The sequence below is a fragment of the Micromonospora sp. NPDC000207 genome (assembly GCF_040300925.1).
Taxonomy (GTDB): domain Bacteria; phylum Actinomycetota; class Actinomycetes; order Mycobacteriales; family Micromonosporaceae; genus Micromonospora.
Genome location: NZ_JBEPEQ010000004.1, coordinates 56,144 through 110,208, shown reverse-complemented (window position 1 = coordinate 110,208; position 54,065 = coordinate 56,144). Strand labels below are relative to the sequence as shown.

Sequence of the window (54,065 nt, the reverse complement as noted above, 5' to 3'; positions counted from 1 at the left end):
ACCGGCCGGTGACGTCACTGCCGTCGAGGAGGACCCGCAGGATCATCCCGGCGGAGCCGCTGTCGCCGGTCCGGGACAACCGGTGCGAGACGTAGTGGTGCGCGACGAGCCTGACCTCCACCCGGTGGACCTCCGCGCCCAACAGGTCGGCGGCGGCGCTCCGGATCCCCGGCACGTTGTTCGCGACGTTGCCGATGCCCACGTCCGGCGACAGGCCGACGCCCGCCAGCGCGGGGTGGACCGCGTCGGGGAACGCGGCGTTGACCACCACGGCGTCGCTGCCGGCGGCCCGGACCGCGCGCATCGCCCACAGCACCGGGACCAGGTGCATCGGCAGCCAGGGACCGAAGTTGGCCCGGTAGAGCCGCTCGAAGGCGGGCTGCGGCAGGGTGGAGATCACCCACCACGACTGCAGACTGGCGGTCAGGAAGATGACGTCCGGCCGGAACGCGCTGATCGTCGCGGCGGTCCGGTCGACGTCGGACAGGTCACCGACGGCGTGGGAGACCACGTTACGGTGGCCGGTCTGCAGGCAGCTCAGGGCAGCCAGGTTCGCCGCGCGCAGCGTCGCCTCACCGTCCCGCCCGACCAGCCGGAGTTCGCGTCCCGAACCGCTCGACGCCAGGCCCTGCAGGACCCGGCTGCCGAGGTCGCCGGCGCCGATCACCATTGCCCTACGGGTGTCAACCATCGTGTGAGATCTCCTGACGCGTACCGGCACGAGGACTGGGGACATGCGAGATCAGGCCCGGGAGGTCGGCCATCTTCGCGAAGGAGGTCAGACCGTCGACCGCCATGCCGGGCGGCAGGTACGGACTGATCGAGGCCGGGTCGGCTGGGGAGCCGTCCGGGCCGTACCGCAGCACCGGCATGCCCGCCGCGATCGCGGCGGCCACCCCGACCGGACTGTCCTCGACCACCACACACGAGGCGGGCGGTACGCCGCACTCCCGGGCGGCCGACAGGAACAGGTCGGGGGCGGGCTTCCAGCTGCCGATGTCGTACGCGGAGAAGATCCGGTCACCGAAGGCCCCGGCGATCCCGGCCGCCTCCACCCGCCGACGGATCAACTCCCGGGGGCTGTTGGAGGCCACACACATCAGCCGGTCCACGGCGGCGACGACGTCGCGTACCCCGTCGATCGGTTCCAGGTGATCGCCGATCAGCTCCTCACAGCGAGCCCGCACCAGCTCCACCGCACCCGGCGGCGGCGGCGCACCGGCCCGCTCGGAGATCGCGTCGATGCAGTCGGCCATCCTCTTGCCGGCGAACAGTGCGGCGGCCTCGTCGCCGCCGAGCCGCACCCCCATCAGCCCGGCCAGGTGTTCGAGCGCCCCGGTCTCGGCGGCCTGGGTGTCCACCAGGACACCGTCCAGGTCGAAGATGACAAGCTCCGGCGCGGTCACCGCTGCGCTCCCAGCGGCGGGGCGTCGGTGACGCCCACGGCGTCCCGGGCGGTGAACCTGTCGGTGAGCGCCCGCCGGTCGATCTTGCCGTTGTCGTTGAGCGGCATCGCGGGCAGGTGTTCCAGTCGGGTGGGCACCATGTGGATCGGCAGTTCGTGGCGCAGCCACCTGTCGAGTTCGGCGGCCGTCACCCCGGGGCCGGTGTGCACCCCGACCAGGCGGGTGTCGTCGTCGACCCGGATCGCCACCACTGCGGCGTCGGTGACCGCCGGGTGGCGGTGGATCGCGGCCTCCACCTCGCCGATCTCGATCCGGTGTCCCATCACCTTGACCTGGTGGTCCAGGCGGCCCCGGTGGACCAGGTCGACGCCCTCACGGGTGACCCGGTCGCCGGTGCGGTACCAGTCGTCGGGGGACGGGACCCGGCCGGGCGGGCACGGCAGGGCCGGGCCGGTTCCCTCGTAGGTCACGAACCGGCCGTCGTTCTCCCGGGGGTCGAGATACCCGTCGAACCGCTGCCACCCCCGCAGGCACAGCTCCCCGTCGTCGACCGGATTGCCGTCCGGGTCGATGACCAGGGCCTCCATTCCCGGGTACATCACCCCGATCGGGAGTGTGTCGTTGTCGGCCGCCGTCCAGCCCGCCGGATCGCCGGTCAGCCGGAACTCGGTGCAGTTCACCACCGCCTCGGTGGGGCCGTACAGGTTGTAGATGTCGGTGTTCGGGGCGACCGCACGCCACAGCCGGGCGTGTTTGAGGGTGACCGGTTCGGCCCCGAAGAGGCTGTGCCGCAACGACGTCGCGGCACCCGTCGGCAGGTTGCCCAGGTGCTGCGCCACCCGGACCGCCGACGGCACCGAGAACCAGTGCGTCAGCTGGTGGTGGACGATGAAGTCGACAGGCTGGAACAGCTCCTCCCGGCTCGGCACGACGAGGGTGGCACCCGCCCCCCAGGTCATGAAGGTCGCCCCCACCGAGGCGTCGAAGGTCAGCCCGAACGTCTGCGACACCCGGCAGTCCGGGCCGATCTCGAACCGGTCCAGGTTGTGCGCGAGGTACGGGGAGATGTGCCGGTGCCTGAACGGCACCCCCTTCGGCACTCCTGCGGTGCCGGAGGTGAACAGCAGGTACGCCTCGGCGTCGGCGTCGGCGACCACCGGCGGCAACCCGTCCACGTCGGGGTCCTCCCCCGGGTCGGTGTCGTCGAGGACAAGGGTCGACGGCCGGAACCGGCGTGGCAGGTCCTGGAACGGGTCACGGACCTCCCGGTCCACGAGGGCCACCTCGACCCCGGCCCGCTGGGCGATGTCGATGTTGCGGTGACTCGGGTGGTCCGGGTTCAGCGGCACGACTGTGGCACCGAGCCGTTGGGCGGCCAGGATTCCCGCGTACGCGCAGGCGGCGGTGCGGGGCGCCACCAGCGCGATCCGTGTCGGCGGGCGGTCACGCCCGGCCATGACGTCGGCTGCGACGGCCAGCGCCCGCCGCCGCAGTCGGGCGTAGCTGAGCGTGGTCCCGCCCACCGTCAGCGCCGTGGCCTCCGGGAACCGGCGGGCCGACTCCTCGAACCACTGGTACAGCGTCCGTTTCAGCATGCCCTCTCCAAGATCCGAATTGGTGCGGTGGTCCGTCCCGGCCACCTGTCACCGGCCACGGCGGGCGTGTGCGTACCGGCGGGCCTCGCCCCGGTTCACCGCAGGCGGGGGCGCGGCCACCGGCCGTCCCAGCGCCTCGGCCATCGCCCGGATCGTCGGGTGGCTGAACAGGTCGGTCAGCGACACCTCCGTCTCCAACGCGGTCCGCAGCTCGTCGCGCAACCTGATCAGCAGCAGGGAGTTGCCACCGGCGTCGAAGAAGTTGAGGTTCACCGGCACGGCCCGCCCGAGGACCCTCTCCCAGGCCGCCGCGATCACCTCCCGGTCCGCCGCCCGTGGTTCGGCCGCGTCCACTGCGGCCTCCGCCTCCGCCACGGCCCGCTCGATCCCGTCGTTGTCGGTGGGCACCGTCTCCCCCACCACGATCCGGTCCGGCCGCAGGTAGCCGGGGAGCCGTGCGGCCAGGTGGACGGCGAGGGCGCCAGGTTCGACACCGGCGGCGGTACGGGCGACGAGCGCGAGCAGTGTCGGCTCGCCCCGCTCAGGCCGCCACTGCAGCACCCTGGCCGCACCGACCCCGGGATGTTCCAACAGCGCGCCCTCGACCTGCCCCGGATCCACAGGCATCCCCTGACGCAGCACCGGGTCGCGGGCGTCGCCGAGGAGCTCGAAACGGCCGTCCACCGCGAGGCGGGCGAGCCGTCCGGTGGCGAACCGCCGCGCCCCCGGGCGACCGGCCAGCGGGTCCGGCCGGAACGTGGCCTCGGTGGACTCCTCGTCGAGGTGACCGTCGGCGATCAGATCCCCACCGAGGTACAGCTCACCCGCCGCGCCCGGCGGCACCGGCGTACCGTCCGGCCCGAGCACGTAGGCCCGGCACCCCGGCCGGGGGCGGCCGTCGAAGAGCGCCAGCCCGCCCGTGGCGAGCGGGCCGAACACCTGGCGCACCGCCCACAACCGGTCCTCGTCCGCCGACGGGGCCGGTACGAGCGTGCCGCCCGCAGTCGTGGCCAGCAACGCCTCGACCACGACGCCGATCGAAGCCGTCGAGCTGACCAGCGGCACCCGGACCGGCGACGACCCGACCTCGCGCCGCAGGGTACGCACCACCACCGAGACGACGTCGCCGGACAGGACGACGGCCTGCTGCTCCGCATCCTCGTCGTACGCGATGAACGCGGCCCCGTCGGGCCCGACGCCGAGGCTGTCCGGGCCGGTGTCGGTGCCGGTGCCGGTGTCGGTGCCGTCCGGGCCGACGCCGAGGCCGTCCGGGCCGGTGTCGGTGCCGGTGTCACCAGGGGCCGGGCCGACGGCGTCCAGGTCGAGCACGTCGACCCGGGACCTGTCGAACAGCCGGGCCACCTGCGCGTCGGCGAGCACCACCCGGAAACCCGCCTCGGACTGGGCGTTGCGCAGCTCGAAGGAGTGCCAACCGGGATCGAGCAGCACCCCGCGCACCCCCATCCGGATCACCGCGAGCAGAGCCGCCACCAGGGCACCCGACGGCTCGCCGCAGAGGGCGACCGGATCACCGGGCCGGACCTCGGCCGCCGCCAGCCGCCGCGTGGTGGCGGCGACTGCGGCGACCAGGCCCCGACAGGTGAGTTCCGGCTCCGTTGCGGTCGCCGCGACGACGATCGCGTCGGGTGTCGCCGCCGCCCGGTCGAGGACCGAGGCGACGAGGTCGGGCAGCGTGACCGGACCGGAGTCCGGCAGCGCGGCCGGACGGTTCGGCTCGTCCACCGCCGCCCGCAGTTCGACCCCGCTGAGTCGACCCAGCCGTGACACTGTCGCGTCCGGGTCGACGGCGATCCCCGCGAGCACCGCGGTCATCCGGTCCGCGACCCGGGCGAGGTCGGCCTCGGCGAAGAGGTCACGCCGGTAGTCGAGGTCCAACCGCAGCCCCCCGGCGGTGTCGGTGCAGACCACCGACAGGTCGACCTTCATGGTGGCCGGGGCGAACTCGGTGACGGTGAACCGCAGGTCACCGACGTTGTGCGCGGCCCGCTCACCCGAGTAGGCGAACATGACCTGGTAGAGCTGGTTGTAGGCGGGATCCCGGGGCACCCCGAGGGCCCGTACGACAGCGTCGAACGGCAACTCGGGGTGCTCGTGGGCGTCGAGGAGGTCCCCGCGTACCGCACCCAGCAGGGTACGGAACGACGGGTCGGCGCTCAGGTCGCTGCGCAGCACGACCGGCCGGGCCAGATAGCCGACCACGCCGTGGCTCTCGGTGTGGTCACGGCCCGCCATCGCCACCCCGGTCAGCACGTCGGCGTTGCCGTAGTGGCTGAGCACGACGTCGCAGACGGCTTTGAGCAGGATGAACATCGTCACCCGGCGGGACCGGGCGAGCTGCCGCAGCTGTTCCACAAGGTCCGGCGGCACCGTCCTGGTGTAGCGGGCGGCGGCGTGGTCGGTGGTCACCGGGCGTACCCGCCCGCTGGGCAGCACCACCGCCGCCGGGGCCCCCGCCAGCCGGGCGGACCAGAACCCGACGTCCGCGTCGGATGACCGGTCAGCGTCGCGGCGGGCGAGATGTCCGGCGTAGTCCGGGGGCGGCCCGGTGAACGCCCGCTCCGGATCGCCGCCGGCCCGGTACAGCGCGGCCAGCTCGGCGACGAACAGGTCCATCGACCAGCCGTCGAAGACGAGGTGGTGCACGGTGACGGCGAGCCGGTGCCGCCGTCGGTCCAGCCGGATCAGCTGGACCCGCAGCGGCGGCCCGGCAGCCAGGTCGAAGGGGACGCGTCCGACGGCGTCGACCTCCCGGTCGGCGGTCGCCTCGTCCGGGGCGTCGAGCACGGCACCCCGGAACCAGTCCAGGGCGACCTCCTCGGCGGGCGGGACGACCAGGCAGACCCGGCCGTCCCGCCAGGCCACCCGGGCGCGCAGCACGGCGTGCCGGGCCACCAGCCGTTCGAGGCAGGCGTGCAGGAGGGACTCGTCGAGCGGGCCGTCGAGACCGACGACGAAGGGGATGTGGAAGAACGGGTCACCCCGGCGGATCTCCGTCGAGGTCCAGAGCCGCTCCTGCGCCGGTGACAGCGGTACGACGGTGTGGCCCACTCAGATCTGCCCACCCTCGTCCACGATCTCGGGCAACGGTCGCCCGGCCCGGACCTGCGCCAGGATGCGGGCCTCGGCGTTCTCCACCGCCACCGCCTTCGTCAGCACCTCAAGGAGGATCTCGTCGGCGATCACGACGGTGCCGTTCCCGTCGGTGAACACCCAGTCGCCGGTGACGATCCGTACGTCGCCGATCCGGCACTCGGTGCCGGTGGCGGCGACCCGGTAGGCGCCCTGGGTGTCGGTCGGGGTGAAGTTGCTGGCGACCACCGGGCGCTCCGCCGCCTCCACCACTGCCCGGTCCCGCACCGCGCCACCCAGGACGATCGCCTCGAAGCCGACCTGTTCCAGCAGGTAGGTCACCGACATCCCACCGGCGAGCGCGGCGTGGGTGACAAGGTCACCGGCCCCGCCGACGTAGATCCGCCCGGTGCCGTCGGTGACCTCCGGGACCAGGAAGTCACGGACCTGCTGCCACGTCCCCGGGGTCGGCTGGTGGATGGAGGCCTGCTTGCGGACCTGCACCCAGGCCACCGTGTACGCGGTCCCGTAGGCCAGGGCGGGCCGGCCGACCCGCTGCCGCAACGCGACGGGCAGGACGGCGTCGGTGACGCCCATCCCGTCCAGGACGTCAACCAGCGCGCAGGTGCTCACCTGCACGTCACCGATCGTCTTCGCGACGATGTCGCGGGGCTCGGTCATGAGCGGCCTCCCGAGGTCAGGACGGCGGCCGGGCCGAACATCCCGGATGGGGTGGGATCGGCGGGCGCGGTCGGCGGGGTGGAGTGGGTGAGAACGTGCTCGTCGTAGCGGCCGAGCAGATCGGTGGTGAGCGCGCCGGGGCGGCCGTCGCCGAACACGTGGTCCTCGACGGCCCGCACCGGCCGTACCCCGGCGGCGGTGCTGGTGAGGAAGACCTCGTCGGCGTCGAGCAGGTCGGACACGGTGAGGTCGGCCTCCCGTACCCTGACCCCCGCCTGGCGGGCCAGGTCGATGACGGTCCCCCTGGTGATGCCGGGCAGGCAGGCCCGGGTGGTCGGGGTGAGCAGCCCGCCGTCGCGGACCAGGAACACGTTCATGCTGGTGGCCTCCGCGAGGTGACCACCGTCGTCGAGCATGATCGCGTCGGTGAAGCCCCGGGCCGTCGCCTCGTTGTGGGCCAGCTTGGCGATCAGGTAGCCACCGGCGGCCTTGGTGTGCGGCGGGAAGCTGTCCGGTGCCGGACGTCGCCGTCGGGCCACCGCCAACCGGACACCGCCTCCGCTCGGTGCCGGGTTCGCCCACGGCCACGCCAGGATCGCCAGGTGCGCCCGGTGTCGCTGGGTGCCGAGCCCGCTGAGGCCGTCGCCGAGGAAGGCCACCGGCCGCAGGTACGCCTCGGTCAACCCGTTCGCGGCGAGCACCTCGTGGTGTGCGGCGACGAGGGTGTCGTTGTCGTACCGGACGGGGATGTCCAGGGTGGCAGCGGAGCGCAGCAGCCGGTCGATGTGGGGTTGCAGGGCGAAGATCGACGCGGTCCCGCCGACGTCGAAGGAGCGCAGCCCCTCGAAGACGGCGTACCCGTAGTGCAGGCCGAAGGTGTTCAGGGTGGGCTCGGGGGTGACACCGGTGTGGACCCGACCGTCGAACCAGACCGACAGCTCAGCCATGCTGCTGCCGATAGGTGCCGTTGGCGTGGATGCTGAACCCCATCGGCACCGGACCGAAGTCCCGCACCACCGGCAGACCCACCTCGGCGGCGGCGACCGAGGTGGTCACGCAGGCGTCAGCCGCCCCGGCGGCGACAGTCAACGCGGCCCGCGCGTTGCTGTCGACGAAACTGATCTCCGGGGTCCACGCGTCGAGGAGGTTGACCGGGGCGGGGTGCGACGCGACGGTCGGCACCGGCTTGGACATGTCACCAGCCACCACCATGTTGTGGGTCGGCATCACGAAGCACTCGACGAGGGTCAACGCCCCGAGGTTGCGGAAGACGATGTGGTGCAGGTCCGGGTAGACCACGCAGCCGAGCAGGACGTGGGCGCCGGGCGAGGTGGTGACCACCTCGACGGCCTCCTCAAGCGTGCCGTACAGGGTCACCCGGTGGTCGTCGATCCGCTGCCGGTCGAGCCAGTGGTGGGCGGCGGCCTCACAGTTCGTGCCGGACGGGCCGAGGGTGTGGACGTGCACGTGGGATCGCATCGGCGTCACCGTTCCTCTATCCGGTAGTCGTCACGTACGGGGTGGAAGACGTCCAGGCAGCGCACGTCGGTGTGGGCCACCGCGGAGTGCTCGACCCCACCGGGGACCACGACGCTGTCCCCGGGGCCCATCACGAAGACCTCGCCGCCGACCCGCATCTCGAAAGTGCCTTCCAGGCAGTTCACGATCTGCTCGTGCGGGTGACTGTGGCTGGGCACCTCGCTGCCGGCGGTGACGTCCCAGACCGCCACCGTCAGCCGGTCACCGTGGACGAACCGACCGTGGTAGCCGGGGATGAGTTCGGCCGTGGTGCCGGTGGCGGGAGTGAAGTGCAGTTTCCTCGTGGTCATCCGGTTCCCCCTTCCGAAGGGCGTGGCGGGTCACGGCGCGGTCACCAGGCCGTCGACGAGCCGGCCGACCACGTCGAGTTGGTCGCGGTAGTAGAAGTGGCCCCCCGGCAGCACGGTGACCTGCGTCGGGCCGTCGATCAGGTCGGTCCAGGCGGCCAGGTCGCCGGTGGGGCACCTGTCGTCCTGCGCGCCGCCGACGACCACGGCGCGGGTCCGCACCACAGTGGTGGCGGGACGGGTGTCGGAGCCGTACCGCCGGGCGAGCACGAGGTCGTGCCGGATCATCGGCAGGTACAGGGCACGGGCCTCGACGTCGGCGAGGATCTCCCGGGGCAGGTCGCCACTGTCGCCGAGGGCCGCGGCGAGCGCGTCGTCGTCGAGTCGGGTGAGGTCCGGCAGTCCGGCCCGGCGGTGCGGGGGCGGTGCGGCGGAGAGGAACAGGTCCGGGGCGGGTCGGCCACGGTCCTGGAGGGCACCGGCGACCTCGTGGGCGAGCAGGGCGCCGAGGCTGTGCCCGCCGAGGACGAGCCGACGGCCGTCGAGCGCGTCCTGCACCCCGGTGAGGACGTCGGCGAGTTCGGTCACGACGCCGTCCAGGTCGGCGCTGGGCGCCTCCCTCATCCGGGTGCCGTGGCCCGGGTACTCGACAGCCAGGGCGGTGACCCCCTCCGGCAGGGCCGGAACCCAGGACCGGTAGGTGTACGCAGCGCCACCCGCGTGGGGCAGCAGGACCAGCAGGGCGCGCAGCGGGCCGGGTGCCGGGACCACTGCGCACTGCCGCAGCCACCGCGACGGGGGCAGGTCGACGACGGCGGAGTCGTCGCTCAGTCGTAGGTGATCCACTGCACCTCCTCCAGGGCGGCGACGGTGTCGGCCAGGTCGGTGTGGGAGCCGGTGGTGCCGGTCACCGCAGCCGCGTTCGCCGCCGCGCCGAGTCGCCAGTCCGCTGGTTCCCCCGGAGCTGTCAGTACCGTGACCCGCTCGACGTGCGGCATCCGGCGCAGCGCCGACACCCCCTGGATGCCGCGCACCCGTCCGGCCTCCACCGGCGGTACGAGCAGGTAGTGGAACGCGATCGGGCTCTCCGGTGCGGGCCGCCGACGGGCCTCGAACGGGCGGCCCAGCGCGGCCCGGACCGCGACGTCCGCCGGGTCGGCGAAGCCGGACCGGACCGCGAGGTCGTCGACCCAGGCCCCCAGGCGGCCGTTCACCTCGATCACCCGGGGTCCGGCTGCGGTCAGCTTGATCTCGACGTCGGCGATGCCGGTGGTGACGCCGACCGCCTCCACAGCGCGGCAGGCGAGCGCCTCCACCTCGGCGACGAGGGAGTCCTCCACGAACGACCGACCGCCGTAGCCGCCCCGTTCCCGAAACGGCTCGGCCAGGGCGAACTTGCTGGTCACGAACATCGCCTCGGCCCGCCCGGCGGACACCGCGCAGTCCACCGCGATGTAGTCACCCCAGGGTGCGGGGGCCGCCCGGCCGACGAGCAGCTCCTCCAGCATCAGCGCCGACTCGCGGGGGCCCGGCCCGTCACCGGCGAGGGCCCCGGCGACGAACGCGTACGCCTCCGCCGGGGTGTGCACGGCGACGGTGTTCCGGCTCGACGCACCCCGTACCGGCTTCACGACGGCGGGCAGACCGACGTGCCCGACGGCCGCGTCGACCTGCCCGACGTCGGTGATCGTGGCGACCCGGACGGCGTCGACACCCCGTTCGGCGAAGCGCCGACGCTGCACGTCCTTGCGGGTGATCCCGGGCAGGTCGGCGAGGCGGTGGTGGGGCAGGCCGATCCGGTCGGCGAGCCGGGCCGTCGACTCCAACTGGAACTCGCTGAACGTCACGATTCCGGCCGGCCGGTGCGCGCCGACCAGGGAGAGCAGCTCGTCCTCGCCCGCACCGGTGGCGTCGATCGTCTCGCCGAGCATCCGCAGCGTCGGCATCATCAGCTCGGTGTGCGCCTCGGCCTGCCGGTCCCGGGCTCCCCCGGCCAGGGTCTGGGCACCCACCAGGAACACCAACTCGACGTCGTTGGCCTCGGCCGCCCGGGCGATCCTGGTCGGTGCCAGGCTGCCCCGGTCGTAGACGACAAGGAGGGTGTCGCTGTCACTCATCGCAGCACCTCCCCCGCTCCGGCGGGGGCCGGGACGTCGAATCCGCCGGCGGCCCGCGCCCGGACCAGGGCGGCGGCCAGGTCGCTCACGGTCGGGTGCTGGTAGACGACGCGGATCGGCACGTCGAGCACGAACTCCTGTTGCAGGCGGAGGGTGACCTGGGTGGCCACCAGCGAGTCACCGCCCAGCTCGAAGAAGTCGTCGTGGACGCCGAGGTCGTCGGCCCACAGCGCCTCCCGCCAGATCCGGGCCACCGCCCGCTCCGCAGCGGTACGCGGTTGCGCCCCGCCGTCGTCCCCGTCGGGGGTGGCGGTGAGCCCGGCCCGGGTCTGCGCGGCGTCGGGAAGGGCACCCTCGTCGAGCTTGCCGCTGCCGGTGCGGGGCAGCTCGGGAAGGGTCAGGCAGACGGTCGGGACGAGGTACTCCGGTAGCGTCAGGGCACACCAGGCCCGCAGGTCGGCCAGGGGCAGCGGGTGGCCGTCCCCGGTGACCACGAACGCGACGAGCCGGGTGTCGTCCGGCCCGAACGCACGGGCCCGGACCGCGCAGGCGGTGACGTTCGGATGGGCGTCGAGTCGGGCTTGCACCTCACCGGGTTCGATCCGGTGGCCCCGGACCTTCACCTGGGTGTCGATCCTCCCGACGGCCCGTAGTCGGCCGTCCGGCGCCCACCACACCAGGTCGCCGGTGCGGTAGACCGTCTCGCCGGGGGTGGTCGGCGCCCAGGTGTCCGGGACGAACCGCAGGTTGGTCAGCTCGGGTCGGTTGAGGTAGCCACGGGCCGTGCCGCGCCCGCCGATCACCAGCTCACCCGGGACACCGGGGGGAACCAGCCGGTCCCGTGCGTCGACGACGTAGACGGTGGTGTCGTCGACCGGCTCCCCGATCGTCACGTCGGCCGGGTCGGTGATCAGCGCGATGGTGGAGTAGACGGTGGTCTCCGTCGGGCCGTACCCGTTGATCACCTGGCCGGTCACCGCGAGCATCCGGGCGGCGAGGTCCGGGGTCAGCGGCTCCCCGGCGGTCAACGCCCGGAGGCGTTCCCGCCGCCCACCGGGGGTCAGGGCGTCGGTGAGCGGACGCCACGCTGTCGGGGTGGCCTGGACGAACCGCACGTCGTACGCGTCGATCAGCCGGACCGTCTCGGCCGGGTCGCGGCTCTGCTCCCGGGTCGCGACGACGACCCGCGCCCCGTTCACCAACGGCAGGAAGATCTCGACGGTGGAGATGTCGAAGACCGGCGCTGAACTGGCCAGGGCGGTGTCACCGGGCCGCAGCGTCACGTGCCGGCCGACCGAGCGCAGCAGGTTGCCGACCGCCGCCTCGGGTACGGCGACGCCCTTGGGTTCCCCGGTGGAGCCGGAGGTGTAGAGGACGTAGCCGAGCCGCCCGGGGTCGGACGGGTCGGCAGGTGGCGTGTCGGGTCGGGCCGCCAGCTGCTCGCGTGCCTGCTCCGTGCCGAGCCGGACGACGGGCCGACCGGCGACGGCGGCGTCGGGCGTCGCGTCGTCACCCAGGACCACCGCGACGTCGGCGTCGTCCAGCAGGAACGCGATCCGGGCGCTCGGGTACCCCGGGTCGACCGGGAGGTAGCAGCCGCCCGCCTTGAGCACGGCGAGCATGCTCACCACCAGGTCGATGCCGGGGGGCAGGCAGAGGGCGACCCGGACGTCGGTGCCGACGCCCCGGTCGACGAGCAGGTGGGCGAGCCGGTTCGCCCGGGTGTCCAGGTCGCCGTAGGTGACCTCCTCGCCGCCGCAGACCACTGCGGGGCGGGTGGGGTCCCGACGCGCCTGCTCGCTGACGGCCCGGTGGCGTTCGGGTGCCGGTCCGTCGACGGCCCGGTGGGCGGCCTGCCGCCAACGGTGCGGCTGGCGGCGGTCGTCGTCGGTGAGCAGGTCCAGGTCGTACGGGTGGCGTTCCGGCGTACTGTGGATCTCCCGTACGGCCCGGCCGGTCAGCTCGGCCAGCAGGGCCGCCTGCACCGGGTCCACGGCCCCGGCCCGGTACCGCAGTTCCGCCGTCCCGGTGACGGCCAGGGTGATCGGGTCGACGCCCCGGCCGGCACCGGCAGGCCGCGCCGCCGCCAGCGCCGACGCGCAGTGCGCCACCAGGTCGGCGGCGGTCGGGGTGGCGTCCAGGTCGACGTCCACGTCGACGGAGTGCCCGAACCTGTCGACGGGGACGGTGAGGGCCTGCTGCCGGAGGGTGGCGGCCCTGACGACCGCCCAGGCGGCGACCAGGTCCGGGTCCGGGAGGCCGGGCTGCACGGGAAGCGGCGTACGACTGTGGTCCGGCGTCATCGCAGGGCTCCCACCTCGGTGTCGGCGGTCTGAGCGGGCCTGCGCTCGTGGCGGGACCTGACAGTCAGGACCACCGCCGGGGGCAGCAGGAGGAGACCGGTGATGATGATCGACGCGGCAGCGCCGACAGCGTTCGCCACCACCCCGCCGAGCAGCACCCCGACGATCGAGAAGTTGATCATCACCGCGTTGAGCAGGGCGATCCCTCGACCGCGCAGGTCCTCGGGAAGGTCCCGGAGCAGGATGTTCGCCACCGGCACCTGCACCAGGCTCATGGCCAGTCCGGCCAGGGCGCACCAGGAGCAGACGAGTGCCAGGCCGCTGCCCGGCCAACGGTCGTCGATCGGCCACAACACCAGCAGGGAGACCGCGAACAGGGCGACGGCACCGGCCAGCAGCCCGGTCAGCGAGACCCGCCGGACCAGGGTCGGCCCGAGGAACGCCCCGATGACCGCACCGCCGCCGAGCATCGCCTGGGCGAGACCGAACTCGAAGGCGGGCAGGTCGAACCCGGCCAGCAACTGGGTGTTGACGTTCGTGGTGAACAGCCCGATCGCCAGCATCACCGGAACCATCGCCCACGCCACCAGGCGCAGCGACCGGATGCCCAGCACACCGGTGACCCCGGTCCGCAGCGAACTCCAGTACTGTCCCGGCCCGGTCGCGGTGACGGTGGCCGTCTTGAGCACCGCGATGCTGCCCAGCAGGAGCGCGGAGACCACGAAGGACGCCGCGTTGACCACGAACGACAACTTCACCCCGGCCACCAGGATCAGGAAACCGCCGAGCAGCGGGCCGGCCAGGTTCAGGGCCTGGACGGTGCTCTGGAACAGGGCGATGGCGGCGGGGATGCTGTGTCGGCCGACGACCTTGGGGATGGCGGCCATCCGGGCGGTCTCGAAGACCGCCTTGCCCAGCCCCTCGAGGAAGATCAGCAGCAGGAGCAGCCAGGCCGAGTTCACCGCGAAGATCATCGCCAGGACGACCACCATCCGGGCGATGTCCGCGCCGACGAGCAGCAGACGCGGGGACATCCGGTCCACCAGCGGGCCGATGAACGCGCCGAGGACCCCGGACGGCAGCAGCTGCGCGATGACGACGGCGGCGATGAACAGCGCCGGTGAGTCGGTCACGTCGGCAGCCACATAGATCACGGTGACCTTCACGATGCCGTCCCCGAGGAAGGAGATGACCACCGCCAGCCAGTAACGCAGATAGACCCTGTCCCGCAGCAGTTCTCTCACGACTCGTCCCCCAACGCCCGATCGCGGGCCTCGCTCACCGTCCGTGCCACCACTGTGACGTGCGGCCACCGCACCACCGTGTAGTGGTTGCCGGGCGCGTCGACCTCCCGGAACCGTCCCGTCACGAGCGACCGCCACGCGCGGAACGGCTCGGGCTCCTCGGCCTCCGCCCGGACCACCGTCACCGGCCCGCGCAGCGGAGGTGGCTCGTACCGCCAGAGCAGGCGGAGGTTCGCCATCCACATCTCGACGACCGACGCCATCTGCGCCCGCCCGCTGTCGGCAGGCAGGTAGTTCGCCGCCCGGGCGATGCGCAGCAGGTGGTCGACGCGCTCGTCGTCGCTCATCGCCCGCAGGTCCTCGACGGCCGTGTCGCCCTGGTGGTCCCAGCGCAGATTCGCGGCGATCGCCGCGACGATCTCGGCCCGGTCGGGTTCCACCTCCACCGGGGCCGGCGGGTGGGCGTCGACGAGCACCACCGAGGCGGTCTCGCCGACCCGTTCCAGCTCGGCGGCGACGGCGTACGCGTTGGAACCGCCGTAACACCACCCCACCAGCTCGTACGGCCCGGACGGCTGAAGCTCGCGGATCAGCCCGGCGAACGCGGCGGCCCGCTGTTCGAACGTCTCGTACGGGAACCTTCCGTCGACCGGGTCGGGTGAGGCCAGCGCGTACAACGGGCGTTCGGCCGGTTCGACGAGTTCGGTGAACGGCATGTAGCAGACCACCTCGCTACCCGCCGGGTGCACGAAGAAGATCGGGGTCTCGGAGTCCTCACCGGCACGCAGCCGGATCGCGTGGACGTCGCCCTCCGGGCGGAACCCGTCCCGCACCATCCGGGCGAACTGCTCGACGGTCGCCCCCTGGAAGATCGCCGCCATCGGCAGTGTCACCCCGAAGGCGGCCTCCAGTTCGGCCATCAGCCGAAGCACCAGCAGCGAATGCCCGCCCAGGTCGAAGAACCGGTCGTGGACGCCGACCGGCCGGACGTCGAGGACGTCCTCCCAGATCCGGGCGATCCGCAGCTCCAACGGGTTACGTGGGGCGGCGTACCCGCCCGAGGTGCGGTCGGTCGACGGGGCGGGCAGCGACGCGCGGTCCAGTTTGCCGTTCGCCGTCGTCGGCAGGGTGTCCAGCACGACGACAGCGGCGGGCACCATGTAGTCCGGCAGGGTGTCGCGCAGGGACCCGGTCAGCTCCGGCGCGGTGGGCAGCACCTCACCGGCCGGTTCGACGTAGCCGACCAGCCGCGCGTCACCGGCCCGGTCCTCCCGGACGACCACCACTGCCCGCCGTACGCCGGGGTGCCGCTCCAACGCCGACTCGATCTCCCCCAACTCGATCCGGTGCCCGCGCAGCTTCACCTGGTTGTCGTCGCGGCCCAGGAAGACCAGGGTGCCGTCGCGCCGCCACCGGGCCCGGTCACCGGTCCGGTAGAGCATCCCGTCGGTGCCGAACGGGTCGGGCAGGAACCGCTGCGCTGTCAGCTCCGGCGCGCCCCGGTAGCCACGGGCCACGCCCGCCCCGCCGATGTAGAGGTCACCGGGTACGCCGACCGGCACCGGCCGACGCTGCCCGTCCAGCACGTAGACCCGGGTGTTCGCCAACGGCCCACCTATCGACACCGGGCCGCCGTCGGCCGGGACGGGCCAGACGGTGGACCAGATCGTGGTCTCGGTGGGGCCGTACACGTTCCACGCCCGTCCGGGCAGTGCCCCCATCTCGGCGGCCAGGGTGGGCGGCAACGCCTCACCGCCGACGAGCATCCGCAGTTCGGCCGGGTTGCGCCACCCCGCGTCGAGCAGCAGCCGCCAGGTCGTCGGCGTCGCCTGCATCACGGTGGCCCCGCACTCGGCGAGCGCCCGCCCCAGCCGACCGCCCTCCCGGCTGTCCGCGCGCGGAACCACAGTGACAGTCGCCCCGGCCAGCAGCGGCCCGAACAGTTCGAAACCGGCGATGTCGAAGGTGACCGGGGTGACGGCGGCCAGCACCTCACCGGGTGCCAGACCGACCAGGTCGTCGAGGTCCAGCAGGACGTTGGTCAGGTTGCCGTGGGTGATCTCCACCCCCTTCGGGGTCCCTGTCGACCCGGAGGTGTACATCACGTACGCCAGCCGCCGGCCGTCCCCCGAGGCGGACGGCCCCGGCTCCGGCTCCCGCTCCGGCAGGTCGTCAAGGAGGAGCAGCTCGGGTGCGGGGATGGCGTCGCCGTACTCCGCAGTGGTGATCACGACGCGGGCGTCGGAACGCTCGACGATCCCGGCCGACCGGTCCCGTGGGTGCGACGGGTCGAGCGGCAGGTACGCGCCGCCCGCCCAGAGGACACCGAGGAGCGCCGCCACCAGGTCGCAGGAGCGTTCCACCCCGACGCCGACCACCACCTCCGGCCCCACCCCGAGCCCCCGCAGCCGCCGGGCGATCACCGCCGCGCGGTCGACGAGCTGCCGGTACGTCCACCGGTCCACACCGCACCGGACCGCCACCGCGTCGGGGGTCCGCACCGCCTGCTCACGGACCAGCCTGTCGACGGTGGCCGTGGGATCCCTGTCGACGGCCGTCGCGTTCCACTCCACCACCATCCGGTGGACCTGGTCGGGGCGGGTCAGCAGGTAGTCGTCGACGGCCCGACCCGGGTCCACGACGAGCTGTTCCAGCAGCTGGACGACCTGCTCACCGATCCGCTCCACGGTGTCGGCGTCGAACAGGTCGGTGTTGTACTCCAGCAGCACGTAGAAGTGGTCGTCGCCGAGGGACCTGTCGTCGAAGACCCCGAGGGTGATGTCGTCCTTCGCCGTGAGGTTGTCCAACATGACCGTCTCGACGTGCAGTCCGTCCAGCGGCACCCGCTCCTCGTGGACGAAGTCGACGTAGATGAAGGTCGACTGGTAGATCGGGTTCCGACTGGGGTCCCGGTGCACGTCGAGCGCGTCCAGGAGCACCCCGAACGGCACGTCGTGATGGTCGAAGGCCCCCAGGACCGCCGTCCGGGCCTCGCCGAGCAGATCCCGGAAGCTCATCTCCGGTCGTACCCGCACCCGCAGCGGCAGCATGGTGAGGAAGTAGCCGATCATCGACTCGGTCTCCGGTCGTCCCCGGGTCGACGAGGTCGTGGCGACCACGATGTCGTCCTGCCCGGAGAGCCGGTGCAGCAGCAGCTGCCAGGCGGCCAGGAGGGCGACGTTCACAGTCACGTTCTCCGCGCGGGCCAGCTCCCGGATGGCGGTGGTGAGCTCGGCGGTGAGTCGGAACTGGTGGCGGGCGCCGTGGAACGTCTGGACCGGTGGGCGCGGCCGGTCGGTGGGCAGTTCCAGGGCGGGTGCGGCACCGGCGAGGCGGTCCCGCCAGTACGGCAGGTGCCGGGTAGCCACCTCCCGGCTCAGCCAGTCGGGCTGCCACTCGGCGTAGTCGCCGTAGTGCAGCCGCACCGGTGGCAGGGTGTGGGGACGCCCGGTGGCGTGCGCGTTGTACAGCTCGGGGAACTCGGCGTTGAACACGGTGAGCGAGGCCCGGTCCCAGACCATGTGGTCGACGGTGCCGACGAGGAGGTGTTCGTCGTCGGCCGTGCGGAGCAGGCGGACCCGCAGCAGCGGGCAGACCGTCAGGTCGAACGGCGTACGGATCTCGTCGAGCGCGTGGCGCTGCGCCACCTCCTCCCGCTGCCGCACCGGAACCTGCCGCAGGTCGGTCACGACCACGTCGGCGCGGGCGTGCTCGTGGACGACAGCCCGGGGCCGCCCCTCCACCGCCACGAAGGTGGTCCGCAGTGGTTCGTGCCGGGCGACGAAGTCGTCCACCGCCCGGCGTACCGCGTCGACGTCGAGCTTCCCGGTCAGCCGCGCGGCGAAGAAGATGTTGTACGCCGGGTCGTCCGGGTCGAACTGGTGGATCAGCCAGATCCGCTCCTGGTCGACTGTGGGTACGTGCCCGCCGAGGTCCGGTCGCCGGCTGATCGGCGGCACCTGGGGAGCCTGGGCACCCCTGTCCCGGAGCCGGCGGTCGAGCACCGCCCGCTGCGCCGGGGTCAGCTGGGCCAGCCGTTGCGTCAGGTCGGTCATGCGGTACCCCGTGGATGCTGGTAGCGGTTCTTCAGCTCGGTCAGGTGGGTGAGGCCCTCGATCACCAGGTCGGGTGCCACCCCGAAGTCCACGAGGCAGGCCACCTCGTCGACGTCCAGGTCGACCAGGTCCTCGACGAAGCTCTCACCGGTCTCCGCTGTACCGAGCAGGGCCAGGTGGTCGAAGTACCTGTCGAAGGTGGCGGAGAGCATCACCTCCCGCTCGGCTTCGGAGAGCACCGCGTACCCGCTGTCGGTGCTGTCCTGCTGACGCAGGAAGGTGCCGAGGTAGTCGATCAGCGGTCGGCGGACGACCTCGCGCACCTCGTCCAGGTCGGAGCCGAGGAAGGTGTGCACCATCGCGGTGACCACCCCGGTCTCCGGGTCGTACCCGGCGTCGGCGCGTGCCTTCCGGTAGGCGGCGATCTTCGTCCTGACCTGTTCCGGCTGCTGCGCGACCAGACCGGTGAGCAGGTTCGCACCGGCCCGTCCGGCCTGCACGAACGTGTCGGTGCTGCCCTGCGAGGAGACCCAGACCGGAAGCCGCGGCTGGATCGGACGTGGCAGGGTCCGGACCGCGGTCGGGGTGCCTGTCACCCCGGGCACCTCGACGGTCTCGCCGGCCCACAACCGCTGCACCGTCGCGAGCCGATCGAACATGACGGCCTTGCGGTCCCGGTAGGTCTGGGCACCGTCGCCGGGGGCGAGGACGAAGTCGTCGGGGTGCCATCCGGAGGCGGCCGAGATGGCCACCCGCCCCCGGGAGAGGTTGTCCACCACCGACCACTCCTCGGCGATCCGGGCCGGGTGGTGCAGTGGCAGCGCCACGCTGCCGGCCCGGATCTGGATCCGCTCGGTGACGACGGCCAGCGCGGCGGCGAGCACCGACGGGTTGGGGTAGAGACCACCGAAGTCGACGAAGTGCCGTTCCGGCACCCAGATCCCGGCGAACCCCGCCCGGTCGGCGATCCGGGCGCACTCCAGCAACAGGTCGTAACGGTTCTCCTCGACGCTCGACCCGTCCCCGGAGAAGAAGAAGACGCTGAATTCCATGGTGCTGTCGGGACGGCGGCGACGGCGTCCGACGGTCGGTCCGGTCGGCTGCGGGGTGCCCGGCTCCGGTTCCACGGCTGCCGCCCGCTCCCGGCGGCGGCGCTCGAAGACGGCACGCTGCTGCGGGGTCAGGGTGGCCAGCCGCTGTCGGAGCGCGGTGTCGACGGCGATCTCCTCAGCCATTGTCGGCCGCCAGCAGCGCCTCAAGTTCCTCTGGTGACATGGCCTCGACCTCGTCAAGCATGCTCGCGATCTCCTCGTCGGCCAGCGATCGGGTCTGCTGCGTCCGGATGGCGGCGGCCAGACCCGCCACGGACGGTGCATCGAAGATCACGCTCATCGGCAACGGGCCGAAGATCTGTCGGAGCCGGGCGACCACCTGGATGGCGAAGAGCGAGTTGCCGCCGACGGTGTAGAAGTCGGTGTCCGGGTCGTCGAGGGTGACCCCGAGGACCTCCCGCCACACCGTCGCGATCTGCTGGGCCACCTCGTCGTCAGGCCACAGCCGGGCCGGGTCCCAGTCCGGGTCGGCCGCCTCGTCCGGTGCCACGACCGCCGAGGCGAACCCGGCGGCGGTCAGCTGCCGTTGCTCGGTGAGCACGTCCCGCAGGTCCCGGGTCGAGACCAGCACCGACGGGAGTCCACCGGCCACCGCCGCGCCGGTGCGTTCCCACCCTTCGGCGACCGGGATGCCGTACCGCTCACGCTGCCGCCGGTAGTCGGCCCGGATCTCGGGCAGCTCCGCCATCTGCTCCTCGAACCAGTCGTCCCACGCCCACTGTCCCCAGTGCACCGCGGTGACGGGGCGTCCGGGCGCGGTGCGCGCCTGGGCGTACGTCTCCAGGAAGGTCGCCACCGCGCAGTTCTCCAGCTGCCCGAAGCCGCCGACCACGCCGGTGATGGAGGATCCGAGCACCAGGAACCCGTGGGGGCGGTCACCTGCCACCCGGTCCAGGGCGGCACCCAGCAACGCCACACTGCGCACCCTGGCGTCCACGGTGGCGGTGACGTCGGTCGCCGACTTCATGGCGACCATGCCGGAGGCCCGGTCGTCGAGCAGGTGGAACACCCCGTCGAGTCGACCCAGCCGGACCAGCGCCTCCTGGACCACTGCGGTCACCTGCACGCCGTCGAGGAGGTCGGCGGTGAGCACCGTCAGCCGATCCCCGGCCCGCTCCCGCAGGGCGGTGAGCCCGTCCGGCCGGTCCGCCGCCGATGCGACCCGACCCGTCACACCGACCACCCGGGCACCCCGGGCGGTCAACTCCTCGGCCACCATCAGCCCGGTCCGGGTACCCACGCCGAACAGCAGGTAGGCACCGTCCGGACGCCACACCCCCGCGCCGCCCGGCAACTCGACCGGGGCGAACGCCCGCCGCCACCGGAAACCGTCGCGGTAGGCGACGAACGACTCGTCGGCGCAGACAGTGGCCCGCACCTCGCCGTGCAGCGTCGCGGCCAGGTCGTCCCAGCCGTCCTGCGCGTCGGCAGGTGGCAGTTCCACGTCGACGGCGCGGCAGCTCAGGCCGGTGAACTCCTGCGGCAGCACAGTCACCGCACCGTGGACGGTGGCCCGTTCGGGGCGGACCGGGACGGACCCGGCGACCTCCTGCAACCGGTCGGTCAGCACGACGACACCGAGCCCGTCCACGTGGCCGAGTTCGTTGAGCGCCTGCGTCACAGCGACCAGGTCTCGCAGCCCGTCGCTGTGGACGCGGCCGAGGGAGGCGACCGAACCGCTCGCGCCATTCGCGCCGCCCGCACTGCCAGCACCGCCCGCACCGCCCGCACCGTCCGCGCCCGTCATGGTCTCCGCGCCGAGGATCGTCCCGGCGTACAGCACCCGGCTCGGTAGGCGGCCCGCGTCGGCCAGTGCCTGGACCAGGCGTCGGGGCTCGTCCGGATCCGTGGTCAGGGCAGCCGCCGTCACCGACTCGACGTCGTCTCCGGCGGCCCGCAGCAGCCCACCGATCCGCCGGGCGAGCCCGGCGGCGTCCTCCACCACGAGCCAGGTCTGCGGCGTCCCCACCGGGTCGGCGGACCGGCGGCCACCGCGATGCCACACCGGCGCGTACGTCCAGCGTGACGGCGCGGCGGGCTCGTCGGTCGGTGCCTCACCGACACGGGGGCGGGGCAGGACGTGTTCCCGGCCGTCGAACTCCACGCCGGGCAGCGGCACCACCCGGCCCGTCGCGCCCCGGACCGACCAGTCGATCTCCACACCGGTCCGCCACAGCGCGGCGACCGGCGACGTCGGCCGGTCGCGGCGTCCGAGCAGCGGCACGAGGGCGGAGGTCGTACCGGTCAGTCTGGCCATCGCGGTCAGCGCCGACCCGGGTCCCGCCTCCACCAGCACCCGTCGACAGTCGGTGTCGAGGAGCCCGGACAGCCCGTCGGCGAAACGGACCGGCCGACGCAGGTGCGTCACCCAGTAGTCCGGGGAGGTGGCCTGCTCGGCGGTGAGCAGCCGACCTGTCACGTTCGACACCAGCGGGCGGGTCGGCGCGTTGCGGGTGACGTCGGCGACGACGGCCGCGAAGTCGGCCAGGACCGGATCCATCGACGGGGTGTGGAAGGCGTGGGAGGTCGCCAACGGGCGGACCGGCACGTTCCGGGCGGCGAGCAGCCGTTCGGCGGCGGCGATCTCCTCCCCGGTGCCGGCCAGGACGCACAGGTGCGCGCCGTTGACGGCGGCGATCGTGCCGTGGCCCCGGACCACTGTGTCGAGTTCCTCGGGGCCGAGCGCCACCGAGATCATCCGGCCCGGGGCGGCCCGTTGGACCAGAGCCCCCCGGGCGGCGACGACCCGGGCCGCACCCGGCAGTGTGAACACCCCGGCCAGGCAGGCCGCCACGTACTCACCGAGGCTGTGTCCGATCATCGCGGCCGGTTCGATCCCGGCGTGCAGCAGCAGTCGGCCCGTCGCGTACCCGACGGCGAACACTGTGGGTTGGGTGTACTCGGTCTGCCGGAGCAGCTCCTCGTCGTCGCCGAAGGCCACCTCACGGACGTCGAACCGCAGATGCGGCCGGAAGGCGTCGGCGCAGTCCTCCATCGCCTGCCGGAACACCGGCTCGTCGCGGTAGAGGTCGGCGCCCATCCCGGCGTACTGGCTGCCCTGCCCCGGGAACATCAGGACGACCTCGGGTGGCCGGTCGTCATCGGTGCCGACGGTGGACACGTCCTGCGCGGTGAGCCCGGACAGGGCGTCGACGGCCTCGTCGAGGTCACGGGCCACCACGCAGGCGCGGGCCGTCAGCGGGCGACGCCGCCGCTGGAGGGTGTACGCCAGGTCGGTGAGGGAGACCCGGTCCGCTCCGGCGAGCACGGCCGCCGTCCTACCGGCGGTGGAGAGCAACCCCTCGACGGTACGCCCCGACAGCGGCAGCACCCGCACCCCGACACCGTCGTCGGTGGTCTCCGCGTGGGTGGGTGCCGCCTGGAGCACCAGGTGGGCGTTGGTGCCGCCGACGCCGAAGGCGCTGACTCCGGCCCGACGGGGTGCCCCGGGCGGCGGGGCGGGCCACGCCGTCGGCTCGCCGCTGACCCGGAACAGCTCCGGCTTCAGGTTCAGGTGTGGGCTGGGCGTACGGAAGTGGGCGGTGCCCGGGACCACCCCGTGGCGCAGCGCCAGGACCGTCTTGATCAGGGCGGCGACCCCGGCTGCGGCGTCCAGGTGGCCGATGTTCGACTTGACGCTGCCCAGCAGGCACGGCTCGGTCCTCGGGGCACGGGCGAACACCTCGGTCAGCGCCCGCACCTCGATCGGGTCGCCGAGCAGGGTCCCGGTGCCGTGTGCCTCGACGTACTGGACGTCGGCCGGGGAGACGGCGGCGACGGCCAGGGCCTCGTCGATCACCGCAGACTGTCCGGTGCTGGACGGCGCGGTGAAGCCGACCTTCCTCCCGCCGTCGTTGTTCACCGCCGAACCGATGATCAGGGCGTCGACGTGGTCGCGGTCGGCGAGGGCGTCCGCCAACCGCTTGAGCACCACGACGCCGACCCCGTCCCCGGAGACGGTGCCTGCGGCGTCGCCGTCGAACGGGCGGCACATCCCGTCCGGGGACAGGATCGAGCCCTCCTCGTACCGGTAACCACGCCGGTCCAACAACCGGACCGCCGCACCACCGGCGAGGGCGGTGTCGCACTCGCGGGTGAGCAGGCTCTGCACCGCGAGGTGCACGGCGACCAGTGAGGAGGAGCAGGCGGTCTGCACGGTGAGGCTGGGACCGGTCAGGTTCAACCGGTACGACACCCGCAGCGCCAGCATCCCCGGATCGGTGCCGATCGCCCGCTGCAACTCGTCGGACCCCCGCCCCCCGGTGCCCTGGGGGAGGATCCGCTGCTCCAGGTAGGCGCTGGACGGGGCGCTCAGGAACACCCCGATCGGGGCGGCGGCGTCGCCGGGCGGGTACCCGGCCCGTTCCAACGCCTGCCAACAGGCCTGGAGGGCGAGCCGGTGCTGCGGGTCCATCATCGCCGCCTCGGCGGGCGAGTAGCCGAAGAAGGCGGCGTCGAACCGGTCCCACCCGTCGACCCGATAGCCGACCGGGACGTACCCGTCGGCGTCGATCTCGTGTTCGGACACCCCGGCGGCGAGGAGTTCGTCGCGGCTGAACCGGGTCGCGGCGACGCCACCGTCGACCACCAACCGCCAGAACGCGTCGACGTCAGGTGCTCCGGGGAACCGGCCGCTCATGCCGATGACGGCGACGGCGTCGTCCGGGTTCATGACCGCACCTGCGCCACCGTCACGGCGTCCGCCTCGCGGGCCAGCGAACGGACGGTCGACGCGTCGAAGATCGACCGTAGCGACACCGGCATCCCCCACCGCTCCTGCGCCAGGGCGGCCACCTGCACGGCCAGCATCGAATGCCCTCCCAGCTCGAAGAAGTCGTCGTCCAGGCCCACCCGGTCCAGGCCCAGGACTTCGGCGAAGATCTCGGCGAGCCGCTGCTGCGCCGGTGACGACGGGGCGACCAGCGGCGTGGACAGCCCCGGGCGTTCCCCGGTCACGGCGGGCAGGGCGCTGACGTCGACCTTCCCGTTCGCCGTCAACGGCATCGCGTCCAGCACCACGTACGCCGCCGGCAGCATGTAGTCCGGAAGGGTGCGGCCCAGATGAGCCCGCAGGTCCGGCGGGGCCGGTGCCGCCGGACCGCCGGGGACCAGGTAGGCGACCAGGCGGGGTTCGGCGGCACCGTCCGGGTCGAGGACCACCACGGCCTCGTGCACCCCGGGATGGGTACGCAGCCGGGCCTCGATCTCACCCAGCTCGATCCGGTGGCCGCGCAGCTTCACCTGGTGGTCCAGCCTGCCCAGGTACTCCAGTTCCCCGTCCGGCCGCACCAGGGCTCGGTCCCCCGAACGGTAGAGCCGGGTGCCGTCGGGGCCGTCGACGAACCGGGCGGCGGTCAGCTCCGGCCGACCCACGTAGCCCCGGGCCACCCCGGCACCCCCGACGTGGAGTTCACCGGGTTCACCGGGCGCGACGCCGTGACCGTCCGGGTCGAGGACGACCGCCGTCCACCTGTGCAGTGGCCGTCCGATCAGGCTGGCCTCGGGCTCGGCCAGGTCGGCCGTGGTGATCCGCCGCCACGTGCTGTGCACAGTGGTCTCGGTGATGCCGTACATGTTGACGAGGGCGGGCTGCTCGTCACCGTGCCGTCGCAACCAGGGGGCGACCATGCCCGGGGTGAGCGACTCACCGGCGAAGATCAGCCACCGGAGGGTACGGACCGGTGCCGGTGCCGTGTCCTGCTCGTAGCGGGACAGTTGGCGGAACGCGGCGGGTGTCAGGTTGACCACCGTCACGCCCTCCCGGGCGAGCAGGGCGTGGAAGTCCGCAGGCGACCGGCGTACCTCGTTCGGGACGACGACCAGTCGGGCACCGTGCAGCAGCGCCCCCCACATCTCCCACACCGAGACGTCGAAGGCCAGCGACGCGAACAGGGTCCACACGTCGTCGGGGCCGAACCCGAACCGGGCGCTCGTGCTGCCCACCAGCGCCGCCACGTTGCCGTGTTCGACCATGACGCCCTTCGGCGTGCCGGTCGACCCGCTGGTGTAGACGATGTACGCGAGGTGCTCCGGCCGTACCTCCACCGGCGGGGGCGACACCACGTCGGCGGCGGCCCCGCCGTGTCCGTCGTGGACGTCGTGGACGTCGTCGTGGTCGTGGTCGTGGTCGAGGACGTGGTCGTGGTCGTGGTCGTGGTCGTGGTCGTGGTCGTCGAGCAGGATCGACCGCTCGACACCGAACGTCCGGTCCCGCTGGTCGGTGACGAGCAGGGTCGCGCCCGAGTCGCCGCAGACGAAGGCCAACCTGTCGTCCGGGTGCTCCGGGTCGAGCGGCACGTACGCCCCACCCGCCTTCAGCACGCCGAGCAGCGCGACGACCGCCCCGACCGACCGTTCGACACAGACGGCGACGGGCACCTCCGGCCCCACCCCGAGCCGGCGCAGCCGGTCGGCCAGGGCGTCGGCCCGCCGGTCCAGTTGCCGGTAGGTGGTGTCCCGGCCGTCGTGGGTGACCGCGACGGCGTCCGGCCGGGCGCGCACCTGCCGGGAGAACAGCTCATGGATGCAGGCCCGTAGTCCCGGCTCCAACCGCGTCATCATCGCTCCACGTGTTCGGGTTCGTCGGATCCGGCCGGACCGCCGAGGTCCACGACCGCCGTCGGGTCCGCCACGAGCGCCGCCAGTCGAGCGCGGTAGTCGTGCAGGAGCGCGGTGGCGGTCTCACGGGTGTACAGCTCGGCGTCGTACTCCAGTTCCAGCCGCAGCGCCGATGCGGTGGCGACTGCGTAGAGGCTCAGGTCGTACTTGGCAGTCCCCGGCGGTCGGGTCACGGTGAGGGCGGTGTCGGCGAGCCCCGCGAAGCGGACCGGAGCAGCGCTGACCTGGTACGACAACATGACAGTGAGCGGCCGTACGGTCCGGCGGGTCAGGAGGCGGGCCAGGTCCTCGAAGGGGACGTCCTGCCGTTCCAGGGCACGCCACGCCGCCTCGGCCGCAACCGCGATCAGGCGGCTGCCGGTGCTGCCGTCGGGCACCGTGACGGCCACCGGCACCATGTTGACGAAGCAGCCCACCATGTCCTGCCACTGTGGGCGCAGACGCCCGGCGGCGGGCGTCCCCACCACCACGTCGGGACGGCCCACGGCCCGGCGAAGGACCACCGCGAGGGCGGCGAGCAGCACCGCGAACGCTGTCACCCGGTGCTGCCGTGCCAGGCTGCGGACCTCCACCGTCAACCGTTCGTCGAGCGTCACGGCCACCGCGTCGCCCCGGAACTGCGGGAACCGGGGGCGGGGAAAGTCAGTCGGCAGGTCCAGCGGGAACGGCATCCCGGACAGCTCCGCGGCCCGCTCGGCGGTCGCCTTCCGTCTGGCCTGCGAGGTGGCCGCCGTCGCGTCGGCCCGCGCGAAGTCCGCGTACTGCCGGGCGGGCGGCCGGGGCGACGCCGGACCGGATCCGACGTGCCGGCCGTACCGCGCACCGAGTTCCCGGGCGAGCAGGTCGAGGGTCAGACCGTCCACGGCGATGTGCTGGAACGTGCTGATCAGGGTGTGTCGGTCGGGCGCGCGGCGTACCAGGAGGAACCTGACGGGCAGCTCCTGCTCCAGCCGGAACGGGATCCGCGCCTGTGCCTCGGCCAGCCGGTCCACCTCGGCGTCCGAGTCGACGTGGACCTGCGGCAGGTCGGCCGGCACCGCCGGGCGGACCGCCACCGACGGCACCCCGGAGCGGGCCGGATAGCAGGACCGCAGGACGTCGTACCGGGCGAGGAGATCGGTCAGCGCCGCGTGCAGGGCCTCGACGACGAGGGGGCCGGTCAGGTCGAGCCGGGTCGGCACGTTGTAGAGGGTCGAGGAGGGGGCCACCTGCTGCATGAACCAGATGCGCCGCTGGGCCCCGGAGAGCGGCACCGGCCCCGCGTCGGTGCCGGGCTCGTCGCGGTCAGCCGTCGCGGCGGCGGTACGCCCGACCAGCGCCGTCTGCACCAGGACGCCGAGGGCGGCCACTGACTTCGCGGCCGCGACCTCCCGCTGGGACACATCAATCCCGAAAACGGCGTTGATCTCACTCGCGGTATCCGCAGAAATCGTCACCGGGACACTTCCGCCGACGATTCGATGGATTTCCTCCAGCACATAGCTGGAGACTTCCAAGCATGGCTCAACCACGCGCGGCCTCCCCCCGTCACCCGCCGGAAGGGAGCCTCGCACACCTGTCTCATCTCAAGCAAGCACTTACACCCGCCAATTGATCGAGACTGGGGTGACGGTGCCGCGCCGCCGACGACCACCGGCGCAACGACGGAGCGTACACCCATGATCACCGCAGGGTCAGCTCGGCGAGGGGTGAGCAGCGTGGCCGCCAGGACATCGCCGGGCACTCCACAATCGAGCGGAGAGTGTTCGAGGCATCACTGTCCGTTTCACTCGCTCGCATGACCACCCTCGGGTGGCGCACCGCGCGGCCAGGTCTGGACCGCCAAGCGCACAGGGGGCCCAACCTCGCAGGGGCAGGCGGAATTGCCGGTCGGGTAATCACCAAGGCAGGTGGCATGAAGTCGCGACGCGTGAACCTCACTTCCGGCGGACTGACGTCGGACCTGCGCCCCCTGCGCGACCCTCTCGGCAATCCCGCTCTGCGCAGACCACTGCCCACCCGGGAGCACGACGTCAGGAACCGCCTGAACCGGGACCTGACGAGCCTCGTCGCCGCAATGCAGGCCGGCAGGGAGTCGACCGCGTGGGCGCCAGACCCCGCCCACACCGCGCCACACAATCGTCCGACATCAATATCAAATAATTGATGACGAGCAGGTGACCTGAGAGGATGTCAGGGACCACGACGACGATCGCAGAATGATCGGAAGGGGTGCCGTGTTTCGTCGGATCATCACCGTTGTCGCCCTGGGGACAGCCACGTTACTCACCTCCCAGACGGCAATTCCTGCCCATGCGAATCCGATCGCGCAGGAAGCCGCCGTGAATGGGAATTCCGCACCGGGGGCGCTCAGCCTCGACGGGACCTGGGCCTGCTCCGTGCCGAGCGGCTACGTCTGGGACCAGGTGGAGCCCACCGGAGCCTGCGGCTCGCTCTCGTACCGCTACCGGCTACGGACCCCGGTCAACGGCCTGTGGGCCTGCACGATCCCGTTCGGCTGGACGTACGACTCGATTCGGTCCACGAGCGTCTGCGGCTCGACGGGCCCGTACCAGTATCGCCTGGTGGGCTGAACGCCCAACGGATCCCGACCCACGACCCTCACGGCCGTGACCAGTGTCTTCGCTGGTCACGGCCTTGAGCGCGACGGTGCCGCCAGGGCCTCGTCCGCCCGTCGTCGACACGCGGCACCTCGGTCGGCGACGAGGTCGATTCAGGACTCGGCCCCCGTGCGCGACTCGCCGGTGGAGACCCCACCCTCCCAGCGCTGGGCGTAGCGTGCGATGGGTTGCAACGAGCGGAGAAGTTCGATGCCGCGTTCGGTGAGGCGGTAACGGATGCTCACGGGCATCGTCGGTTCGACGAGGCGGTCGACGAGACCAGCGCCCTCAAGTTCGCGGAGCCTGACGGTGAGCATGCGCCCGGAGAGCCCCTGGACACGCCTCTCGATCTCGGTGAAGCGCTCCGCGCCCAGACCGAGGGCGAGGAGGATGCCGCTGGCCCAGCGTCTGCCGACGATCTCCATGACTCCGGCGAGACGCCGGCACTCGTCGTCGTCGATGTGGAGCGCAGGACGGGTCGGACCGGATCCGGAGATACTCACTTACCGAAGGTAAGTAGGTTACCCGGTGTTTGTCAACGACGAGATGTGCCCCGGATCCTTGGTGCATACCCGATCACCTGCGCCCGCACCACTGCGGCCCGCACCACCACAGTCGAAACAATCCTGGAGGCATCATGTCCCTGCTCCGTGTCGACGCGTCCATCCGCACCGAGGGCTCCACCAGTCGTGCCCTCGCCGACATCGTCGAAGGTCGGTGGCGCGACACGGCGACCGATCCGACCGTCGTCCGCCGGGAGATCGGCACCACCCCGATACCCGGCGACGCGTGGGCGGCGGCGTTGGCCGCGTCGGCCACACCCGCCCCGGACCGCACCCCGGGTCAGCAGCGCGCCCGGGATCTCGCCGACGCGCTGGTCGACGAGCTGGCCGCAGCCGACGCCTACCTGTTCGCGGCGCCGCTGTACAACTTCGGTGTCTCCCAACACTTCAAGACGTATGTGGATCTGGTCATCGCCGACTCCCGCATGTCGCCTGAGCGCACCCCGGTCACCTCGGGCAAGCCCGGAGTGCTGGTGACCGTCCAGGGCGGGAACTACTCCCCCGGCACCCCGAAGGAGGGGTGGGACCACGCGACCTCCTGGATGCGACGGATCCTCGAAGACGTGTGGGGCATCGACCTGGAGGTCGTCACCCGCGAGTTCACCCTCGTCGGGGTCAACCCCGCGCTGGACGCGTTCACCGACCTGGCCGAGGAGATCAGGACGAACGCGGAGCACCACGCCCACCGCCACGGTCACACCCTCGCCTCCCGCCTGCGGCCCGTCCACGCGGACGCCGCGACCCGCTAGCGCCCCGGTCGTCCCGGTCGACGTCGACCGGGACAGCCCCGCCACCACCACACCCCGCCGAGGATCCGGGGTGTGCTGGTGGCCTCGGGTCACTCCGACGGATCCCTGCGGGCCGGCCCGGCGAGCGAGTAGGCGATCAGCCCACCGACGGCCAACACCGCCGCAGTCCACGTGGCGGCCCGGGTGTCTGTCGACTGGCCCTGCCACGTGGCGATCGCCCCCCAGGTGCCCTGCTGCGGATACAGGGCCGCGACGGTGGTCCAGCCCAGCGGCAGGAACCACGACCGGGCCGCACCGAACACCGTCGCGCACAGCGCCGTCAGGCCGAGCAGCCCGGCGGCGTCGCGGGTCACCAGCGCAGCCGGCCCGAACCGGGCCTCGGTGGGCAGGGTGGCGAGCAGGACCACGAGGACCACCGCCAGTCCGGCCAGCAGGTGCGCCGCACGTCGCCAGGGCCAACGCAGTGAACCGGTCCGTTCCAGGTTCTCGTCCGGACCGGCGAGGGTGGGTGCGAGCGCAGCGACCATCAACACCACGGTCAGGACGACGACCGTCGGGGCGACGTCGGGGTCCTCGGCGAAGGCCAGGCACAGCCCCCAGACCACCGCGCCGCCGCCGACCGCTGCGGCCAGAGCCAGGGGTACGCGTCGGGCCCGCAGGTACAGCAGCGTCCAGGTCACCCGGCGCTCCCGGAGAGGATCCCGACCGGGTCCTCGCAGACCAGGAGGGCGTCGCGGACCGCAGTGACCCGGGCCAGCGCCTCACCCTCGGGCAGTCGACGCAGCCGCTGCCACAGGGTGACCGCCTCGGCGTTGAGCTCCGGATCCTCCGCGAGCATGCCGGGCACCACGCCGACGTCGGACCGGGGCTCACGGCCCAGGAGCCAGGAGGCCGCCGCCCGCTCGGTGGCCGCATGACGGTTCCGGCACTTCCCGTCGTACGGGACACCCAGCCCCGCGACGATCTCGGGGACCACGGCGGCCGGGTGGGCGAGCCGCCCCCGCCTGTCGATCCGGACGTCGATGGTGACGACGCCCTCCTGAGGGGTCGCCCGGTCCTCGCCGAACCCGACCACGCCCGTGTCCTCGTGCACTGCCCTCGGCGCGTTCGGCAACTTCGCCAGCACTGCCAGTCCGTCCCGGGCCGGTGGGGTCACCGCGTCGAGCACACCGGCGTGGACCCGACTGACACACACCGTCGGGGTGTCGTCGGTGCAGACCAGCTCCCGGGCGACCGGGTCGACCGGCCAGTTGAGCACGTCCTGGTCGTGGGGGACGACAGCGGTCGCCGCCACCAGCCCGAGCAGCACCGGCACCACCGCCGCCAGCCGGGCACGCCGGCCGGCCGCGACGAACAACAGCAGACCGGTGACGGCGAGCGCGACCATCCAGATCGCCACCGCACCGCTGACCCGGCTGTCGATCGTCTGGTAGTCGTGGAACAGGCTGGTGCCGTGGACCGGCGAGATCGCCGCCGCCACCCGGTCCGGGGGCACGAGGGAACCCACCCCGACCAGCAGCACCCCGGCCACCCCCAGCGCGGGAACCGTCACCAGGGCGGGAAGGAGCCGCCCGACCCCCAGTCCGAGCCATGCCGCGGCGACCACCGACAGGACACCGACCCCGGTGACGACGACGAAGTTCACCAGGGGGAGGTACCGGGCGGTGGTGACGATCCAGGCGAGGCCCGCCACTGTCACCACCAGGTAGGCCGCCGCGAGGGTGCAGGCCATCGCCACGAGCACCGGCAGCATCCGCCGCACGGGTGGTCGGGGGGTGCTGGCGAACAGTTCACCGACCTTCGCCCGGTGCTCCCGGCGGCCCTGCCAGGCCCCCGCCATGAGGGCCAACGGCCACAAGAGGAGCAGGTACTCCCTGATGGTCATGGCCAGGGCCATCCAGCCACCCGACCACCTGCCGGTCGCCGCGTAGAGCGCCCCGACGCCGATCACCACCGTGATCAGCGCGGCACCGAGCGCGGCGGAGCGGCGCAGTTCGACTCCCAGGATGCTCATGCCGACCCTCCACGTCGGGTCGTGCCGCCGTACGGCACCACCGCTGCGATCTCGACGACCCGCTCACCACGCCCGCTCACCGGTTCGCCTCCGCCCGGTGCTGACGCAGGAGCGCCGCATAGCCCCGCTCGGCCGGGCTGTCACCGGCGTGTCCCCCGTCGCCCTGCGCGGCGAGCACCTCGGGCGTACCCCGCCACACCAGGCGTCCGGCGTTGACCAGGACGACGTCGGTGCAGGCCGCCACCACGTCCTCGACCAGGTGGGTGGAGACCAGCACGCAGCTGTCGGTGCCGAGGTCACGCAGCATCTCGCGGAAGTCGAGCCGCTGTTCGGGGTCCAGGCCGACAGTCGGTTCGTCGAGGAGCAGGAGCCTCGGATCGTTGACGATGGCCTGCGCGATACCCGCCCGACGCAGCATGCCCCCGGAGAGGGTCTTCAGTCGGGCGTCGGCCCTGTCGGCGAGTCCGACCCGGTCGACGGCCCGTTGCACGGCCCCCGGGATGTCGGCCTTCGGCATCTCCTTGAGCCAGGCCATGTAGCCGACGAACTCGCGGACGGTGAACCGTGGGTAGTAGCCGAAGTGCTGTGGCAGGTAGCCCAGGGCGCGGCGGACCGGTCGCAGCTCGCAACGGCCGTCGACCACCTGCCCGAGCAGGGTCAACCGACCGCCGGCCGGGGCCAGGACGGTCGCCAGGGCACGGATCAGGGTGGTCTTTCCCGCGCCGTTGGGGCCCAGCAGCCCGTGCACGCCGGTGGACAGGGCCAGGTCGAGGCCGTCGACGGCCAGGTGTCGGCCGGCCCGCACCTGCAACCCCTCCGCGTGGATCGGCCAGGGATGGGTGGTGGTCGCCGTCTCGGCCGTGCTCACAGCACGCATCGTCGTCGTCTCCTTCAGTGATCGCCACAGGGTGCGGTGGCAGCGTGGCCGGGTGGCCGTACCACGGGTTCGAGGGCTAGTCGGGGTGGGAGAGCCGCCGGGATCCGGTGACCCGCAGGAATGCCACGGCGGTCAGGACGACAGTGGCCACCGCCCAACTCCGCTCGGCCTCCGCCGACAGGAGCACCGGCATCCGGGTGGCGGCGATGCTGGGAGCGATCACCACGAGCGTCCAGGAGGCGATCACGCCGATCGCGGCGCGGCGTACCCCGACGAGGGTTCCCAGCAGGAGCGTGGCGGCGGTGAACGCGAGGCAGGGCAGCAGCATCAGGGCCAACGACAACCCGGTGCCGGCACCGACCAGCGCGAGGGCGGGGACGACGACCGCCAACACCGCAGCCGTACGCCGCAGCAGCATGGTCAGGCCGGCGGCGGGTGTGGTGGCGATCAGCTCCCAGGCCGGGTCGGCACGGCGCTGCCAGGCGACCGCCACGCCGGGCAGCGGGGCCAACGGTGCGACGAGCAGCACCAGCGAGGGCATCCCGACCCACAACGCGCCGAGCAGAGCGGCACACCCGAGCACCGTGACGGTCATGACCAGCCACGGCAGCAACGTGCCGACGAACCAGCGGTGGTGCAGCACGGACCAGGACCAGGACCAGCGGCGGCCGACGGGAGCCGGGGCCGCCGCGATCTCGCGGTCCAACTCCAGCGCGACCCGTGCGACGACGGCCCGGCTCTGCACAGTGGTGCTGCCGGCCAGTCGGGCGCGACAGTCGGCGCAGCCCTCCAGGTGCACCTCGATCGCCCAGACGGCGGGTTCGTCGAGCCCTGGATCCCCGGTGGCGTACCCGACGATCTGGGTGAGGCTGGGATGGGTCATGACAGGGCCTCCCGGAGGGCGACCCGGGCCCGGCGGACGCGGGACTTGACGGTGTTCTCCGGGACGCCGAGCAGCACCGAGGCCTCACGCGTCGAGAGTCCGTCGAGGACCGTGGCCCGCAGGGCGGCCCGGACCTCGGGCGGCAGGACGAGCAGGGCCTGCTCCAACTCCTGGCCGATCCGGGCCGCCATCACCTCGTCCTCGGCGGCGGGGACCGTGCTCGGCGTCAGCTGCACCTGCGGCACCTGGTCGGTACGCGCCCGGCGGCGGAACGCGTCGACCAACCGGTGGGCGGCGATGGTCCACAGCCAGCCCACGGCACTTCCCCGTGCCTCGCCGCCGCTGCCGGTCCGGGCACCGGCGAAGCCGCCCGCCGCCCGCCACACCGCCAGGTACGTCTCCTGGAGGACCTCGGCGACCACGTCGGGGTCGGCGCAGCGGCGCCGCAGGCGCACCTCCAACCACGGCGCGGTACGCCGGTAGAACTCGTCGAACGCCCGCCGGTCTCCACGGGCGACACGTCGTACGAGTTCACCCTCGTCAGCCGCGTCCTTGCCTGTTCTCACACCCGGTAAGACGACGGGCCGACCCCGATCGGGTGCAGATTCCACGTGACCGTCGTCACATCCGACCTCCACCCTGCGGCGTCACCTCACGGGACGAAGACCTCGTTGAGGTCGCCGTACAGGCGCTGCTCGGTGAACCTGCCCTCCCCGTCGACGGTCGCCACGACGGCCCCGGGGTTGTCCAACACCTTGCCGTTCTTCAGGAAGTACTTGATCCGGATCTCGATGAAGGCGGTGCGGGTGCCGTCGGCGTCGGTCGTCTCGAAGAAGGTCACCACGTCGTGCTTGATGCTGTCGCAGCAGTCCAGGACGTACTGGATGGACGATGCGGCGGCCGCCCTGCCGTACACCGGCTCGGCGTTTGCGAACGTCAGCTTGACGTCCTCGGTCATCAGCTCGCACGCCTCGGGCAGCTTACCGCCGTCGATGAGCGCGTAGTACTCCTCGACGAGGCGTCGGGCGGGCGTCGGGACGGTCATGGTCTCTCCTCGGGTGAACGGCGTACAGGGGACGGACTGAGCTTCGCGGACGGCTTCACGATCGACAGTGACCATGGTCACGAGTTGCGACGCAGGGTTCGGGGCGGGCCGCCGACGCTGTCGGAACCCGCCGGACCGGTGCCGAGCAGGCAAAACCGTCCGTTTGGTCGATCATGAACCACTCCGGGACGGTTAGGGTTTGGCCCGAATGCGCCGACGGTCCCGCTTCGCCGTGACGACGACCCGTGCGGCCCCACCCGACGGAGGAGGACACATGCTCGACGCGGACCATCCGGTGCACCGCCTCTCGCCCGGCGCGCGGTCGGCATGGGGGTCCACGCTGTTCGCCGCCCTGCCCCCGCAGTTGACGGCGAGCCTGCTGGAACGGGCCGTGGAGGTCACGCTCGCGCCACGTGAGGTGTTCTACCCCGGGGCGCACCACGCCGAGACGCCACTGTGCGCCGTCGTCGTCGACGGCCTGCTCCGCTTCTACCTCACCTCTCCGGACGGCCGAGCCATGACAGTGCGGTACGCAGGCCACGGCCAGCTCGTCGGCGTACGGCGGATAGCGATGGGCCTGGTTCCCGCCTCGAGCCCGCCACCGGAGGAGACGGCTGTCAACGGCGAGGCGTTGCAGACCAGCCGGATCCTGACCCTTCCCGCGACAGTGGTGGCTGCCGCCGCCCGCAACAACGCGACACTGTCCGGTGCCCTGGCCCGAGAGATCGCCGTCCAGGCCGTGCACGACCGGGAACTCATCGCGGCGAACGTGTTCCGCCCCATCCGGGAACGAGTGGCCCGCCACCTGATCAACCTGGCGACCCGGGAGGGCCCGGACCTGGTCGTCCACGCGAGCCACCAGGAGATCGCGAACGCCATCGGATCCGTACGCGAAGTGGTGTCGCGTTCGATGTGTCGGTTCCGAGCCGAAGGGCTCGTCGAACGCCGGCGGCGCCGCCTGGTCCTGACGAACCCGGCCCGGCTGCACGCCGCCGCGATCGACGGACACCCCTGTCAGACGGCGGTGTAACCGCCGTCGACGACCAGGTTCGCCCCGGTGACGAAGCCGGCCTCGTCGGAGGCCAGGAACAGGGCCGCCTGTGCGACGTCCTCCGGCTCACCGAGACGCTTGATGACCTGACGCTCGATGAAGGAGTCCAGCACCCCCGGCACGTCGGCCATGGCACTGGTGGCCGGCGACATGATCAGCCCAGGGCTGACGGCGTTGACCCGGATGCCGTGCGGCCCGCCCTCGTTGGCCAACTCCCGGGTCATGCCGATGATCCCGTGCTTGGTCGCCGCGTGGGCGAAGCCGCCGGGGGCGGAGCGGATCGCACTGATGCCCTGCATCGAGGCGACGTTCACGATCGAACCGCCGCCACGAGCGACGAGGTGGGGCCAGGCCAGCGCCGTCACGTGGAAGACGACGTCCAACTCGTTCTGGAGGGTGAACCGCCACTCGTCGACGGTCATCTCCGCGATCGACGCGAACCGGGGTGCTGAGGCGTTGTTGTAGAGGATGTCGATACCGCCGTGCTCGGCCACCACCGCCGAGACCCAGTTTCCGACAGCGTCCCGATCGGCGAGGTCGAGCGGATGCGTCGACGTCATGACGCCGCCGGCCGCCCGCACCATCTCGACGGTCTCCTCCGCCCCCTCCGTCTTGAGGTCACAGCCGACGACCGTCGCACCCTCCCGCGCGAACAGGAGGGCCGCCGCCCGCCCCTGACCGCCGCCGGTCCCCGTGATCACCGCTACTTTGCCTGCCAGTCTGCCAGTCATCGGTCGGACGCTAGAGCCCACGGCGACCCCCGACAGTGACTTCGGTCCGTCACGATCGACGTCGGTGGCTTCGAGCGGCTGTGGGTGAGGGCGGAGGTCGGTCGATCGGAGCGTCCAGCGGGCACCGGGCCGGTGGCCGGACGTCCTCACCTTCGCCGACCGGCTGCCTGCGGGGACGGGCTCCGGCGCCGGGGGACGCCGGCGTCGACGGCGGAGGCGGTCGGGTCGACGGACGGTTGTCGGGGCGAGGTGAGAGCAGCGACCTCTGCGACCTGTGCGACCTGCGCCGAGGAGGTCGGTGACGTGGGGCTCGTCCGTCGTGACGTCCCGGCTGCCGTCGCCGAGCCCACCGCCGTGGCGGTGAACCGGGGGTCCCGGTCCAGTGGTGTGCACAGGGCGGCCTTGTTCAGCACGGTGCCGAGATCCGGCTTGTCGCGCCAGTCGTAGCGGGCATGGTCGATCGCGTAGCAGTAACTCACCGCCCGGTGCTGGGCGACGTCCTGCATCGTCGCCCCGGGAACGCGCAGGTCCTCGGTTGAATTGCTCGTTCGCAACCACTCCTTGCCGATGTACTTCCCACCCTCGGCGAGGAGGTTTCGCCCGAGCGCCGTCGTCTGATGCAGTGAGACAGCGGCGTGCACCTGTTCCCATGAGTAGTTGAACGCGCCGGTCACCGTCGGCAGACGCGTCCAGGCGTCGACGGCTACGGACTCGGGACGGTCCGGGTCGCCAAGGAACAGCAACGCGTGGTTGCGGTGGGCCCTGGGCAGGGTCTCGTCGGTGGCCTCGAGCTTCTTGGTGGTCAGGAGGTCACCGACATTGCGTTCCCTGTCGTAGAGGAGCGCGTCGGCCCTGGTAAATGCGAGGGCCGTCACGTCGTGGCATTTGGCCTCGCGGGTGCGGAGCGCGAGGAACGCCTTCTGTCCGTAGAGCGTGTCCATGTCCGGCACGTCAAGTCTGACCTTCGGGTCCGAACGGACCCTGATGGCCTTCCAACACCTGCCCTGAGTCCCTATGAAATGGTCGGCCTGGTTCGTGAGGTTGACGACCTTCCGCGTCCAGTCGGCGATGCCCTCGCCGACGGCCGTCCTCGCCCGGCGTAGTGCGTCCTCCTGGTCCCCGACCGACCGCAGGAGGTCGCCCACCTCGGTGAGCAGGAGACGGTCGTCGCCGCTCACGCGGTGGAGCAAGGTGTCGACGGAGCCCCGGAGGCGGACAACCTCTCCCCGAACAACACCCGGTGGAGGGCGACCCGAGTCTCGTCCAGAACCTTCTGGTGATGGGCGACCTGATCCGGCCGGACGACTTCCTGGGGCACGTTCCACTCCCTGCGCTCGACAGTCGAGATCAATCTAACGTCGTCCCCACCCCCCGCTCCGGCTTCCGTAGCCTTGGGCTGGTGACATCGGTACGGGAGCGGATCAGGGCCATCGTCGCCGGGAACGTCGACTACGAGGCGGGGCTGGACGCGCTGACCGTCACCCCGTCGGCCGAGGTCGACCCGGAGCTGACGGCGGCGAAGGACGAGGCGTTCGGGCGGCTGTGGCGGGGCGGATGGCAGCCGGCCGAGCTGCACCGGGTGGTCGTCCGGCGGGGCCGACCGCACCACGCCGACCTGGTGACCGACGCCGTCGCCGCGCACCTGCGACAGTTTCCCCAGGCCACGGTCGACGGGCGGTGGCTGGCCCAGGCGGACACCCTCGGCGCTCGGGTCTGGTGGACCGCCGACGCGACGTACGTCGCCGAACTCGCCGCGCGTCGGCGGCTCGACCGGGTGGCCGTACTCGATCTGCTGTTGGGTCTGCTCACCGTCCTGGCCGCCCTTCCGCGCATCGAGGTCCTCGTCCCCCCATCCGGGTCCGCCGTCGCGCCGACCGACCTGGCGGGGGCCGCCGGGTCGCCCCGGATCGACGCCCGGCTGCTGGACCGGGTACGGGCCCTGCTCGCCAAGGCGGAGTCGACGACGTTCCCGGCCGAGGCGGAGGCGTACACCGCGAAGGCCCAGGAGTTGGTCACCCGGCACAGCCTGGACGAGGCGCTACTGGCCGCGCGGGGCGGTGACGCGACGCCGGTGGTGCCGCACGCGCGGCGGGTGGGCGTGGACCACCCGCACGAGAAGGAGAAGGCCACCCTCCTGGACGCCGTCGCCCGAGCCAACCGCTGCCACACTGTCTCGTCACCGGAACTGGCGTTCAGCACCGTCTTCGGTTTCGACTCCGACATCGACGCCGTCGACCTGATCTACACCTCCCTGCTGGTGCAGGCGCACCGGGCGATGGCCCAGGCCGAACCGGCGGGCGGCAAGGCCGGTCGGAGCCGTCTCCGGGCGTTCCGTCAGTCCTTCCTGGTGGCGTTCACGGTCCGGATCGAGCAACGGCTGGCCGGCGCGGCCCGGCTGGCGCTGGCGCAGGCCACCGGCGGTGGCGACGGGAACGGGGGAACCCGCCCGGCCGACCTGCTGCCGGTGCTCGCCTCCCGGGACGAGCAGATCCGCGAGACCATCCGACAGGTCTTCCCGCACACCGTCCGGGTCCGCGCCAGCCGGGTGGAGAGCCGCGAGGGCTGGGAGTCCGGTCGGCAGGCCGCCGACCGGGCCACCCTGCCGACCGACACCGAACGGGGTCGATAGCCGCACCGGGTTCCGGCGGGACGAGAGCGGACCGTCGATGGGGTGCGATGGTTGCACGATCCCCGCCGGGTCGATCCCGCCGTCCTCGACCGCCACTGTGGGGCGGGCCGTCGGGGACCGTCACGCCGGTTCGGGTACGCCTCCGGGCTCACCGTCGTCGGGCATCGGCTCCACCGGCGCGTCGGGGAGACTGTCGGGCGTCCCCGGAAGCAGTTCCTCGGCGGTGTCCGGCACGGGCTCACGCGGGTCGAGGGGCGGATAGACGTCCGGATCGAGGTCAGGATTGGTCATCGGCTGATTATCCGTCAGGGTCGTCGTCGCCGCCCCTCGACGCGGAAGGCCCCCGCTCGCGGGTCGGGGCCTTCCGCAGAGCAGGCGGCAGACGCCCGGCCCGCGATCCCCGAAAGTTTCGAGGAAGTAGCGGGAGCAACGCGATCCGAATTTGGTCGCGCCCCTCCCGCGAGGGGTGTCACCCTGCTCTGCGCCTCCGCCCGACGACATGCCACCGGCCGCGACCTGCGCACTCCTCGATCCGCCCTTCCATGGATGGCCCGAAAGTTGCGGGCGTATTTTCGAAATACATTGACGTTCGTGAAATCTTCCTGAAATACTCCAGCATCAGCAAGACCGATGCCACCCCTCGGTGAGGGCTCCAGGGCATCACCCCGATCGCACCGTAGGTCCGGATTGTGCTGCCCGGTTCACTGACACCGGACCCGGAAGGAGCGTCAGATGATCAAAGGTTCTCCCCGACCGCTCACCGGTTCGAGACGAATGCGCGTAGCACTCGTCCTCTCCGCCGTGGGCATGCTGGCGATGGCAGGTGCCGTCGTCCTGCCCGGCAACGCAAGCGCCGCGAGCACCCTGGGCGCCTCTGCGGCCGAGCGAGGCCGGTACTTCGGCACCGCCGTGGCGGCCAACAGACTGAACGACTCGGCGTACACGACCATCCTGAACCGCGAGTTCAACCAGGTCACCGCCGAGAACGAGATGAAGATCGACGCGCTCCAGCCACAGCAGGGACAGTTCAGCTACGGCAACGCCGACCGCATCGTCCAGCACGCCCGCAGTCGGGGCATGCAGGTCCGGGGCCACACCCTGGCCTGGCACTCGCAGCAGCCCGGCTGGATGCAGAACATGTCCGGCACCACGCTGCGCAACGCCATGCTCAACCACGTCACCCAGGTCGCCACCCACTTCCGCGGTCAGATCGCCTGGTGGGACGTCGTCAACGAGGCGTTCCAGGACGGTTCGAGCGGCGCCCGCCGTGACTCCAACCTCCAGCGCACCGGCAACGACTGGATCGAGGCCGCCTTCCGGGCCGCCCGGGCCGCCGACCCGAACGCCCAGCTCTGCTACAACGACTACAACACCGACAACTGGAACGACGCCAAGACCCAGGCCGTCTATCGGATGGTCCAGGACTTCAAGAACCGGGGCGTCCCCATCGACTGCGTCGGCCTCCAGTCGCACTTCACCGGTGGCTCGAACTACCCGAGCAACTACCGCACCACGCTGTCCAGCTTCGCCGCACTCGGCGTCGACGTGCACATCACCGAGCTGGACATCCGCAACGCGCCGACCGACGCGTACCGCAACGTGGTCAACGACTGTCTCGCCGTCGCACGCTGCAAGGGCATCACCGTCTGGGGCATCCGCGACTCCGACTCCTGGCGCTCCAGTGAGAACCCGTTGCTGTTCAACGGCAGCGGCCAGAAGAAGCCCGCATACGACGCCGTCCTCACCGCACTGAACAGCGGCACCGGCCCGAACCCCACGACCCCGCCGCCCACCGGGAACCCGACCACTCCCCCGCCCACCGGTGGTCAGTGCACCGCCACGATGACGCCCGGCCAGTCCTGGGGAGACCGCTACAACACCTCGGTGACGGTCAGCGGGGCCAGCACCTGGACGGTGGTCGTCGCCATCACCTCCCCGCAGAAGATCTCCGCCACCTGGAGCGGCAGCCCCACCTGGGACGCCAGCGGGAACGTGATGACGATGCGCTCCGACGGCAGCGGCAACACGTTCGGCTTCACCACGATGACGAACGGCAACTCCACCGCACGTCCGCAGATCAGGTCCTGCACCTCGGGATGACCCGACCTGACCGTCGGCCGTGCGGGTGGGTGCACGGCCGACGGTTCCCCACCGTCGGATGACGACGAGACCGCTCGGGCGGTGCGCGGACGTACGCGACGTCCCCGCACCGCCCTCTCGTACGAGCCCTCGACCTGTTGTGTCGCGTCTGGCAGGCGGAGGTACTGGGGGATGGACATCGACGAGCTTGCCGCAGAGTTGATGGAGCGGATAGGGCTTTCCCTCGCGCCCGGCTACCTCGTCTGCCGTTCCGCCGCCGGGGACGGCCGTGAGCAGGCGGTGCTGGAGCTGGCGGCCCAGGTGGCCGGTTCCCACGCCGAACACATCCCTGCTCGTCCGGACCTCGATGGTCCACTTGGCCGATCTGCTCGAGCAGCGCGGTGAGACGCGAGGCAGGGGCTACCTCGCGTCTGTGACGCTCCGCGATCTCGCCGCCCCGGCGCTGCGGCCCGAAGACGATCACCGACCCGTACCGGCGGTGAGGCCCAGCCCCGGGACCTGCCCGGGGAGGGCCGACACGATCCGACCACCGGCCCTAACATGAACCCCCATGGATCATCGGGTGGCGCGTCGGGTCGGACGGGTCGGCGCCCTGATCTCCGCCCTACTGGGTCTGCTCTGCGCTGGACTGCCCTGGGCCCTGCTCCACTCCACGGAAACCGTTCCCGGGTACGACATCTCCATGGCCTCGTGGGGGCTGATGGGTGGCCGTCACCCCTACCTGCAAGTTCAACTGGACACCGCCTTCGGTTTCCTGGCGACGGCTCCGTTCGCCGCCGCTACCTGTGGTGTCCGAGGAGGCTGCGGCCGATACGTCGCTGCCGTGGCGATGTCGTTGCCCGCCCTCCTCTTCGGATTCGTCGCGTACCTGGGCATCATCCACGACGATCCGCACAACGCGGAACGTGAGCAGGCCCAGCAGGTCGCGGCCGTGATCTTCGCGGCGCTGGCCCTGGCCTTCCTGGCAGCGACGATCGCGCTGCTTCGCCGGGCGTACCACCTGCACAACCTCCTCGCGGCCGGCATCCTGGTGGCGATCGGGGTGCGCCACCTGGTGACGGTGGCCCTCGTGGCGATGGCACCGGGCGAGGGCGCCGACCTGGTGGCCGGGGCCTGGCTGCCAGGGGTCGGCACGCTCCTGGCCGGTGGGTTCGCGGCGCTGGCCGCGACCGGGACAGCACGGGCGCTCGCCCCCGATCCACAGCGGGACGACTCGATCCTGTCGCTCGGCCGGCTGGCCGGCGGCTCCTCGGCGGCGGCGTGGGACGACGGCCGGGCGATCTCGCTGATGAGACAGTGCGGGCTCGTCGGAGTGGTGATGCTCGGGCTCGCCGCGCTGGTAGGGCTCGTGATCAGCACCACCCCGGCCCGCGTACCGAGCGGCCCCGGTTTCCCCAGCGGGGTCCCCGGGCCACCGGGTCAGCCGCCCCCGCCTCCGCCGCCACCCGCCCCGCCGATGGGCGCACCCCGATGACCCCCCGGGATCCGACACGGGTGCGGGCCCTGTGGAGGTGCGTCCTCGTCGCCACGGCGATGTCCGGCTCCTACGCCCCGGCTCTGCTCATCGACCTCCTGCGGCCCAGGGCGAGCGCTGACGACCCGGCTCTGGGGCTCTTCTCACCCTTCATGCCGACGGTGCCGAAGGTGGCATTCTGGGCGGTGCTCTGCGGCTGGGCGGTGGCGGCGATCGCGGCGGCGGCCACTGCGGCGGTGCCCGCCCTCCGCCCGGGGCGGACCCCGATCGGGCAACTCACGGTCCTCGGCACCCTGGTGATGTCGCTGGCCGTCTGGCCGGTCCACGTCATGGCGACCAACCTGCCGGAACTCCTCCTTGTCGTTCCCACCACGGCGGCGGGGTTGTGGTTCGCCCACCGGTCGCAGCGGCATCACCGCATGCCGGGCCGTCTCCTGCTCGGGGCCTTCGCCTGGGGGGCACTGCCCGCGATCGGCCTCGCCGGGGCGATGAACACCCTCTACCTGGACTACGCCCCCGCCTACCTTCAGGAGGCCGGCAACCTCCTGTACCTGCACAACCGGGTTTACGCCGGTGCGGCGTTCCACGCCGGATTCGTCGAGGAGGCGGCGAAGGGTGCCGGAGTGGCGATCGCACTGCTGTTGTTCCGGCGGCACACCGCCGGGATGGTGTCGGGAATCGCCCTCGGAGCTGCCGTCGGGTTGGGCTTCAACTTCACCGAGTCGATCGAGTACCTGAGCTCGGCCACCGGCTCCGCCGCCGGCTTCCAGCACTGGATGCGGCAGACCGTCGGACTGATGGCCGCACACACCGCGTTCAGCGCCGTACTCGGGGCAGGTCTCGGCCTCGCCTCCCAGATGGATCGGACCCGGGGCCGGGCGTTCGTCGTCACCTGCGGGTTCCTCGCGGCCGCCGGCTCGCACGCCGCCAGCAACGTCGTCTTCCGCTGGTACGGCCAGATCGGTGCCGACCTGGTCGGGGCCGGCCCGGCCGTCGACACGGTCCTGATGTCGCCGGTGGTGCTGATCCTGGTGCAGGGACCATGCGTACTCATGGTCGCCCTGTTGCTGCGGCACGGACTTCGTGAACAGGCCGAGGGCATCGCGGACGTCCTGCTCGCGGAGGCCCGTTCCGGCACCGGCACCGTCACACCGGTCGAGGTACCGATGCTGATCGTCCCGGCCCGCCGCTTCTGGCTCCGGGTGACCCTCCTGCGCAGGGCCGGACGAGATGCATACCGGGCCGTCGTGGCCGTCCAGCGCGCGCAGCTCACGCTCGCGACCCACCAGTGGCTGTCCTCGCAGGGCCGCGTCCCGCCCGACCCGGCGGAGGAGCACCGACTGCGGGTACGGATCCTCCGCCGGCGCACCCGTCAGGCCGAGCTGCTCTCCGCGGTGGGGGTGACAGGTCGATGAGTTCGATCAGCCGTCTTCTCGTTCTCCTATCCACTGTCGCTGTCACAGTGCTCGTCCAACCGACGGCTGCCTGGGCGGCCTGCAGCGTCTCCTACCAACCGGCTGTCGACCCCGGGAACGGATGCTCCGGCACGGCGGCGACCACCGCCGCCCTCACCGTCTGGACCACCGCGATGATCGCCGTGGCGGCGAGCGCGGCCCACGCCTACCGCTCGGGGGCGAAGTCGGCCCAGGAACTGGAGGAGATTCTCGAAGCCCTCGCCCAGCACCCCTTCGCCGTCCGGCTGGTGTTGCAGGCATCCGGAGACGCGAGCGCTCCCCCGATGTCCACCAGCAGCGGCACGAAGCTGCCGTGGGATCAATCTCTGACTGGTGTTCCCGGCGGATCGCCCACCGGTCCACGTACCAGGATCCTGCCGGATGCCAACGAGGTGAACCGCCGGTCGCTGGAACTGGAGAACCAGTGCGCCGACCTGCTCGCCGGCAAGGGCTATCAGGTGCACCAGAACCCGACCAGACAGCAGGTCGCGCAGGCGCGCCTCCACACCGGTGACACCGGCGATCCCGGCAAGGAGCCCGACTACCTGATCGAAGGACACGTCTTCGACTGCTACTCCCCCACCTCGCTCAAGAATGTACGAGGGGTCTGGAAAGAAGCCGTCAAGAAGTTCGAAAAGGGACAGACCCAACGTGTGGTGATCGACCTGCACGACTGGCTGGGCGACCTCACCGCCCTGCAGAGGCAGTTCGACGACTGGCCCGTCCCCGGAATGAGGGAAGTCGCTGCGGTGACCCGAGAGGGTGCGATCATCCAGATCGTGCCGCGACGAGGAGAACAGACACGATGAGCATCTGGTACCGGCTGACTCTGGCAGGCGACATCCCCCTCCGCCAGGTGGCAGACCTCGCCGCCCCGCACGCCTGCGAAACCACCTTCCCGCCCGACGGCGGCGTTCTCACCTCCGACCTCTACGACGAGTGCGGCTACCTGGTCAGCATCACCTCCGGTGACAACGGCTACTACGACGCCGAAGACGACGACGGCACCCAGTGGGAATGGGAGCCCGAGCGGTACGTCGACATCGACTTCGACATGAGCAAGGACGATCGCGCGGACGGCGGGGAACTGAACGTGGTGACCACAGTCGCCCGCGTGCTCGCCGCCCGCCCCGAGGACGCAGCGTTGGTCCTCAACGGCAACTGGGTCCTCCTCACCCGCGTCGCCGGGCAGGTCCGCCAGCACAGGCCGCAGTGGTGGGAGACGTACGGCCTCGGTCACCTCGTCCCTCACTAGCCCGATCCGTGGCGTGGTCGGCGGGGAGGCGGTAGTCCGACCGATGGGGCGTACGTCGGGATGTGGGTGACCGCTGACGGCCACATCCGGCAGACACTGCTGCCGAACGGCCGACACGACGAGGCCCGGGGTGACCGGGAGAGCGTCTACACGGGTTCCTACCGGATCGTCGGGACCCGGATCGAGTAGGTCGGCGCACCGGCGAACGACGGAGCACCGGTGAGAACGACAGTGCCACAGCCGCCCGGCCTGCGCGATGTCGCCAGCCGCATCGGAGTGCTCCGACCCCCAGTTGAATGTCGTGTCGGCACGGTCGACTTTCGTCCATGATGGACCTGAGGATGACACGTGACACGGGCGACCGACGTCGACGTGCGTGGTGCGGGCAGTGGTGGCCGACTCGGAGGTGCGATGACCTATCGGTTCGTGACGGAGCGACTCGACTACTCCGACCTGGCCGGCGGGGCGGTGCTGCGTTCGGCACCGGGCCATCCGGGCTTTCCCGTCCGCCTCGCATCGGAGGTGTTCCTCCGCGCATGGCACACCCTGGGACGGCCCCGGTCTCTGACCGTGTGGGACCCCTGCTGCGGCAGCGGGTACCTGCTGACCGTGCTGGGCCTGCTGCATCGGGACAAGATCGCGGGGCTCGTCGCCTCGGACATCGCCGACGGCCCGCTCCGGCTCGCACGAGCCAACCTCGCCCTCCTGACCGCCGAGGGCATGCAGAAGCGGACAGCCGAGCTGGAGGACATGTCTCGCCGGTTCGGCCGACCCTCCTACACGCAGTCCGCCGAAGCCGCACGGCGTCTGCAGGAAGTGCTGGCCCGCAGCGGCGGGGACCTCGGCCACGTCGTCGGACAGGCCGACGCCCTCGACCGCCAGCAGGTCACCGACCTGTTGACCGACATGCCGCCGCCGAATCTCGTGTTGACCGACATGCCGTACGGCGAACAGACCTCATGGCTGGGCCCGCACCAGGAGAACAGCATCCCCGGACTGCTGGGGACGCTCGCGTCGGCGCTACCCCCCGACACCATGATCGCGTTGACGACCCGAGGGCGCCGCGTCGGGCTGCCAGAAGGTGTCCGGGCTACCGCCCGGTTCAGGATCGGAACGCGGGCGACAGCCCTCGTTCGCCTCAAGGATCTTCAACCTGCGGTGGTCGGTGCACCCGAACGGTAACGCCACTCGGCCCGCGCCCCACCCACAGGAGCCGGTCCCGGCACACGAGGTGTGTCACTCGGCGGCGAGTTGCTGCGCCTCGAAGAGCTCGTCGCCGTACCTGATGCTCCATTCGGCGAGTGCGCGCATCGGCCCGTCGGTGAAGGTCCGGCCGAGGGGCGTCAACGCGTAGTCGACCCGAGGAGGTACGGCGGGGTACGACCGCCGTTCGGCCAGGCCGTTGGCGACGAGCCGGTGCAGCGCCTCGGTGAGGGCCTTGTCGCTGATGCCCCCGATCTTCGCTCGAAGCGTACGGCGACGACACGGGCCTGCGGTGAGAGCGGCCAGCACCACCGGATCCCAGACGTGCGTCAACAGATCCGTTCCCATTCGTAGGCGGCAGTCCGCCACGAAATCCGCGCAGCCGCCCTCCGTCTCCCGGGACATCCCGACATCGTGTCACGCCCGACGCGCACCGGGTGGTGCGTGACGCACCGATAGGTGCACGTCGACGTCCCTACGGTCTGACTCCATGCGTATCGGAATTCTCGGCACCGGAACCCTCGCCACGGCCCTCGCCACCGCCTGGACCCGGGCCGGACACGACATCGGCATCGGCGGCCGTTCGGCAGAGCGAACGCAGGCCTCGGCGAGAGCGTCCGGCGCGCAGCCCCGGCGGCTACCAGAGGTCGCCGTGGACGCCGACGCCGTCCTGCTCTGTGTGCACTGGGAGGGCGTCGCCGACATCCTCACGGCAGCCGGTGGCCCAGCCGGATCGCTCACCGGCATACCGCTGATCGATCCGACGAACGCCGTCGACCACGGCGTCGGTGTGCTGCGGACGGAACCCGGACGGGCGGTCGCGCAGCACGTCGCCGCACTCGCCCCCGGCGCTCACGTGGTCAAGGCGCTGCACCTGTTCCCGTCGACGCGGTGGACGACGCCCGCCCCGTCACCGGTGACCGTCGCGATGTGCGGGGACGACCCGCGAGCACTGGAGATCGTCGGCTCGCTCGTACGCGACCTCGGGGGTGTTCCGGCGGTGGTCGGCGGCCTGGACCGTGCGCGCCAACTGGAGGAGGTGGCCGGGTTCGTCATCGCGCTCGCGTTCGCCGGCGTCGATCCGCAGTCGGCGATCCCCGCCGTGCCGTCCTCTCCCCCGGACGGCAGCACTGCCCGGCCGACGTGATCCGGGTACGACTCGCAGCCCCGGACGACCCAGGGCCGGACCGGTCCGGACATCCGAGGCCGTCAGGGTGCCGCCGAACTACCGTTCGGCCTGGTGCCGTTGGTAGTGGCGGGCGACGCGGGCCCGGTTGCCGCAGGACGGTTTGCACCACTGTTGGCGCGCGTGGTCCTGGAGGAAGTAGCGCACGCAGCGTGGTGCCGGGCAGGCGCGGAGCCGTTGCCGGTCGGGGCCGGCGAGGAAGTCGGCGGCGGCGCGGGCCAGCGCCGCGGTGAGCCGGGTCCGTAGCGGCGCCGGGGGCGGGTGCCGGGTGAGGGTGGGTGCCGCGTCGTCGGGCCAGTGCAGTCGTGGGCTGGTGGGTAGCGCTCCGGCGGCGTCGTTGAGGTGTCGTACCGCGTCAGCCGGGGTGAGCAGTGACGAGTGGTCGGCCCGGCTGGGTGGGGCCGGCGCGACCGCGCGGGCCAGGAGGGTGCGTACGGCGCGGCGCAGCGCCACCACGTCGAGCCGGGTCTGTTCGTCGGGCAGGTCGGTGGGGGGTGCGAGGTCGTCGTCGTGGCGGCGCAGCGGTTCGGCCTGCTCGGACAGCCAGCGGGCGAGCCCTGGGGTGTCGGCGAGGTCGTCGGTCACGCCGCCGTCGCCGTCGTGCCGGATGGTGCCGGCCAGGGCGAGCGTGAGCTGGCTGGACATGGGTCTCCCGTCGTGGTGTCGGTTGTGGATCTCCAGGATGCCAGTGTAGCTTCCCTAATGCTCAAGTCGGCTAGTTCCATTAGGGGGAATCGTGCTGACCATCGCCCACCTCAGCGACACCCACCTCGACCACCACCCGCGCTCAGCGGAGCGGACCACCCGGGTCATGGACTACCTGCACCACCTGGCCCGCCCGGTCGACGCCATCCTGATCACCGGGGACATCGCCGACCACGGGCAGGTGTCCGAGTACGAACTCGCCGCCGAACTCTTCGCCTCCCCACACCCGGTGCTGGTCTGCCCCGGCAACCACGACGTGCGCGACGCGTACCGCAGAGGGCTTCTGGGCGAGACCGGCGGCGGTGACCGCCCGATCAACAGCCGCCACGACCTCGCCGGCACCACCTTCCTGCTCGCCGACTCCAGCGTCCCGGGGCGCGCCGACGGGCACCTGGACGAGGAGACGATGACCTGGCTTGGCGACCAGCTCGCCTCCACGGCGGCCGACGTACCCGTCTTCGTCGCCTTCCACCACCCGCCGGTCGCCCTGCACCACCCGGTCATCGACGACTCCCGGCTGCTCCCCGCCGACCCGCTCGCCGACCTGGTCGCCGACCACCCGCAGGTCGTCGCCGTGCTGACCGGCCACTTCCACACCGCCGCCGCGAGCACCTTCGCCGGCCGTCCCCTGCGCATAGCGCCGGGCGTGGTCTCCACCCTGCGGATGCCGTGGGAGGGCGACGGGCCGCTCACCGACAGGCAGCAGCCACCCGGCGTCGCCTTCCACGTGTACGACGACGCGGGGCTGCTCACCACCCACTACCGTGTGGTGGTCTGACCGGGGTCGGCGCGCCAGGCGTCCGCTCCGCACTGAAGTGAGCACCACCGTCCGGTCGGTCGCCCGACCCGGAAGGAGAGGGACAGGCAGAATGCGGAGCGTGCGCGATGCCACCGACCCCCTCCGGCCGCCGACCCACCGCGCGGCCCGCACCGTGACCGAGGTCTTCGCGCCCGCGCTGTTGGCTGCGGCGATGCCGATCGTCATCGGCTTCCACAGCACCTCACCGTCTCGCGTGGGCCTCGCCTGGGGACTCGTCGGCGCCCTGTTCTGCAGCGTCGTCCCGAACACCCTGATCTGGTGGGGGGTACGCCGGGGCCACCTCACCGACCACCACATCCGGGTACGCGCCCAGCGTAGGACGCCGCTGATGTTCGGCCTGGTCTCCGTCCTGGTCGGGCTGGCCCTGATGGTCGGCCTCGACGCCCCGGGACCCGTCACCGCGATCGTCGTCGTGATGTTCGCACTCGGCCTGGCGGTGACCGCCGTGAACCTCGTGTGGAAACTCAGCATCCACGCGGCGGTCGCCGCCGGCTCGGCCGGCATCCTCGTGATCGAATTCGGCCCCGTGCTCCTCGCGTCGCTGCCCGTCGTGGCGCTCGTCGGCTGGTCGCGCGTCCGCCTACGTGAGCACACCCTCGGCCAGGTGATCGCCGGCACCGTCGTCGGCGGGCCGGTCGCCGTGGCGGCCTTCCTCGCCCTGCGGTGACCCCATTCCGGGTGGGCGGCCCGGCTCGATCACCGGCCGGGGCCGGTCACCGTTGCGGAACACGGCCGCCGACGCCCGGTCGGTGGGGCCGAGGCCACACCGTGGAGTGATGTCGGAGTTTTGGCGAAAAGTCAGGACGGGCGGCTGCCGACAATGTCGGCCCGCGACGCCTCGGGCGTGTCGGACTGTCGACGTCCTACGGTCCTCTGGTGCCCCCGGACGTCGGGGCTCCCCCACCGGCCCGAACTGCGACGGGACCGTCGTCGGACCACTCGCCCCGACGGCGTACCGGCGGGTGTGACAGGTAGCCGTACTCACCTCCGGGAGGTACCGCCATGCCGACAACGGACCACTCCACCCAGTCACCCGGAGACTCCGAACCAGCAGCGCAGGACTCCGTGCTGCCGGAGCTGCGGGAGATGTGGTGGGAGACCGGGGTACGGGCCCGGGCACAGGCCGGCCTGTTCGCCGTCTTCTCCGAGCTGCCCCGCCTGGTCTGGGCCGCCCTCACCGTGAGCTGGCGCGCCGACCGGATCCGTACCTCGGTCGTGGCGGCGACCACTGTGGGAGCGGGGGTGATGTCAGCGTTCGGGCTCCTCGCCGCCCAACGGGTCCTTGTCGAACTGTTCGCCGGTGGACCCACCCCCGACAAGGTGGTCGCCGCCCTCCCCGCCCTCGCCGCCCTCGCCGCGGTGACCATGTTGCGCGCCGGAATGGCCACCGCCATGGGGTACGCGCAGAACGGGCTCAGCCCGAAGGTCGACTGCGAGGTCGAACGCCGACTGTTCGAGGTGACCACCGCCGTACGGCTGGAAGCGTTCGACGCCGACGCCTTCGCCGACGACATGGAACGGGCCTCCCGTGGCGCGGACTCCACCACCGGACTCGTCCAGTCCTCGATGAACCTGCTCGCCGGGGTCGCCGGGGTCCTCGCCATCGCCGTCGCCGTCGTCGTCATCCACCCGCTGCTGCTGCTCGCCCTGCTCGTCGCCACCGTCCCCAACGCGTGGGCGTCGCTGCGGGCCGGGCACCTGCGCTACCAGACCTACGCCGCCGGATCCGTCCGACGCCGCCGCCTGTGGCTGCTGCACCGGCTGATGGCCGAACGCGACTCCGCCCCCGAACTGCGCACCTACGGGCTGCGCGGGTTCCTCCTCGACCAGTACGACCGGGTCATGGGCGTCGAAACCCGCATCCAACTCACCCTCGCCCGCAGGGTCACCACGACCACCACCGTCGGCGCGATGATCGGCGGGACCGCCACCGCCGTCGTCTACGTCCTGCTCGGCCTGCTGCTCATCGACGGTCAGATCCCTCTCGCCGCCGCCGCGACCTGCGTGATCGCCGTCCAGTCCGCCCAACGCTCGCTGTCCCTGATCACCTTCCAGGTCGACCGCGTCTACACCGAGGGCCAACACTTCCGCGACTACACCGGGTTCATGACCCGCGCCGCCGACTACCTTCCCCACCCCCACACCACCGACCACGACACCCACCCGCAGCGGCTACGGCAGATCACAGTCGACGCGGTCAGCCTCCGCTACCCCGACCGCGACACCCCCGCCGTCGACCACGTCACCCTCACCATCGAAGCCGGACAGACCGTCGCGTTCGTCGGCGAGAACGGCTCCGGGAAGTCCACCCTCGCCACCATGATCTCGACCCTGCGTACCCCCACCAGCGGCACGATCCGCTACAACGGTCGTCCCCTGACCGACTGGAACACCGACGACCTCCGTAACCGCATCGGAGTCGTCACGCAGGAATACCACAAGTGGCCCTTCACCGCCGCCACGAACATCGCCATCGGCGACGTCACCACCACCCCCGCCCGACACGACATCGAAGCCGCCGCCGCCCGCGCTGTCGCCCACGACATGATCACGGACCTCCCCCACGGCTACGAGACCCTCCTCGATCGCACCTTCGCCGGCGGCCAGGACCTCTCCGGTGGCCAGTGGCAACGCATCACCGCCGCCCGGGGCTTCCTCCGCGACGCGGACCTCCTCGTCATGGACGAACCGTCCTCCGCCCTGGACCCCCGCGCCGAGGACGCCCTCTTCCAGGCCATCCGCGACCGCCGCGGACACGGCATCACCATCCTCATCACCCACCGGCTCGCCAACGTCCGGCACGCCGACCGCATCTACGTCCTCGACCACGGTCGCCTCGTCGAATCCGGCACCCACGACGACCTCGTCGCCGCCGCAGGCCGGTACGCGGACCTGTTCGCCCTCCAGGCCGCCGGCTACCACGCCTCCCCACCCACCACCGCCCCACCACCGCGCCAGACCACACCCGCCTGACCCGGCATGTCGTCGGACGTACCGATCCGCTGTCGGTTGTGCGTACGCCCCCGCATCCCTGCCCAGGTGGCGTCGTCACGGGCCGGCTCAGGGTCGGTAATGCGACTTGCGGGAACGCGAATGTGCCTCCACCGGGTGTACTGAACGCCCGCGTGCCTGCTGACGGAGGAGGGCATGGATGCGGCGATGGTGGCGTTCGCTGAAACCCGCCGAGCAGGTGGCGGCGCTCGGCGTGCTGGCTACGCTGGTCGTGGGTGTCGCGGCGGCCGTGCCGACGTACCTCGTGAAGAACGAACAGAACGGACCGGGTTCCGACCCGCAGGTCAGTCACGCGTCACCTCCTGCCCCGACGCCACCTCCGCCGGACACACCGACTCCACCGGGGACACCGAGCAGCCCGCCCGAGACCCCGCCGTCGACGACGAACCCGCCGGAACCCACGACACCGCCAGGGCCCACGACCCGGCCACCGCCCACGACGCCACCGGAGCCCCCGACGCCGCCGGTGCGATTCGCGATCACCAGTCCGAAGGTGGTGCCGAACTGCTCGGACGTCTCCGGCACCGGAACCGAGCCGGCCGGTGGGCGAACAGCGGTGGTCTTCGTGCGCGTGGCCGGTCACTCGGACTACTTCTACGAACAGCCACTCCACTTCGACCCCGCCGACACCTGGCGGGCGAGCCGCGTCGTCGTCGGCGACTCCACGTCAGCGGGACAGAACTTCGAACTGCACGTCTACGTCGTCAGCGACGAGTACGCGCAGGAACTCGCGAAGCACGACGGAATGCCCTACTCGGTACGCAACGTGCCCGGCGAGCGGCTGGCCTGGACCTCCGTGCAGCGCAACGACAAGCTCGGCAACTGCTGACCCACGACCGAGCACCGACGACCTGTCGCACCGTAGGCGAACGCGCCTCGCCTGCCGCTGTCACGTCGAATCCGTCGAGCCGATCACCGCAGGGCAGATGACGTCCCATCAGGTGCACCTGGTGCGCTGCAACGCGACCAGCCACCCCGCAACCCTCGAAGGGACTGCGGGGTGGCTGCAACGTCAGGTGACGCTATCGCTCTGATCGCTTACTGCCACCGCCGAGGTGCGGCTTTTCACGATCACTGGGGCGCTTGATGCTCGAGTAAGTGGCCCAGGGAAGCAATGCGGTAGAACCGAGGAACAGACTCACATCAAGATCGAGGATTCCCGCCACCCAGAGCAAGGGCGAAAGAGCCCAGAGCGTAAATCCCACACCTGCCAGAATCCAACCGGTTCTCATCACCTTCACGCCCTCGTCACTTGTACAGGAAACATACGCCCTCTACTGTCCAACCGGCCCAGCTCGCCCTTCCGGCTACCCGCGCGCCTCGCCATCCCCACTTTTTCGCCGCCGCCGCGTAGCCTCCAGCCCCACCTGCCCAGCCCCAGGACGGGCCGCTGGTGTAAGCACGGCAGGCACGTTTGACGCTACGGTTCATGGAGCGACCGACCCTGGCATGGTGGCTGTTACGTCCGCAGTTGCCGCCTGATGTTCCGGACCAGCAGTTGCGATTCGCTCGATAGGTGCCACTCGAGAAGCGCACGGCATTTCGAGTGGTACGTACCGCGCGTTGCCCCTTGTTGTAGGCCCGGCAGGCCCACCTGGCCCACCTCGAGCATCTCCGCTTGCCGTCCAAATCGGTCGCATTGATCGGATCGGCACAGGTGTACTCGT

At 71.8% G+C, this 54,065-nt stretch carries 46 protein-coding genes and 1 pseudogene (1 of these 47 cut by a window edge); 17 read left to right on the top strand and 30 right to left on the bottom strand.

Features of this window, described 5'->3' with window-relative positions; all coding sequences use genetic code 11:
• From ABT336_RS02780 to ABT336_RS02700, 17 genes are all read right to left on the bottom strand, one after another.
• A partial coding sequence (locus ABT336_RS02780) for a hypothetical protein (protein ID WP_350894752.1) occupies positions 1–691 on the bottom strand: 691 nt, incomplete at its 3' end.
• On the bottom strand, positions 684–1,406 hold the full coding sequence (locus tag ABT336_RS02775; RefSeq protein WP_350894751.1) for an HAD family hydrolase: 723 nt from the start codon (positions 1,404–1,406) through the stop codon (positions 684–686). The genes ABT336_RS02780 and ABT336_RS02775, both read right to left, overlap by 8 nt.
• Positions 1,403–3,001 carry an AMP-binding protein gene (locus ABT336_RS02770; RefSeq protein ID WP_350894750.1) on the bottom strand — a complete coding sequence of 533 codons (1,599 nt, stop codon included), beginning with the start codon at positions 2,999–3,001 and terminating at the stop codon, positions 1,403–1,405. The genes ABT336_RS02775 and ABT336_RS02770 overlap by 4 nt, the downstream gene beginning before the upstream one ends.
• A 48-nt stretch (positions 3,002–3,049) precedes the next feature.
• A complete protein-coding gene (locus ABT336_RS02765; protein ID WP_350894749.1) occupies positions 3,050–6,070 on the bottom strand; it encodes a condensation domain-containing protein in 3,021 nt (1,006 codons plus the stop codon).
• Positions 6,071–6,772, bottom strand: a complete 702-nt coding sequence (locus tag ABT336_RS02760; RefSeq protein ID WP_350894748.1) for an RraA family protein — start codon at positions 6,770–6,772, stop codon at positions 6,071–6,073.
• Positions 6,769–7,719 (bottom strand): aminotransferase class IV, encoded by a 951-nt coding sequence (locus tag ABT336_RS02755; RefSeq protein WP_350894747.1) that lies wholly within the window; start codon positions 7,717–7,719, stop codon positions 6,769–6,771. Before ABT336_RS02755 ends, ABT336_RS02760 begins: the two co-directional genes overlap by 4 nt.
• The gene (locus ABT336_RS02750; protein WP_350894746.1) at positions 7,712–8,251 is read right to left on the bottom strand and encodes a hypothetical protein; all 540 of its coding nucleotides are present in this window, start codon (positions 8,249–8,251) and stop codon (positions 7,712–7,714) included. Before ABT336_RS02750 ends, ABT336_RS02755 begins: the two co-directional genes overlap by 8 nt.
• A gap of 5 nt (positions 8,252–8,256) precedes the next feature.
• Positions 8,257–8,601, bottom strand: a complete 345-nt coding sequence (locus tag ABT336_RS02745; protein ID WP_350894745.1) for a cupin domain-containing protein — start codon at positions 8,599–8,601, stop codon at positions 8,257–8,259.
• Positions 8,602–8,631: 30 nt separating this feature from the next.
• The gene (locus tag ABT336_RS02740) at positions 8,632–9,444 is read right to left on the bottom strand and encodes a thioesterase II family protein (protein ID WP_350894744.1); all 813 of its coding nucleotides are present in this window, start codon (positions 9,442–9,444) and stop codon (positions 8,632–8,634) included.
• Entirely contained in the window at positions 9,426–10,715 is a 1,290-nt protein-coding gene (locus ABT336_RS02735) for an ATP-grasp domain-containing protein (protein WP_350894743.1), read from the bottom strand. The genes ABT336_RS02740 and ABT336_RS02735 overlap by 19 nt, the downstream gene beginning before the upstream one ends.
• Positions 10,712–13,018, bottom strand: a complete 2,307-nt coding sequence (locus ABT336_RS02730) for a non-ribosomal peptide synthetase (RefSeq protein WP_350894742.1) — start codon at positions 13,016–13,018, stop codon at positions 10,712–10,714. The genes ABT336_RS02735 and ABT336_RS02730 overlap by 4 nt, the downstream gene beginning before the upstream one ends.
• Positions 13,015–14,262 carry an MFS transporter gene (locus ABT336_RS02725; protein ID WP_350894741.1) on the bottom strand — a complete coding sequence of 416 codons (1,248 nt, stop codon included), beginning with the start codon at positions 14,260–14,262 and terminating at the stop codon, positions 13,015–13,017. Before ABT336_RS02725 ends, ABT336_RS02730 begins: the two co-directional genes overlap by 4 nt.
• Positions 14,259–18,317: a non-ribosomal peptide synthetase gene (locus ABT336_RS02720; protein WP_350894740.1), complete on the bottom strand. Its 4,059-nt coding sequence runs from the start codon at positions 18,315–18,317 to the stop codon at positions 14,259–14,261. Before ABT336_RS02720 ends, ABT336_RS02725 begins: the two co-directional genes overlap by 4 nt.
• Entirely contained in the window at positions 18,314–19,552 is a 1,239-nt protein-coding gene (locus ABT336_RS02715) for a MupA/Atu3671 family FMN-dependent luciferase-like monooxygenase (protein WP_350894739.1), read from the bottom strand. The genes ABT336_RS02720 and ABT336_RS02715 overlap by 4 nt, the downstream gene beginning before the upstream one ends.
• On the bottom strand, positions 19,545–24,101 hold the full coding sequence (locus tag ABT336_RS02710) for a type I polyketide synthase (RefSeq protein ID WP_350894738.1): 4,557 nt from the start codon (positions 24,099–24,101) through the stop codon (positions 19,545–19,547). The genes ABT336_RS02715 and ABT336_RS02710 overlap by 8 nt, the downstream gene beginning before the upstream one ends.
• The gene (locus ABT336_RS02705) at positions 24,098–25,987 is read right to left on the bottom strand and encodes an amino acid adenylation domain-containing protein (protein WP_350894737.1); all 1,890 of its coding nucleotides are present in this window, start codon (positions 25,985–25,987) and stop codon (positions 24,098–24,100) included. Before ABT336_RS02705 ends, ABT336_RS02710 begins: the two co-directional genes overlap by 4 nt.
• On the bottom strand, positions 25,987–27,429 hold the full coding sequence (locus ABT336_RS02700; protein WP_350894736.1) for a condensation domain-containing protein: 1,443 nt from the start codon (positions 27,427–27,429) through the stop codon (positions 25,987–25,989). The genes ABT336_RS02705 and ABT336_RS02700 overlap by 1 nt, the downstream gene beginning before the upstream one ends.
• A gap of 939 nt (positions 27,430–28,368) precedes the next feature.
• Between ABT336_RS02700 and ABT336_RS02695 the strand changes: the two genes are divergently transcribed.
• Complete coding sequence (locus ABT336_RS02695; protein WP_350894735.1) at positions 28,369–28,620, top strand: hypothetical protein; 252 nt, start codon at positions 28,369–28,371, stop codon at positions 28,618–28,620.
• Between the two features lie 140 nt (positions 28,621–28,760).
• Here the strand turns inward: ABT336_RS02695 and ABT336_RS02690 are convergent, their stop codons facing one another.
• Positions 28,761–29,150: a winged helix-turn-helix transcriptional regulator gene (locus ABT336_RS02690; protein ID WP_350894734.1), complete on the bottom strand. Its 390-nt coding sequence runs from the start codon at positions 29,148–29,150 to the stop codon at positions 28,761–28,763.
• A 134-nt stretch (positions 29,151–29,284) separates the two neighbouring features.
• Here ABT336_RS02690 and ABT336_RS02685 point away from each other — a divergent pair, with 134 nt between their 5' ends.
• Positions 29,285–29,959 carry an NAD(P)H-dependent oxidoreductase gene (locus tag ABT336_RS02685; RefSeq protein ID WP_350894733.1) on the top strand — a complete coding sequence of 225 codons (675 nt, stop codon included), beginning with the start codon at positions 29,285–29,287 and terminating at the stop codon, positions 29,957–29,959.
• 89 nt (positions 29,960–30,048) lie between these two features.
• Here ABT336_RS02685 and ABT336_RS02680 read toward each other — a convergent pair whose 3' ends face one another.
• The 6 genes from ABT336_RS02680 to ABT336_RS02655 all read right to left on the bottom strand — a co-directional run bounded on the left by ABT336_RS02680 (position 30,049) and on the right by ABT336_RS02655 (position 34,778).
• The gene (locus ABT336_RS02680) at positions 30,049–30,639 is read right to left on the bottom strand and encodes a hypothetical protein (protein ID WP_350894731.1); all 591 of its coding nucleotides are present in this window, start codon (positions 30,637–30,639) and stop codon (positions 30,049–30,051) included.
• A complete protein-coding gene (locus ABT336_RS02675) occupies positions 30,636–31,973 on the bottom strand; it encodes a hypothetical protein (RefSeq protein ID WP_350894730.1) in 1,338 nt (445 codons plus the stop codon). Before ABT336_RS02675 ends, ABT336_RS02680 begins: the two co-directional genes overlap by 4 nt.
• Before the next feature lie 76 nt (positions 31,974–32,049).
• The gene (locus ABT336_RS02670) at positions 32,050–32,850 is read right to left on the bottom strand and encodes an ABC transporter ATP-binding protein (protein WP_350894729.1); all 801 of its coding nucleotides are present in this window, start codon (positions 32,848–32,850) and stop codon (positions 32,050–32,052) included.
• A 76-nt stretch (positions 32,851–32,926) separates the two neighbouring features.
• Positions 32,927–33,733 carry a cupin domain-containing protein gene (locus tag ABT336_RS02665; protein ID WP_350894728.1) on the bottom strand — a complete coding sequence of 269 codons (807 nt, stop codon included), beginning with the start codon at positions 33,731–33,733 and terminating at the stop codon, positions 32,927–32,929.
• Positions 33,730–34,299, bottom strand: coding sequence for an RNA polymerase sigma factor (locus ABT336_RS02660; protein ID WP_350894727.1), 570 nt, complete (start codon positions 34,297–34,299; stop codon positions 33,730–33,732). The genes ABT336_RS02665 and ABT336_RS02660 overlap by 4 nt, the downstream gene beginning before the upstream one ends.
• An 86-nt stretch (positions 34,300–34,385) precedes the next feature.
• Positions 34,386–34,778, bottom strand: coding sequence for a nuclear transport factor 2 family protein (locus ABT336_RS02655; RefSeq protein ID WP_350894726.1), 393 nt, complete (start codon positions 34,776–34,778; stop codon positions 34,386–34,388).
• A 274-nt stretch (positions 34,779–35,052) separates the two neighbouring features.
• On the opposite strand from ABT336_RS02655, the gene ABT336_RS02650 reads away from it, so the two are divergent.
• The gene (locus ABT336_RS02650) at positions 35,053–35,808 is read left to right on the top strand and encodes a Crp/Fnr family transcriptional regulator (RefSeq protein WP_350894725.1); all 756 of its coding nucleotides are present in this window, start codon (positions 35,053–35,055) and stop codon (positions 35,806–35,808) included.
• Here ABT336_RS02650 and ABT336_RS02645 read toward each other — a convergent pair.
• A complete protein-coding gene (locus ABT336_RS02645; protein WP_350894724.1) occupies positions 35,793–36,560 on the bottom strand; it encodes an SDR family NAD(P)-dependent oxidoreductase in 768 nt (255 codons plus the stop codon). The genes ABT336_RS02650 and ABT336_RS02645 overlap by 16 nt on opposite strands.
• 146 nt (positions 36,561–36,706) lie before the next feature.
• Positions 36,707–37,738 (bottom strand): hypothetical protein, encoded by a 1,032-nt coding sequence (locus tag ABT336_RS02640; protein ID WP_350894723.1) that lies wholly within the window; start codon positions 37,736–37,738, stop codon positions 36,707–36,709.
• A gap of 221 nt (positions 37,739–37,959) precedes the next feature.
• On the opposite strand from ABT336_RS02640, the gene ABT336_RS02635 reads away from it, so the two are divergent.
• Complete coding sequence (locus ABT336_RS02635) at positions 37,960–39,189, top strand: DUF2786 domain-containing protein (RefSeq protein ID WP_350894722.1); 1,230 nt, start codon at positions 37,960–37,962, stop codon at positions 39,187–39,189.
• A gap of 120 nt (positions 39,190–39,309) precedes the next feature.
• Here the strand turns inward: ABT336_RS02635 and ABT336_RS02630 are convergent, their stop codons facing one another.
• A complete protein-coding gene (locus ABT336_RS02630) occupies positions 39,310–39,480 on the bottom strand; it encodes a hypothetical protein (protein WP_350894721.1) in 171 nt (56 codons plus the stop codon).
• Between the two features lie 483 nt (positions 39,481–39,963).
• Here ABT336_RS02630 and ABT336_RS02625 point away from each other — a divergent pair, with 483 nt between their 5' ends.
• The 8 genes from ABT336_RS02625 to ABT336_RS02590 all read left to right on the top strand — a co-directional run bounded on the left by ABT336_RS02625 (position 39,964) and on the right by ABT336_RS02590 (position 46,654).
• Complete coding sequence (locus tag ABT336_RS02625) at positions 39,964–41,289, top strand: glycoside hydrolase family 10 protein (protein ID WP_502891086.1); 1,326 nt, start codon at positions 39,964–39,966, stop codon at positions 41,287–41,289.
• A 171-nt stretch (positions 41,290–41,460) separates the two neighbouring features.
• On the top strand, positions 41,461–41,673 hold the full coding sequence (locus ABT336_RS02620) for a hypothetical protein (RefSeq protein ID WP_350894720.1): 213 nt from the start codon (positions 41,461–41,463) through the stop codon (positions 41,671–41,673).
• Positions 41,674–41,839: 166 nt separating this feature from the next.
• A complete protein-coding gene (locus tag ABT336_RS02615) occupies positions 41,840–42,763 on the top strand; it encodes a hypothetical protein (protein ID WP_350894719.1) in 924 nt (307 codons plus the stop codon).
• A gap of 20 nt (positions 42,764–42,783) precedes the next feature.
• Positions 42,784–44,178 carry a PrsW family intramembrane metalloprotease gene (locus ABT336_RS02610; protein ID WP_350894718.1) on the top strand — a complete coding sequence of 465 codons (1,395 nt, stop codon included), beginning with the start codon at positions 42,784–42,786 and terminating at the stop codon, positions 44,176–44,178.
• Between the two features lie 431 nt (positions 44,179–44,609).
• Positions 44,610–45,026 carry a CdiA C-terminal domain-containing protein gene (locus ABT336_RS02605; protein WP_350894754.1) on the top strand — a complete coding sequence of 139 codons (417 nt, stop codon included), beginning with the start codon at positions 44,610–44,612 and terminating at the stop codon, positions 45,024–45,026.
• Positions 45,023–45,472 (top strand): SitI3 family protein, encoded by a 450-nt coding sequence (locus ABT336_RS02600; protein ID WP_350894717.1) that lies wholly within the window; start codon positions 45,023–45,025, stop codon positions 45,470–45,472. Before ABT336_RS02605 ends, ABT336_RS02600 begins: the two co-directional genes overlap by 4 nt.
• Positions 45,473–45,532: 60 nt before the next feature.
• The gene (locus ABT336_RS02595; RefSeq protein WP_350894716.1) at positions 45,533–45,661 is read left to right on the top strand and encodes an Atu4866 domain-containing protein; all 129 of its coding nucleotides are present in this window, start codon (positions 45,533–45,535) and stop codon (positions 45,659–45,661) included.
• 222 nt (positions 45,662–45,883) lie between these two features.
• Positions 45,884–46,654 carry an rRNA methyltransferase gene (locus tag ABT336_RS02590; protein ID WP_350894715.1) on the top strand — a complete coding sequence of 257 codons (771 nt, stop codon included), beginning with the start codon at positions 45,884–45,886 and terminating at the stop codon, positions 46,652–46,654.
• Positions 46,655–46,708: 54 nt separating this feature from the next.
• On the opposite strand, the gene ABT336_RS02585 is transcribed toward ABT336_RS02590, so the two are convergent.
• A complete protein-coding gene (locus tag ABT336_RS02585) occupies positions 46,709–47,080 on the bottom strand; it encodes a winged helix-turn-helix transcriptional regulator (protein ID WP_350894714.1) in 372 nt (123 codons plus the stop codon).
• Positions 47,081–47,150: 70 nt separating this feature from the next.
• Here ABT336_RS02585 and ABT336_RS02580 point away from each other — a divergent pair.
• Positions 47,151–47,822 (top strand): annotated as a pseudogene (locus tag ABT336_RS02580) (NADPH-dependent F420 reductase); the annotation flags it as partial.
• 78 nt (positions 47,823–47,900) lie between these two features.
• Here the strand turns inward: ABT336_RS02580 and ABT336_RS02575 are convergent.
• On the bottom strand, positions 47,901–48,506 hold the full coding sequence (locus ABT336_RS02575; RefSeq protein ID WP_350894713.1) for a CGNR zinc finger domain-containing protein: 606 nt from the start codon (positions 48,504–48,506) through the stop codon (positions 47,901–47,903).
• Between the two features lie 91 nt (positions 48,507–48,597).
• Here ABT336_RS02575 and ABT336_RS02570 point away from each other — a divergent pair, with 91 nt between their 5' ends.
• From ABT336_RS02570 to ABT336_RS02555, 4 genes are all read left to right on the top strand, one after another.
• Positions 48,598–49,344 carry a metallophosphoesterase gene (locus tag ABT336_RS02570; protein WP_350894712.1) on the top strand — a complete coding sequence of 249 codons (747 nt, stop codon included), beginning with the start codon at positions 48,598–48,600 and terminating at the stop codon, positions 49,342–49,344.
• A gap of 100 nt (positions 49,345–49,444) precedes the next feature.
• Positions 49,445–50,053 carry a phosphoesterase PA-phosphatase gene (locus ABT336_RS02565; protein WP_502891085.1) on the top strand — a complete coding sequence of 203 codons (609 nt, stop codon included), beginning with the start codon at positions 49,445–49,447 and terminating at the stop codon, positions 50,051–50,053.
• A 335-nt stretch (positions 50,054–50,388) separates the two neighbouring features.
• Positions 50,389–52,359 carry an ABC transporter ATP-binding protein gene (locus ABT336_RS02560; protein ID WP_350894710.1) on the top strand — a complete coding sequence of 657 codons (1,971 nt, stop codon included), beginning with the start codon at positions 50,389–50,391 and terminating at the stop codon, positions 52,357–52,359.
• A 505-nt stretch (positions 52,360–52,864) separates the two neighbouring features.
• On the top strand, positions 52,865–53,227 hold the full coding sequence (locus ABT336_RS02555; protein ID WP_350894709.1) for a hypothetical protein: 363 nt from the start codon (positions 52,865–52,867) through the stop codon (positions 53,225–53,227).
• A 419-nt stretch (positions 53,228–53,646) separates the two neighbouring features.
• Here the strand turns inward: ABT336_RS02555 and ABT336_RS02550 are convergent, their stop codons facing one another.
• A protein-coding gene (locus ABT336_RS02550; protein WP_350894708.1) for a LamG-like jellyroll fold domain-containing protein crosses the window boundary here: on the bottom strand, positions 53,647–54,065 show its 3' end. It continues 7,018 nt past the right edge of the window; 419 of the gene's 7,437 nt are visible here — the last part of the coding sequence; its start codon lies off the right edge, out of view — the gene reads right to left on this strand; it ends in the stop codon at positions 53,647–53,649.

Bases quoted from the DNA above. Each gene is read 5' to 3' on its own strand.
- ABT336_RS02770 (WP_350894750.1), bottom strand. From the start codon at position 3,001: ATGCTGAAACGGACGCTGTACCAGTGGTTCGAGGAGTCGGCCCGCCGG.
- ABT336_RS02760 (WP_350894748.1), bottom strand. From the start codon at position 6,772: ATGACCGAGCCCCGCGACATCGTCGCGAAGACGATCGGTGACGTGCAG.
- ABT336_RS02755 (WP_350894747.1), bottom strand. From the start codon at position 7,719: ATGGCTGAGCTGTCGGTCTGGTTCGACGGTCGGGTCCACACCGGTGTC.
- ABT336_RS02750 (WP_350894746.1), bottom strand. From the start codon at position 8,251: ATGCGATCCCACGTGCACGTCCACACCCTCGGCCCGTCCGGCACGAAC.
- ABT336_RS02745 (WP_350894745.1), bottom strand. From the start codon at position 8,601: ATGACCACGAGGAAACTGCACTTCACTCCCGCCACCGGCACCACGGCC.
- ABT336_RS02735 (WP_350894743.1), bottom strand. From the start codon at position 10,715: ATGAGTGACAGCGACACCCTCCTTGTCGTCTACGACCGGGGCAGCCTG.
- ABT336_RS02730 (WP_350894742.1), bottom strand. From the start codon at position 13,018: ATGACGCCGGACCACAGTCGTACGCCGCTTCCCGTGCAGCCCGGCCTC.
- ABT336_RS02720 (WP_350894740.1), bottom strand. From the start codon at position 18,317: ATGACCGACCTGACGCAACGGCTGGCCCAGCTGACCCCGGCGCAGCGG.
- ABT336_RS02715 (WP_350894739.1), bottom strand. From the start codon at position 19,552: ATGGCTGAGGAGATCGCCGTCGACACCGCGCTCCGACAGCGGCTGGCC.
- ABT336_RS02710 (WP_350894738.1), bottom strand. From the start codon at position 24,101: ATGAACCCGGACGACGCCGTCGCCGTCATCGGCATGAGCGGCCGGTTC.
- ABT336_RS02705 (WP_350894737.1), bottom strand. From the start codon at position 25,987: ATGACGCGGTTGGAGCCGGGACTACGGGCCTGCATCCATGAGCTGTTC.
- ABT336_RS02685 (WP_350894733.1), top strand. From the start codon at position 29,285: ATGTCCCTGCTCCGTGTCGACGCGTCCATCCGCACCGAGGGCTCCACC.
- ABT336_RS02675 (WP_350894730.1), bottom strand. From the start codon at position 31,973: ATGAGCATCCTGGGAGTCGAACTGCGCCGCTCCGCCGCGCTCGGTGCC.
- ABT336_RS02670 (WP_350894729.1), bottom strand. From the start codon at position 32,850: ATGCGTGCTGTGAGCACGGCCGAGACGGCGACCACCACCCATCCCTGG.
- ABT336_RS02665 (WP_350894728.1), bottom strand. From the start codon at position 33,733: ATGACCCATCCCAGCCTCACCCAGATCGTCGGGTACGCCACCGGGGAT.
- ABT336_RS02655 (WP_350894726.1), bottom strand. From the start codon at position 34,778: ATGACCGTCCCGACGCCCGCCCGACGCCTCGTCGAGGAGTACTACGCG.
- ABT336_RS02650 (WP_350894725.1), top strand. From the start codon at position 35,053: ATGCTCGACGCGGACCATCCGGTGCACCGCCTCTCGCCCGGCGCGCGG.
- ABT336_RS02645 (WP_350894724.1), bottom strand. From the start codon at position 36,560: ATGACTGGCAGACTGGCAGGCAAAGTAGCGGTGATCACGGGGACCGGC.
- ABT336_RS02630 (WP_350894721.1), bottom strand. From the start codon at position 39,480: ATGACCAATCCTGACCTCGATCCGGACGTCTATCCGCCCCTCGACCCG.
- ABT336_RS02625 (WP_502891086.1), top strand. From the start codon at position 39,964: ATGCGCGTAGCACTCGTCCTCTCCGCCGTGGGCATGCTGGCGATGGCA.
- ABT336_RS02620 (WP_350894720.1), top strand. From the start codon at position 41,461: ATGGACATCGACGAGCTTGCCGCAGAGTTGATGGAGCGGATAGGGCTT.
- ABT336_RS02615 (WP_350894719.1), top strand. From the start codon at position 41,840: ATGGATCATCGGGTGGCGCGTCGGGTCGGACGGGTCGGCGCCCTGATC.
- ABT336_RS02600 (WP_350894717.1), top strand. From the start codon at position 45,023: ATGAGCATCTGGTACCGGCTGACTCTGGCAGGCGACATCCCCCTCCGC.
- ABT336_RS02595 (WP_350894716.1), top strand. From the start codon at position 45,533: ATGTGGGTGACCGCTGACGGCCACATCCGGCAGACACTGCTGCCGAAC.
- ABT336_RS02590 (WP_350894715.1), top strand. From the start codon at position 45,884: ATGACCTATCGGTTCGTGACGGAGCGACTCGACTACTCCGACCTGGCC.
- ABT336_RS02585 (WP_350894714.1), bottom strand. From the start codon at position 47,080: ATGTCCCGGGAGACGGAGGGCGGCTGCGCGGATTTCGTGGCGGACTGC.
- ABT336_RS02575 (WP_350894713.1), bottom strand. From the start codon at position 48,506: ATGTCCAGCCAGCTCACGCTCGCCCTGGCCGGCACCATCCGGCACGAC.
- ABT336_RS02560 (WP_350894710.1), top strand. From the start codon at position 50,389: ATGCCGACAACGGACCACTCCACCCAGTCACCCGGAGACTCCGAACCA.